The following is a 57,671-nucleotide window of genomic DNA, read 5'->3' on the forward strand; positions in this document are numbered from 1 at the left end:
CGATGTTCTGGTAAAGCTCTGGTCTTCCAAACGAGCTTTCCATCGAAATACATTCGTATGAAATCGGAATCGATCTTCACGCCATAAGTGTGCAAATCACTGGGACTTGCGGCAGCGAATGCATCGATGCGGGCATAATCGGAATCGTGGCGCCCATCCCGGTGCCAGACATGCGCTGTCGAGGAATAGGCACCCGGCTTATCACCATAATATTCGATGACGTCTATCTCGGCGGTGGCCTTTGAGCGATCTTTGCCGATCAGCCAGAAGGCCGGCCAGACACCGGGGCCATCGGGCAGTCGTGCCCGCATTTCGAAATAGCCATATTGCTGAGAGAAGCCATCTCCATTTCGATCGACGGAAGCAATCAGGCCGGAGCGCCATGCACCTTTGCCATCACGCGCCGCGGTAATGCGCAGCATGCCGTCCTGTATTGCAAAGGGGAAGTCGTTACCCGGATCGGAGAAGCGGGCACCTCCGAAATCACCATTCCACGGAGTATGGGAAATCCAGCGGGTGCCAGGCCCCCTGGCAGAGATACTGAGATCATCGAAAGGATCTTCGAATGTCAGCGTCATGCCGCTGACATCGAGCATATCCCCTGTGTCGCCAGCGCGTGCAATGTCGATGTCCACGATCGCAATGAGTGCGGCGGCAATAGACGCGCGAAGGAACCCGCGACGGTTGTGCAGGCATCGAGCAGGACATGTTTGTGAGAAGCGATCCATGTGCATAAGCATGAACGGCACAACCCGCAGGGTATAGAACGTATTTCGGCCAGCATGTCCCCCAAAAGGCTTAGACACGGCGGAGATACAGTTGCACGGCTGCGTGGTAGTTTTTGGCAATAAAGAGGAAGAACACTAGGCGGACACCTATGAATTTCATGGGACTTATAACATTAATTGTCGGTATTGCGACATTGACTGCACCGGTTCGACTGGCATTCATCATCATGATCCTGTCGACGGTCTTTGGCGCTGCCGCCGCTTTCAGCGTACCCGGCCTTGGCGGAGCATCTGTGCTGGTGCCAAGCCTCTTTCTACTATTCTTCGCGGTCCGGTTGTTCGCAGCTTATGGCGAGGCGCATTTCCTCGCTTCCGTGGCACCCTGGCGTCCAGGCTTCTTCCTGCTGATTTTGACGGCATTTGGCATCTTCACCGCGATCTTCTTCCCGCGACTGTTTCAGGGTGTGGTGCAGACAATGACGGTGGAGCGCTCAATCGGCGCGCGTAGCCTTATCGCGCTGGTGCCGCTGCAATTTTCTTCGAACAACATCACCCAATCGGTCTATGCCGCCGGTGGACTCATCTGCTTCATCGCCACTTTCGCCTTCTTTCGTGGCAACGGCGTTCCAAAAATTTTCATCAGCGGCATTTTGATAGTCGCGGGCGTCAACCTCGGTTTCGCGCTTGCCGATATCATCACGCATTTCACGCATACGGATTTCCTGCTCGATTTCGTGCGAACGGCCAACTACGCGCTTTTGACCAACGCTGAGAAAGGCGGACTAAAACGCATTTCCGGGACCTTTCCCGAAGCCTCGGCATTCGCCGATTTCACGCTCGTTCTCTTCGCGATCGTCACAAGCCTATGGCTCAGCGGCATTCGCTCCGGTGTGACCGGTGTCGTCGGGGGTTTGCTTCTTATGGCCCTGATCCTGTCGACATCGGCAACCGCCCTTGTCGGGCTTGCCATCATCCTGCCGGTCCTCTGCCTGCAGTCATTCCTGGCCGCTCGGCGCGACCCGGGCGCCGGCCGGCCAGTCCTGATCGTATCCATTCTTGCCAGCATGCCGCTCGTCATCTTCTTCGTTCTGATCGTCATGCCGGATCTTGCGCATAATCTGCATGATTTTCTTGACGAAATGCTGTTCTCGAAGGCCGACAGCCAGTCCGGGCGCGAGCGCTTCATGTGGAATGCCATGGCTTATGAGGCGTTCGTGGATACCGGTGGATTTGGCGCGGGCCTTGGAAGTGCCCGCGCATCGAGCTTTGGCCTCGTTTTGTTGTCCAATATCGGCGTCTTCGGCACGGTGCTGTTTGCGCTTTTTGTCGGCCGAGTGCTGATGGCCGATACGCGGCCCGGGCATGCGTCATCACGCGAGGCCGTCGCGGTCGTCCGCGCGGCCAAGGCCGGCTTCATTACCGTCCTCATTTCCGCGGTTATCTCAGGCACGGTCTACGATCTCGGGTTGATGTTTTACATCCTCGCGGGCAGCGTTTCAGCGCTCACCGCCGGCATGCGCGTGGCCAAGGCTGGATATGACACCCGCTTGAGCGCCGCTGGAGGTTTGAGATGAAGATCGTCGTCTTCAACGTCAAGTATAGCGAGAATCTCGGCGACGGACTGCTCGCGGAATGCGTCGAAGCCGCCCTGACGAAAAGCGGCGACGAGATCGAGGTGGAAACGATCGATCTCGCCGGGCGTCGAGCCTATGCCGCAAGCAATGGCGGTCGCAGGCGCCTGGCGCTCGGATTGCTCCGCCGGTTGCCCTTCTTCGCCCGGCGGCGGCTCGTCCGCCTGGTGCTCGAGCGCAGGCTGAACAGGCTTCGCGGCCTGTGGGACGACAAGATTGCCCTCGCGGACGCCGTCATTATCGGCGGCGGCAATTTGTTTCAGGACGACGACCTCAATTTTCCGCTGAAGATCGGTGAGGTGCTCGATTGCGTCTCGCGCTACGATCGTCCTCTGGCGGTTTACGCCGTCGGTGTCAGCAAGCAGTGGTCGGAGCCCGCCTACGATCTCTTCGCGCGATTGAGACGGACAAGGCTTGTTCATCTTTCCGTGCGGGACGGCTTTGCGCAGGACAACTGGCAGGAACACTTTCCCGAAGGACCGAGCGCGAAAATCGTGCGGGATCCGGGACTCTTGGTTCATGCGATGCCGATCGCGGAAAAACCCGCGTCATCCTCCAAGCGCCAGCTGACCGTCGGTCTATGCGTGACCGACCCCGTCATCCTGGACAGGCACGGCAAGGATCATGCCTCCCACATCCCATTTTCCAGCATCGGTGCTTACCGGGATCTGATCGGAGTGCTTCTGGAAGATGGCCAGCGCGTCGTTTTATTTTGCAATGGTGCGAGGGAAGATCACTTATTTGCGGAGCGCATCCGGAATTCGGTCAGCAAGCATCGTGCCGTTGAAGCCGGTACGCTCGATATTGCCAGTCGCCCGCGGGTTCCGGCTGATCTCATTCAGACAATCCAGTCGATGGATGTGGTCCTGGCCCATAGGCTGCATGCCTGTATCGCGGCCTATGCCCTCAAAATCCCGCATGTCGGCCTGAGCTGGGACAGTAAGGTCGAAGGTTTCTTCAATTCTGTCGGTCGCGAGGCCTATTTCATAAAAGATTCGCGATCGCCGGCCGTGCATGTCGCCCTGCTGCTGAAGGCGGCCGAAAAGGAAGGGATAGAGGCACTCCGGCACCGTGTCACAATTGCAGAAGCCCGAGCCGGAATCTCGAACATGCGCCGCCACTTGGTCGGAAGCGACGAATGCGCCATATCGGGAATATAACCAGCGCATTGGTAAAATACCGCGTGATTGGAATATATGTAACGCATAGATGAGTTTAGCGTTATTACCAATACATTAAAGTTGTGCTATTGCGCAGGTGGTTGTGACACATGTTAGAAGAATGACAAATATTGATTTGCATTAAAGACATCAAAAAATGTTTATGATATAAAATACTTGGAGCTGACGAAATTTATATTTTAAGATGACCATTTTGGCATTCGGGATATGCTTTTCGACCGAGGGGACGACGGTATGGCAGGGCAGATTTCGATCGGGAATATCCAGAGCATGGGTGGCATGGCACGGACCTTTGCTGCTGGTAGCATGATCTGCGACTATGAGACCAATGCGCCGCGTCTTCTCTTCCTCTTGGATGGGTGGGCCGCGTCCAGCAAGATGCTGCCGAACGGCACGCGCTTCGTGACGGAGTTCGTTCTGCGCGGCGATATGATTTCGACGTCGTTGACGGCGCATTCGCGCGAGACCGTGCAGGCCATCACCAATGTATCCGTGATGGCCTTCCCGGATTTCACCTCCATTCCCAAGATCGACGCGCCGGCATTGTTTTATCGAATTGCCATCGCGGAGTTGGTGAGGCGCCAGGCTCGCATGTCTGAGAGCCTCGCCAACATAGGACGGCGTGACGCGCTGGAGAGGACCGGCTACCTGCTGCTCGAGCTCGGGACGCGGATCGGGACCTCGCAAGACTACCCCAATTCGGAATGCTTCGATTGTCCGTTGACGCAGGCGGATATCGGGGATGCCGTCGGCTTGTCGACGGTCCACATAAACCGCGTGCTCAGGGACATGCGCGAAGCCGGTCTCTTGTCGTTCCGCAACGGTATTGTTGCCTTTCTTGACCGTCCGCGTCTCATGGATCTCGTCGATTTCGACGAATCTTATTTCGACACAACTATGGTTTGAAGAATAGAGCGAATCAAATTCTAAATAGAATTTGAAAAGAATTATTTTAGTCAATATTTAAATTCATTGTTAACCTATGTTAATGCGCATAAAAACAAAATAAGCGATTACTGCAGTAAGAAAAACCTAAAAAAAGGGGGACGTCATGAGAAAGAAAGAAAAGTTTCAATTTAGACAAATATCTTGCTGTCGATATGACAACAATACTGAGTTAGTTACAAGAAATACAAGGGCCATTTTAAAAGTTGGGGATGCCGGCCATGAATGGACAAATGCTAACAACTGAGAAATTCACCTCGGATGCAGGCGCACGCCTTATTTCGGTTCGGACATCCGACACCTTACGGCCGTTCATTGCATCCGGCACACCCGGCGTCGATGAATGGGAAGATTACATTCTTCTTATCGATTCCCGGGCCTTGGATCGCGAATGTCTCTCGAAGAGCCTAAGCGAGTATGACGATGGCATGCATATTGTCACCGTCGGATCGCTCGACGAATGGCAAATGCGCAATATGCAGGTACTGCCGTCCGCAATTCTTATCATGATCGGCGGCCGCAAAGTCTCCGACACCGATATCAGCGCGAAGATCTGCGCCTTGGTGGAGCGATTCCAGACAAGTCCCGTGATCGTCGGCGCAGATGGCGATGAGCTTGCGCAGCTCCTGCATGCGCTGGAGTGCGGGGCTCGCGGCTATATCCCGACCAGTGTCGGGATCCGGGTTGCCGCGGAAGCCGTTGCTCTTGCTCGCGCAGGCGGCGTCTTCGTACCGGCAAGCAGCCTTCTCGCCGCCAAGGAGGCGATTGCGCCCGTGGCCAGCCGAAATGACTGCCTCGACAGCCTCTTCACGCCGCGTGAAGTCGTGGTCGCGGAAGCGCTGAGGCGAGGAAAAGCGAACAAAATCATCGCCTACGAGATGGATCTTTGCGAGAGCACCGTCAAAGTTCACATCCGCAATATCATGAAGAAGCTGAATGCGACGAACCGAACTGAAGTCGCCTATAAGATCCGGGAACTCGTCCGCTAACGCAGGTTGCGCACGGTTTTGCGATAACGACGCGCTTTCGCGTCTCCGCTGTGTCGGTCGCCCATCGCGGCGGCAATATTGGATGAACCCGCCTGATGTATTTCGCAGCTACCGGTCCCGGTTTCGGGGCAGGGCAAGGATCAGGAATAGCGCTCGGCCGGGCGCATGTACTGGCCAATGGCCGCCGATTGCCGAAGAGCGATGGCGCCCGTCCGGGCGCTGAAAGGCTATATCGCCAAGCCCCACATATCCGCCAGGCTTAAACGCCCTGCCAGGATTCGAGCGATCCCGCCAGCCCGCCATGCACTATGGCCGGTTCGTATTTGTCCCGACCGGCCGTTGGCGCGACGGGGCTCGAATATCTCCTGAAGCACTACTGCATAATTCCTTGAATCGGAATCGAGTTATACCAGAGCTTGATGAGGACGACTCACGCGATTGAACTAAGCCGCTGATCGCGGCGATTTGAGGCAGGCTTTGACGAGAGCGCCCTGACTGAGAGGATGGTTGTGTTGCAACCCACCCTTCAGACAGGAGGCCCCGATGGCTGAGATGAGCCCTCTTCGCCGCCGGATGATTGAGGACATGACGGTCCGCAATTTGTCCCCGGCGACCCAACGATCCTACATCAGTGCAGTCCGGAAGTTCAGCCGCTATTTCGCCCGATCGCCTGATCGGCTCGATCTTGACGATATTCGTAGCTTCCAGGTTTACCTCGTCTCAACCGGGATATCCTGGGCATCGTTGAACCAGATTGTATGCGCTCTTCGGTTTTTCTATGGGATCACTCTGGGTCAGGACGATGTCCCCGAGCGGATCCCGTACGCGCGCGAGCCACGGAAACTTCCTGTTATTCTGTCGGCGGACGAAGTGGTGCAATTTCTTGAGGCCGTCTCCAGTCTGAAGGCGCGCGTGGCGCTGACTACGGCTTATGCTGCTGGCCTCAGGGTCGGTGAGGTCTGCGGACTGAAGGTCGAGGATGTCGACAGCTCCCGCATGGTGATGCATGTTCGCCATGGTAAAGGCGCCAAAGCCCGATACGTTATGCTGTCGACAGAACTGCTCGGCATCCTGCGCAGCTATTGGCGTCTATCGCGCCCCACGGCATTCCTTTTTCCAGGGCGTGATGCCGACAAACCGATCGAACCGACAGTCTTGAATGCCGCTTGCCGATCGGCGGTTGCCGCAACGGGTCTTTCAAAACGCGTCACCGTTCATACGTTGCGGCATTCCTTTGCCACTCACCTACTGGAGAATGGCACTGACATCCGGATCATCCAGGTCCTGCTCGGCCATGCCCATCTGTCGAGCACGGCACACTATACGCAGGTTTCCACCGACACGATCCGATCAACAGCCAGCCCACTTGATCTGTTGCAGCTGGAGGTGACGCCGCCGGGATCGTAAATCGGTTGCGCCCGACCTTCGAAGTCGCCGACATCTTCCGGCGACATGGGGACTCTTATAGGTGGGAGAACGTCGGTCATCTTGGCCGCGGCGAACGACGCGTCATGGGCGCGATAGAAGCTTGCCGGACACCCAGGCTCGGGGGTCACGTCGATGCCTGCGACGAGTGCGGCAAGACCCGCATCTCTTACAATTCCTGCCGTAACCGCCACTGCCCGAAGTGTCAGGGCGCGGCTCGCAAGGAGTGGGTCGACGCACGCGTCGCCGATCTCTTGCCAGTCCCATACTTCCATGTGGTCTTCACGCTACCGCGTGGCGTCGCCGAGATCGCCTTCCAGAACAAGGCGGTCGTCTATGCATTGCTGATGCGGATCTCAGCCGAGACGCTGCAGACCATCGCGGCCAACCCCAAATGGCTGGGCGCCGAGATCGGCGTCACCGCCGTCCTTCACACTTGGGGCCAGGCGATGACCCACCATCCCCATGCCCATTGTCTCGTGCCGGGCGGCGGTCTTTCACCAGACAGATCAAGGTGGGTCGCGTGCCGACCGGGCTTCTTTCTACCCGTTCGGGTGTTGTCACGCCTGTTTCGGCGACTCTTTCTGACCGCCCTCGCTGAAGCTTTCGCCCAAGGTGAGCTGCACTTCGTCAACGAACTCGCTCATCTCAACGACGACAACACATTCACCTGCCATCTCTCGCGCGCTCGCAGCATCGAATGGGTCGTCTATGCCAAGCCGCCCTTCGGTGGGCCGGACCAGGTGCTTGCCTATCTCGGCCGCTACACCCATCGTGTCGCTATCGCAAACAGCCGTATCGTTCATGCCGATGGCGACCACGTCGCCTTCCGATGGAAGGATTATCGTGGCAATGGTCGCGACCGTGACAAGATCATGCGCCTTCGTCCCTACGAGTTCATTCGGCGCTTTCTCCTTCATGTAATTCCGGATGGTTTCCACCGCATGCGCCACTTCGGCTTTCTCGCCAATTGTCATCGGCGGGATCGTATCAGTCTCTGCAGAAGCCTCCTCGGCCAGCCATCACCAACAGGCGGGCAACCCCATTCAGCCAAATCGCAGCAAACGCACTCCTACGAATGCCCCGACTGCCGGCGCCCCATGCGTAGGACAGGCGTCAACGTTGCACCAGTTGCGCCCCTCCGACCTTCATCCTTCCGGTGCGATACATCATGACGCCCGACAATCCGCGCCACGTTATACGACCACAGACCCAGCGCATCTCCAGCGTGCGATATCGCTTGACCTTAGCCAGGTCAAAAGACCGCCGGTACCGACCCATTTCGCAAATAGATCCCCGAAACGTACGGCAAACCGCTCCTGAAAGCGTACATTCGACCTATCTTCCCGATGGACCGGCCGTGGCTAAATTGTTCCCGGTACCGCTCCGGCGGGCGTGCTCTAAAATTCCCCATAGCAGCGTCAAACTACCCGCGCCTTAGTTCAATCCGGCTTACATGAGGTCGCCCGAATTCGCCGGACCGCCTGATGCGCCCTCAAATAACCCTCCAGATTCCATTTTCCGGCAAATCATGATTCAAGATGGCGAAAGGAGATTTCGCCATGGGAACAGCGCTGACCATTCGTGGAGATTATACGGCTGATGATCTGCGTCGGCTGGCAAGGCAGAGCCGTGACGCGGATTGGTCGCGCCGATTGTTGGCCTTGTCGATCATTTACGAGGGTGGTTCGCGCAGCCAGGCAGCATCGATGGGTGGGGTCGGTTTGCAAATTGTCCGTGACTGGGTCGAGCGTTTCAATCTGCATGGTCCAGATGGCCTGAAAACGGGAAAGGCGAAGGGACGTGAGCCCTTGTTGAACGATCAGCAGCGGAAGGCGCTGGTCGAGGCGGTTGAGAACGGTCCCGTTCCCTATCTCGATGGCGTCGTGCGCTGGCGGCTGGTCGATCTGGCGCAATGGCTTTGGCAGGAGCATCGTATCTCCATCAGCCGCCAGACGCTTGGGCGCGAATTGAATGCCCTGGGCTATCGCAAACTCACTGCCCGACCGAAGCATCATGCGCAGGACCCGCATGCGATTGAGGAATTTAAAAAAACTTTCCCGCCGCAGTGGGAGAAATCGCCGCCGGGGCCGCTAAAGGCAAGCGAATAGAAATCTGGTTCCAGGACGAGGCCCGCATCGGCCAGAAGAATAAGATCGCCAGGCGATGGGCCAAACGAGGGACACGGCCCTCGGCTCCGCATGATCAGCGAACGAGATCCGCTTATATCTTCGGCGCGATCTGCCCGAAATTTGGCAAGGCCGCCGCCCTCGTCATGCCATGGTGCGATACCCATGCCATGAACCAGCATTTGATCGAGATATCCGGCCATGTTGCCAATGACGCCCACGCCATCCTCGTCATGGATCAGGCGGGTTGGCATTTATCGAACAATCTCATGGTGCCCGAAAACATCACCATTCTACCGCTGCCAGCGAAGTCACCCGAACTCAATCCGGTCGAAAATCTCTGGCAGTTCATGCGCGAAAACTGGCTCTCTAACCGTGTGTACACATCCTACGAAGACATCGTCGATCACTGCTGCGATGCCTGGCGCAAGCTTCAACGTCAGCCTTGGCGCATCATGTCGATCGGGCGCAGAAAATGGGCCAATGAGTTCTAGTCATCAAGCCTTGGTATTAGACAATTCCAGGAAAAGTGCGCTGCGGTTTTCCTGGAATTGCTCCGGGTGTCTTAAAAGACGCGCGGCGCTGTAGTGCCGCAAAGATTTAGGGAAGGACACAGCCCGATGAAACTCGGCGTCAATTGACCAGTGATCTTGAATCTTGAGAGATCGGTCCGCGCTGGGCTACGCGCAGGGAGGCGATTTCCGCCGGTTTGTCGTCGATTATCGCGCTTACCGTCAGCAATCCCGGACGGCGCAGTCTCAATGGTGAAAAGACAAGGCTGGCGCCGACCACGACGTGCATGGGGACGTCGCCCGTTTCGGACTCATTCGTCAGGTCGTTCTGCTCGTTGAGCTGGGCCGACTCCAAGCGTTCCTCAAGAAGCGGCTGTTGATCTCCGGGAGCCATGCAGCGTAGCACGATCGAACGATAGGGTTCCGTTGCCAAGGTGACCAAGTTCACATGCACGCAAAACTTGGCCAGCGAAATGGGAAACTCCGGCAGCATCAGCACGCCGCTATAGACGCCGATGAAGCTCAGCTTCTCGCCGACTTCGGTGCGAATGTCATCGCAAAAGATGCAATATCCGTAGCGCATGCGTTTCAATCGTCCCTATCAGCAATGGCGCGGGCAACAATGGTGCGGATCGCGCGCGAAGAGCTCCAGGAGATGACCTCTCTGAAGCTAGTGGAGTGAACGGCTGCCTGCGCCTCGACCCGTGTCTCGGCCGGTATCTCGGATTGAGCAAGGCAACCGCTTTCCGTTGAACCCGCCGGATCGCGCAGTTCAACGTGAATCTCCTTGTCGAGCGCCCAGGCTAGGTCCGCGATCGAACGAAGCGGAAGCTCTCTTTGTCCGCAAAAATAGCGGTTCAACTCCTGTCGGCTGACGCCCACCAGCTCCGCGAGCTGCTGCTGCGTAAAACCCGTTTGGGATCGCCTTTCGACGGCGGCGGCAATGAGATCGCTGCGAACGTTTGCGATGAAGCGGCTGGCCGCACGCGCACGCGCGCCTATCTCAAACCGAAATGACATCTTCCGGGTTTACTCCCTCGACACACAACGCATCACCCACACCAAGCTCGCGGCGCAGTCGGCGCACCTCCAGCCGATAGCCGCGGTAAAGATCGTGATCCTTCACATGATCGGCCCAGTCTCCGAAAACCGCTACAAAGCAATCGCGCATGGCAAACCAGCCGAATATGCGCAGATCAACGGTCTTCAATTCCCAAACTGCATTTCGTTCGACCCGGATTGCCCGGAATTGTCTGCAATGAATAAGCGGCTTTCCGGAGACGAACGTATAAAAGAGAAAATCCAGCTGTTCGATCGGGGTGAGGACGGCGCCTAGCGACGATGGTTCGTTCTTGCTTACGCGTTCGCTCAACCAGTATGCAAAGCTTGGGGTCGCGAAAAGCAGCCGCTTGGGCAACTGCCTTCCGCCAAGCTGAATCTCAACTTTAACGATTGCTTCGGATGCTACGAGACTGTCAAACGTAGTCATGCCTGTCAACTAATCCATTATAATGTGGCAAGCCTTTCGCGGGGCCTCCTTGAGGGTATCATGAATTGCCGCACATTTGGATTGTATTTATTTGCCTTTCCGATGGCGTAGTCCCTTCTAATCAAAGAAGAGTATAGCTGAGACGCCACGTCGATACATGTTTCATTCGCTACCCATTTCGAGGTATCGCATTTATATTTGATGCTATCCGATGCTATCACCCTAATACGAACGGTTCTCTTGTTCGGCTCTCCGTCAACGGCCTATTAACAAGCTTGAGGGCGGCGAATGATCGCTTGCCCCGTCTTGGACAACAGGGAGGATCATATGAGGACGATTGCAGCTCTCTCCATTTTGCTGGCAAGCACGTCTTTGGCTCTTGCCGGCCCCAGCGGCCCGCACGGCGGAAGCCCGCCGACACCGGCGGAAAATGAATCGTTTATCGGCCAGGTGGGCGCGTTCAACGGTGCTTTCGTCAGCCAGAACAGCGGCAATAATCAAGCCCTGACACTGCAGAACGGCTTTGGCAATTTCGCGGTCACCAACCAGAATACGGCCAAGTCCAATACCTCCGATATCCTGCAGTTTGGTTCCGGCAACTTCGCGGTTGCCGACCAGAAGGGCAAAACCAACGATCAGAGTACCCTACAGGTCGGCGCCCTGAATTTTGCCTCCACCCTGCAGCGTGATGGGGCGGAGAACAACTCGACGATCAGCCAGTTCGGCTTCGGCAATTCCGCCTTCGCGGATCAGTCCAAGGGAGACAACTCCCAGGATACGCTGCAGGTCGGTGGCCTGAATTTCGCCTCGACGACCCAGACCGACGGCAAGCCTGGCTCCAACACGTCCAATATCATGCAGTTCGGCTGGGGTAACGGGGCGATCGTGGGTCAGGACGGCGGCAACAACGATCAGACGACGTTGCAGGTCGGCACCGGGAATTTCGCGGCAACATCCCAGGGGGGCGTTATCGGGAGCCACGGCAATTCCTCTTCGACGACACAGTTTGGTTGGGGCAACATATCCTTTGCCGATCAAGCGGGCGGCAATAACTCACAGGACACGTTCCAGGCCGGCGGGCGTAACTTCGCCGTCACTGGTCAGTCCTCGTTCTTCGGCGTGAACAAGTCGGCTACGGCGCAGTTCGGCGTCGGCAACACCGCCTTGACCTCTCAGATCGCCAACCCGCTGGGCTCCAACGATTCGCTGATCGTGCAGGCCGGCTATCGCAATACGGCGATCGCATCTCAGACGGGCGTACAGACCGTGTTCCCCTACGGAGGTTCCAACCTCCAGGGAACCATTCAGATCGGTACGGGTAACTATGCCGTTACCTCTCAGAACAGCGCGAGCGCACTGACGAATACGTCGGTCACCGCGCAGTTCGGCTATCGAAACATGGCCGTTACGGTCCAGCACTGAGTGAGCCGACGGAGGAGGCGAGAGCAAATGTCCGCCTCCTCCTTCAAAGCGACTGAGCCAGTCCCATGCGCTGGAATCGATTGCGGGCGATCAGCGCTCACCTTGCTGCTGAAGGCTTTCTTCCTTTCGATCTTGCTGTTCTCATGCATCGTTCCGGCCTCATCGCAGGCCGGTGTCGAGTGCTTGATAAAGACAGACAGGAAGGAACAGTTTCTCGTCGTGCAGGCCATCGCAAGATCCGAGGGAGCGGTGTCCGGGAGATACAGGCTGGTTCTCGTCAAGCATAGCGCCGCAGGCACGAGCCAGAGCATTCAGCAGGGCAATTTTGCCTTGCGGCCCGATTCGGACGGTCTTCTCGCCACGACGGTGGTCGATGCGTCGGACCAGGTAGAACTGACTGCAAGACTATTGATCGAAACCGATCGAGGTACATCACAATGCGGATTACCAGAATGAAATGCCCGAACGGTTCGAAACGCGCGCTAGAGCATTTCCGTTTTAAACGGAGTCACGGAAATGCTCTATCACTTTGTTTTTACGCAGTTCCGGACGCAAAACCGCTTCGCACTTTTGCTGGAACTGCTCTAGGCGCTGTTGTCGCGTTGATTGCTTTGACGGCCGCGGAATGCCGGGCCGAAACCGCATATGTGGCCCAGATCCCGGCCAATGTGACGACGAGCGTGCCGTTCAGCGGCGTGATGCCCCAGCAGCCGCCGCAGCAATATCACCATTCGCCGAATTATGCTTCGGCCGGCATCGTTGGCTTGCCTGAGGGCCCCGTCGCGACGCACGGCAACAACCTGGCGCAGACGCTGGAAATAGGCATGCGCAACAGCGTGTATCATCTTCAGTCCGGAGGTGGTAATACTTCGACTGCGGGAATTATCGGGAATTATGGCAATATAAATGTGCTACAAGCAGGAAATAATCTCAGATCAAACGTCGTACTGCTGAATGGAGCGGGTTTGAGCGTAAGCGTCCTTCAGCCTGCCGGTTCCGCGCCGGTCAATGTCCTGATCGCGCGGTTGCCGGGTGGTGGTTTGCTTATCAAGCGTTGAGCGGCGCAGCCGCGTCCGGAAACAAGGGAGAGGAATGGCAATGATGATACGTGTAACGATGGTCGCGGTTGGTTTGTCTGCCGTTATGGCAGTGCCGGCTTTGGCGGGGCAATTGGTCTACCAGCCAACCAACCCGACATTCGGCGGCAACCCGTTGAATGGCTCATTCCTGCTATCGACGGCGCAGACACAAGGCGATGGTGTCAAGTCCGGCCAGCAACAGACGCCGGATCTCTCAGGTCTCAACAATGCGCTGGGTAATCTCGGAAACGTCAATCAGGGTACGGGTTCAACCGGAACGTCTCCGATCATCGTGATTGGAAACGGCCAGGTGCCGACCAATCCTTGAACGAAATTGGTTGCGTAACAATTCAGTTCTGTTGGGAGCGATTTATTCGAGCGGCGATGTCACGTATCGGTTTTCCCGTTGTAGCCATTTTGTGCGGATTAGGTTTAGGCGGCTGCGCTGCTGCAGGCAGCAGTCTTGATCCGATGAGTACTCCAGCGACACTGATGCCCTCGACGAAGACGGGGGTGGCGCTGGAAAGCCTGCCACGGCCCAGGCAAAAGCTCGATGTGGCCGTTTACTCGTTTCCCGATCTTACGGGGCAAAACAAGCCCAATGAGAACTTCGCCGAGTATTCCCGCGCTTTGACGCAGGGCGGCGCGCAACTGTTGACCGACGTCCTGACCAGGGCGGGCAACGGCGATTGGTTCAGCGTCGTCGAGCGTACCGACCTGCAGTCGCTTCTGCAGGAGCGGCAGATCATCCAGAATACGCGGGCCGCCGTCTATGGCGGGAAGGCTGGCGGCATACCGCCGCTTCGCTTCGCCGGCGTCCTGCTCGACGGCGGCGTCATAGGCTATGATTCCAATGAAACGACCGGCGGCCTCGGCGCCAATTACCTTGGGATCGGAGGAAATACTCAATACCGCAAGGATATCGTGACCGTATCGCTGCGTGCGGTGAGTGTCAGCACGGGTCGCGTGCTTGCATCCGTGAGCACGACCAAGACCATCTATTCCGTTCAGGTGCAGGGCTCGGCGTTCCGTTTCGTCGGCGTCGATCAGCTGCTGCAGATCGAAGGCGGCATTACACGAAATGCGCCGACGACGCTGGGGGTCCAGGAAGGCATACAGCTCGCGGTCTATTCGCTGATCTTCGAAGGTGTGAAGAACGGGCTTTGGGAATTCCAGGATGCCGCGGCTGGAGCCGCGTTCATGCGGTATCTGGAGCAACATCAAAGAGCGATGACGTACAAGCTCGACGCGAATGGCCGCCCGATCGCGCCGGCAATCGATCCCGCCGCGGTCAGCGCTGCGCAACCGGCTGCCGAGGCGGTATCAAGGCCTGCCGCGATCACGAGCAAGCCGACGAATTCGTGATTGCTACCGGCGCCGCATCATTTCTTCCGGCAGAATTCGGATTGGGCGTTGTCGGGTCCGCAGGTTGCGGCTCCGCCCTGCGCATTTCCGCTTTGGCCTGGCTTGGCTGCGGTCTTGGCGGTCGTTCCTTTTTCGAGAGTGCCGCTCTTCTTGATGGGAACACGCCCATTGACCTGCGGAATACGGGTTTCTGAAAATCCGGAACGCCGAATGATGGACTGGTCCGTGGCAAAGGCGTTCATCGAACCGAGCGCGCCCGCAACCAGCATGATGGCTGTGGCCGCAATGACTTTATTGGGGTTTACCATTTCGATGCTGCTCCTGGATCATGGCTGTGAGCCGAGATTGAGCCATTGGCCTTGGACATGCCGCCCACGAAATTTCAACGGAATGCCTGCTTTTCGGTTCCGTATTCACCGGGGGTTCCTTCATTGGCATCGTTCTGGCTTGCAGCCTTGGGGCTCCGGTCTGGCGCTGTTAGGCCGACCTGTCATCGCCATGCCGTCAATGTCCCACAGTGCCTGGCCCCACCGTCGGCAGGCGATTGTCCGCAGGCCCAGGCGCGGATCGCTCCGTAACGCCTGTGCCTACGCTCGGAAAGATGCTGTTTGCCAAGAGGGCAGGCGGCCGCGCTCGCGGTTGCTGCCTTGGTCTATGCGAGAGCTTCCGGTTGTCGGCTGGCGGCGGCGTTGCGGGCACGACGGAAGTCTCCGGCAGCTGCTCGACGAACGCGGGATTCGTTTCCAGGGGAGGTGCCTGCTGCAGATAGCTTTCGCCAAATACAGCGCTCTCGCTCAGTGCCAGCAACACGATCAGAGCATGGTTTGCAATGATCATTGGCGCCATCTGAATTACTCCCTTGGAGGTATATTCAAATATAAAACTCAAATTCCCTTGCATTTCCGCAAGGAAATTGAATCAATATAATATTGATCTCTATTAAACTGCAATTTCCCCGCGATTTATTCGACATTATTGTTCATTTATTGTAGGATTGCAAACTAAATTATGGAGGAGTGTATGCGTCCATCCTGGCAGTCAGCTATGTGCTGTATCGCATTTTTGCTTTTACAGGCCATCGCGCCTTCGGCATTCGCCGGCGACAATGCGGCGACGCCGCAATCCGATCCCCCCAAAGCGGCCGAACCTGACAAGAGCAATCCAGGCCCCATTACCTCGGCGCCATCGACAGGCTCATCGGCGGCCCCGTCGGCCGGTCCGCAGGTCACGGAACAGAAGTTTGATGCGTGGACGCTGCAATGCAGCACCGATAAAGCAATGAAACCTCCCTGCCAAATCATGTACCGGTTGACGTCGCCGGATCAAAAGCAGGTGTTTTTGGTGATCAGCATGGCGCGCTCCGCCGAAAACAAGGTCGGCATGCAGATGGCGCTTCCGCTCGGCTTCTCCATCCAGGCCGGCGTCAAGATCGGCTTCGGCGGCAAATATTCGACGATGGCAAAGGTGTCGCGCTGCACCAACCAGGGCTGCCTCGTGGAAGGCCTGTGTCCGCCCGGAATGCTCGATGCTCTGCTGAAGGAAAAGTCGGGAAAGGTTTCAATCCGGATGATGCAGGGAAATATGGCGGAGCTTCCCATATCCCTTGGCGGCTTCAGCGCGGCGTACCGGGCAATGCAAGCCAATAACGGGTGATGATATAGGTCACTTTCCACCAGTCCATCTAACTGGTCTTTTCGGCGGTGATGCGCTGCCCGGCCTCGTCAAACAGATGGACGGCGTCGTGGACCGGCGCAATCCGCAGCACGTCGCCGGGGGCGGCCCTGATCCGCTCGCGGAAAACGCAGGTGATCGTTTGCGTGCCCAGGCGCGCAATGACCATGGTCTCGGATCCCGTCGGTTCGACGACGACGGTCTCTACCTCGATGCCATCGGGATCAAGCCTGATATCTTCCGGGCGAAGGCCGTAGGTGACGGCGCCGGATGGGCGCCGCTCGCTCGGCAGGAGAAGCCCGTCCGCCATGCGGAAGCCTTCGCCCGTCATGCCGCCCCTGATGAAATTCATGGAGGGAGAGCCGATGAAGCCCGCGACGAAGAGGTTGTTCGGCCGGTCATAGAGCTCGAGCGGCGATCCCGACTGCTCGATCAGGCCATCCTTCATGACGACGATCTTGTCGGCCATCGTCATCGCTTCGATCTGGTCGTGGGTGACGTAGATGGTGGTGGTTTGCAGCCGCTGGTGCATCTCCTTGATTTCGGATCGCATCTGGACGCGGAGCTTGGCATCGAGGTTGGACAAAGGTTCGTCGAAGAGGAAGACGGCCGGATCGCGAACGATCGCCCGGCCCATCGCAACGCGCTGCCTCTGGCCGCCGGAAAGCTGTTTCGGATACCGCTCGAGAAGATTTTCAAGCCCGAGGATCTTTGCGGCATTGCCGACCCGCTGGTCGATTTCCGCCTTTGGCATCCGCTTCAGCCGCAGGGAGAAACCCATGTTCTTCGCGACCGTCATATGCGGGTAGAGGGCGTAGTTCTGGAACACCATCGCGATGTCGCGATCCTTCGGCGCGAGATCGTTGACGATATGCTTGCCGATCTGGATATCGCCTGACGTGATGCCTTCCAGGCCGGCGATCATTCTGAGCAGGGTTGATTTCCCGCAGCCGGAGGGACCGACAAGCACGACGAATTCGCCGTCGCGGATATCGACCGACACGCCCTTGATGGCTTTGAACGCGCCGTAGTCCTTGCGTGCATTGTTCACTCTGACATGTGCCATTTTCCGTCCCCCCCAGATAGCTTCAAAGCCCGTCCAAGACCTTTCGGAGATAGGCAAGGCCGAGGCGCTCGCCTTCTTTCCTTTGAGCAAGATCCTTGCCCGGCCATCCGTAGGCAGCGTCCTCGTGCTCGATCGAGAGCGTGCCGTCAAAGCCGTTGGCGCGGGCCTGGCGCAGGAAGCGGGGCCAATCGAGAAGACCATGACCCGGAAGCTTGTACTGCCACCAGCCCTTGCCGTGATAGCCGACGGCCTGCTGCGCGGCGGCGTCGATCGCCGTATCCTTGGCATGAAGGATGGCGATGCGATCCTTGACCGCGTCCATCGCGGTATAAGGATCGACGCCAATGCGGATAAGGTGGGAGGGATCGAATTCGAGACCGAAACGCCGATCCGGGATCCGCTTGAAAAGCTCCTGCCAGCCCTTCGGCGTGGTCCCGATGAAATTATCCTTGGGGCCGGGCCAGTTCTCGATCGCGAAGACGAGCCCGCTCGACGTCGTCTTGGCAATCAGCCGGTTGGCGAAGTCGGTGAAATCATCGTAGTTGGCCTCGTCGTCCGCGCTGTCATCGCGGCCGGGAAAAATCACGAAAACAGGCACGCCGGCTTCGCCGATCGCCTGCGCAAACTCCTCGGTGATAGCCCTGAGTTCGCTGCGCTTGGCGCGATCGGCATCGAGCTGATTGCCGAAATAGGCAATCGAGGAAACGAAGAGATTGTGACTGCGCGCAAGCGCAACGGCCGCCTGCACCTTATCGGGGGTCTTGATGTGGCCGCGGACATCGATCTCGATCGCATCGAAACCGGCGGAAGCGGCGAAATCCACCACCTCTTCGAATGGTCGGTCGTTGAACGTCGACGTATAAAAGCCGATCTTCATCAAAATCCTCCCTATGGCCGTGCCGGCCGTGTCAGTTGTTCAGGCGATCCATGAACTTGAGTGGTGAACGCGTGCGTTGAACCTGGTCGGCCGATGCGAGCATGAGGGCTGCCGCCATGGGCATTGCCGCGGCGCCGATCGCGCAGGCGTCCTCGCCGAGCGAAGCGCGATGGAGGGAGGGGAGGGCAGCATCTTCGGCATCGAGATGCTCGTGGACGTAACGCAGCAGCTCATCGACCATGCGAATGGGCAAGCGGCCGCCGAGGATGATGGCGTCGGGATCGACGATCATGCCGATGTGCTTTACCGCGACGGCGAGATGCGCGCTCATGGTCTTCAGCCATTGGGACACCAGCTTCCTGCCGCGGGCATCCAGAGTGAGGAGGTCCTGCGGCACGCTTGCCTCGATGCCGTGTTCTCCCAGAAACCTGTAAAGGAAGAAGAGCGAGAATATCTCGCCAAGGAGCTCGACCTTCTGCGCTTTCTTATCCCGGGGGTCGGCGATCGGAAGCCAGCCGATTTCGCCGCTGAGGCCCATGGCGCCGCGATGACCGTTGCCGTCGAGCACGAGGCCGCCGCCGGGGCAAGCATTGACCGAAATATAAAAGAAGCTGCGGCTTTCGGCGCCGAGCCCATAATCGAGTTCCGCAAGTGCTGCGGCATTGGTCTCGTTTTCGATGAAGACCGGATGCGGCGTCAGGTTTTCTAGTGCGGCCCGCACGTCGAATTCCATCCACTCGCCATAGTCGTCGGGCTTGCCCATGAAGGCGATTTCGCCGAGCCAGTCCGGCATGGCAAGGCCGATGCCGGCCAGATGCGCATCGTCGATCAGGCGGCTTCGCTGGAAGTGCGATATCGCGTCGGCCGTCAGCTGCATGAATTCGGCCGGCAGAATGTAGCGTTTCTCGTGGTGGACACGGGCGCGGACGTTGCCGACCGCATCGACGGCAAGAATTGTCAGATGATCGCGATCGATGTTGATGCCGATAGCGAAGAATGCATCCGGATTGATCTCAAGCTCGATCGCCGGCTGTCCCCTGAGGCCGTGGCGCCGGCGAGCCTCGATGATCAGGCCTTCATCGAGCAGGCGATCGACGATCCGGGCGATCGCCGGCTTGGTGAAGCCGGTCTGCCGGGCGATCTCGGCCCGCGAGATCGGCGCTTGGCGATGAATGCAGCGCAGAACGATGGCCCTGTTGTACTCGCCTGCATCCTCGACATTGGCGCCGGTCAGGTCGGGAGAGGGTTTGACGCCGGTCGTTTGGTTCATCGTCGGGATCCTCTGTCAGCCATGGCACGCAACCATCTTAGCCCTTCACCGAGCCGCTGGTCATGGAGCCAAGGATCAACCGCTGAAGGGATAGGAATGCCACGATCGCCGGTACGACGGAGATCAGGCAGGCGGCTGCCAGTAGCTGGATGGACGAGTCGGTTTGCATGCCCCGGAAGTTAAAGATTCCGACGCCGATCGGCATCAAATTGTTTTGCGTCAGCAGCAGAAAAGGCACGAGGAACTGCGACCAGCCGGCAATCACGGTGATGATGAAGACCGAGGCTATGCCCGGCGCCGATAATGGCAGGACGATCCGCCAGAACACCGAAAACCGGTTGCATCCGTCGATCATCGCCGCCTCGTCGAGACTGCGCGGAATGCCATCCACCGTGCTTTTCAGGAGCCATGTCGCAAGCGGCACGCCAAGCGCAATATAGACCATCGTCACGGCGAAATGCGTATCGAGCAGCCCGAGGCGGTTCATGTAGCGGTAGAGCGGCACCATGATGACCAGCGGCGAAATCATCTGGAACAGCAGAAGGCCCATCATCGACAGGCCCTTGCCCCTGAACTGGAAGCGCGAGAAGGCATAGGCAGCCGGCAGTGCGACGATCAGAACCCCGAAACCGCTCAGCGTCGCAAGCTTCAGGCCATTCCAGAGGTAGAGCGGGAAGTAGCTATTGTTGAGGACGGTGACGAAATTGTCGATGGTTGGATTGTGCGGGATATAGCGCGCCACGCCGCGATAGATCTCCCGCCGGTCACGCAGTGCCAGCGACAGAAGGTAGGTGAGGGGACCGGCGAAAAAGATGAACATCGCCAGCATGAAGAGGTAGCTCAGGAAATCGCCGAAACCTGTGCCGGTGCGCCTGCTCATCTCTCTTCCTCCTTCGGCAGGAACGACGCGTAAACAAGCGCCAGTCCGAGGCTTATGATCAGCATCAGCACGGAAAGCACGCTTCCGCCTGATAAATCGTAGTTGCGGAAGACGATGTTGAAGACATAGAGCGAGATGACTTCGGTCGCGCGCCCCGGTCCGCCGCCCGTCAGTGTGATGATCGCGTCGAACGTGTTCAGCGTCATGATCGTGATCAGGATCATGTTGACGAGGATAGCCGCGCGCAACTGCGGAAGGGTGATGAAGAAGAACTGCTGCGAACCCGTTGCGCCATCGACCTCGGCCGCCTCGTAGAGCGAGGGGTCGATCGCCTTAAGCGCGGCGTACATGACGACCATCGAGAAGGCAGTCCCACGCCAGATGTTCGAAATCAGGGCCGACCAGGGCGCGATCGCCGGATCTGACAGCCAGGCGACGACGGGCAGATGCATGAGCCGCAAGATGCTGTTCAGCGCGCCATAGGGAGCTTCCGAAAACAGCATCTGCCAGATGATGCCGCCGGCAATCCCCGGAACGACCCAGGCGATGAGCGCCGTGGTTCGCAAAATCGTCGTGCCGAACAGGCCACGCTTTTCGCCGCGAACAACGACGAAGGCAACGGCAAGGCCGAGGATCTGCTGGCCGATGACGCTGCCGCCGACGAAGACCAGGGTCGCCCACAGGATATCGGGAAGCTGCGGCGAGCTCAGCATGTTGGCAATCGAGCCGAGCGTATAGTCCTGATTGTTACCGATGAGTGTGGCATTGGTGAACGACAGGCGGAACACGTCGATCATCGGATAGAGATAGAAGATGCCGATGACGATGATCACGGGCAACATCCAGGGCAGGGGTGCCCCGGCGAAACGGCGCATGAACGATCTGCTGTTCGGCCGGTCGGCAGCCTCGATGGCGATGGGGGTCATGGGCTTCTCTGTCCGGGTTTGACGCTGCCGGTGGCGCCCCTTTCGGAGGCGCCGCCGCGATCACAATCGTTAGAGACGCTTGTAAGCCTCCATCGTCGCCTTGAAGGCGGCGTTCAGAGCTTCTTCCGGTTGCTTGGTTCCCGACAGGACGTCGCCCATCATGATCTGGATCTGGTTGGAGATCTCCGGATAGATCGGGGCGCCCGGACGGGCCTGGCCGTTGGCAAGCGCTTCGGCAAAGGTCTTGTTGGCGTCGGTCGCGAAGACCTGATACTTGTCGAAGAGCGATTTGCGCGTCGGCAATTGCTGCTGGAGCGCGTTGGCCGGTCCCATATAGATATCGCGGGCAAGGTTGGCGCACATCTCGATCTTGTCCTTGTCCTTGCTGAACGAGGCGATCGTCCAGCCGCCGGTGCCGGTGGAACGCTGATCGGCCGTGGGGCCGGGGATCGGCGAGAAGGTCCAGTTGGCGAATTCATCTTCGTCCAGCGTGACTTTCAACTGGGCAAGCTGCCAGTTGCCGCCGATGAAGAGCGCCGTGGTTCCGGCCGCCGCGGCCGCGTTGAGGTCGTCATAGTTGGCAATCGTGGTCACGCGCTTGGGCGCGGCGCCAGTATCGACGAGATCCTTGTAGTACGTCAGGGCCTTGAGGAACTTCTCCTTGTTTTCGCCCTCGCCGAAAACAGGCTTGCCGCTGTCGTCGACGAGCTTGCCGCCGAGCGCCCAATAATTCGCGAGCCAGTCGAAGGTGGAGCCTTCGTAGCGGCCGGCATTGAAGAGGATGCCTTCCATACCCTCCTTGACGGAGGCGATGCCGGCCTTCTTCAGGTCGTCCCAGGTTTGCGGCGCATCGGCGACGATGGACTTGTTGCGGTAGAGCACGCGAAGATCTGTATCCCACCACCAGGCACGGATCGTCTGGTCCTTGTCGGTGATGCCGCTGCGGATGAAGGGGAAGAGGTCGGCGATCTCTTCCTTCGAGAAATAGGGGGTGAAGTCGGCTAGCACGTGGTTGACCATGAACTGCGACAAGACGAAGGAATCGACGGCGGCGCAATCCGGAGCATTGCCGGCCTTTGCCTGCTCGAGCATCTTTGCCTGTTCGGTACCGATATCCGTCGACATGAACTGCATCTGCAGCTTCCAGTCGGGATGCTTCTTGATGAAGTCGATGAAGAGCGTCTGATAGCCCTTGGCGATCGCCGGATCGGCATTGTTGGGACTATCGTTCGTCAGCCGGACGGTGAGGGTTTTCGGCGCATCGGCAAGGCCGATCCGATCCTTTGTCGCGATTTCCTGGGCAAATGCGGTAGGCACTGAAAACAACATTGTGCTCAGCGCTAGCGCGCTGACGAACGCTCTCTTCATGATGGGTCTCCTCCCCATTTTAAACGGATACAGCCTGGCGGCCGGTTGACCTCTCCTCATTTCCATGCTGCATTAAATAGATTAAGTTACTTTGATTTGATGTCAAGCCGCAGCTTCGGAGGATCAAGATGCCGGCGACATTCAACAGCAGCTAGCGCATTTCCGCTTTTCTTCGAATCGCGAAAACGCCCTATCTTCTTGTTTTGCTACGCATTCCGGACGGAAAACCGCTGCGCACTTTTCCTGGAATTGCTCTTGCCGCGCGCGGCCGCATTCCCAATCACGGAATAAACGAGCCATCGCGGGCAGCTGCGGTGGACGGTGAGCTTTGCCTTCGGCTGGCGAGAGCCGGCCGACCCTGACATCCATGGAGGATCAGATGCGCTTACTCATTCTCGGCACGGGCGGAATGGCCAACAAGCATGCTGCAAGTTTCAAGGCGATCGAGGGCGTCAGCGTCGTCGGCGGCGTCGACGTCGTTCCCGAGCGGCTCGCTGCCTTTTGCTCTGAACATGGCATCCCCAACCATTTCGGCTCGCTTGAGGAAGCCCTTGCCTGGGGCGAGTTCGATGCCATCGCCAATGTGACGCCCGACAGCGTTCACCATGCGACGACGCTTCAGGCGATTGCGGCCGGCAAGCACGTCTTTTGTGAAAAGCCGCTCGCGACCGACGCGATCAAGGCGATGGAAATGACCGAAGCCATCGAGAAGGCGGGCAAGGTCGGCATGGTGAACTTCACCTACCGCAACTCGCCCGCCCTGCAGAAGGGCCGGCAGATGGTGCTTGCCGGCGAGGTAGGCGAGGTGAGACATGTCGAAGCCTCCTACCTTCAGAGCTGGCTCGTCGGACGGCATTGGGGGGACTGGAAGACCGAAAGCAAATGGCTTTGGCGTCTGAGCAAGAAACATGGATCGAACGGTGCACTCGGCGACATCGGCATCCATATCGTCGATTTCGCCTCCTATGGTTCAGGCCTCGACGTCGCCCATGTCTTTGCGCGGCTGAAGACCTTCAACAAGGCGCCGGGTCACAAGATCGGCGACTATGACCTCGACGCGAATGACAGTTTTACCATGAATGTCGATTTCACCACTGGAGCGATCGGCACCATCCAGGCGACGCGCACCGCCGCCGGCCAGATGGATCAACTTCGTCTCAGGGTCTATGGCGAGACGGGTTCGATCGAGATGATCTACGACACCGGAAGGTCGACGCTTCGCGCCTGCCTTGGCGAAGACGTCCACACCGCGACATGGCGCGACGTTCCCTTCGACGAGGTGGAAACGAACTACCAGCGGTTCGTCCAGGCCGTCAGGATGGGCAAGACGCAGGAGCCTTCCTTTCGTCGTGCGGCGAATATCCAGAAGGTTCTCGACAAGGCGATCGCCTCGGATATCAGCCATGCGGACGAGGCGCTTGCCTGAGCCGGTATCTTTGGGTCAGGCGGAAACCGGCGGCAGCAGGGTGTTGAGGAAAGGTAGGAGTGCCGCCCCCAGCGCCACGCCGCCGCCACTGAAGCTTGCGGGCTTCATCGGCGAAATCCATGGCGTCAGGAAGGGCCGCTTCGACGTGTCGCGCCGCTCGACGGAAAGCTGATGGATCAGCGCCTCGATGACGCTTCGCGGCAGGTCGCCGCCGATCATGATGACGCTCGGCGCGATGAAGCCGGCAATTGCGATGATCGGGTCGAGCAGATGGCTTGCCGCCTCGCGGATCCATTGCGTCAGCAGCGGAGAAGACGGCTCCTTTCCCTCCAAAAGGCGGGCGAATTCGTCATCGCCGATAAGCGCGCACAGGGCGCCGAAGCCGACGACAGTGTTCAACGGGACATTGTCGGGGCCTGTGCGCATGTCGCCGATATTGCCGGCGCGCCCGTGGACGCCCGAATAGGGAATACCGCGAACGAGGAAACCGGCCTGGACATCCTCGTCGATGATGATCATCGCTAGCCCGCCTTCGGCGGCAGGCGTGCCGATCGCGCGCTCGGCGAGCAGGCTTGCCGTGCATTCGTTCTCGACATGGCTGCGCGGAAGTTTCGATGCCGCATCAAACTCGTCTGCCTCTTCCGCGGTCCAATCATTCGAACCGATCCCCAAGCCGATGATCGGCAGACCGGCATGGCGGCCGGTCATGGCTTCTATGACAGAGAGGACGGATTCCACTCTCGTCGTTTGGGCGAGGGGAAAACAAACGCGGTCGTGAACCCGGCCGCTGAGGTCGACGAGAACGGCTTCGCCCCGGTTTTGACGGATCCTGACGCCGATCGAAAAGGCTGCCTCGGGCCGCAGGGCGAATTCGGTCGCGGTCGTGCCGTTGCCCGCGCCGTTGCGGCGGTGCGACGTCACCAATCCTTCGTCGCCAAGGCGCCGCAGAATGTTGGTAATTCCAGGGCCGGTCAGCCCGGAGTGCCGGCCGAGCTCCATGCGGGTCAATGGACCGTGGCGACGGATTGCCTCCAAGATGACACGGATATTTCTGTCGGCGATTTCTCCTGACCGCAGACCAAGTGTTTTACCCCGCGCAGCGTCCGTTCCTTCCGGCGGACGCCGCCGTGGACTGGATCGAAGATACCGCATACCCGACTTCCCTGAGCACCTTCATGCTTGTGTACCACGGCAAAAACTCTCGCAACTTATTTCTTGGCTGCTTGACGCAAAAACAAAGTTACTTAATCTAAGTTCAGCGATGCGATCCGCCTGGAGGAGACGGGACGTGGTGCTTGCGACCTATTCGCGCTGATATGTTCTCTCCCCGCCGTCAATTGCCGATTTTCCGATAGGACCCGCCATGTCTCTCACCATTGCTCAACGCCTCGATCGCTTGAAGGTCCGTATTGCCGAGCTTGCCCATTGGCGCGACAGACAGAGCCGCGACATCGATGGCTGGACCTTTGACGGCGAGCCGATTGCGCATCGCCAGGACTGGCCGCACCGCAGGGGAACGGTCCATTTCGCCGCATCGGCAACGGCGCCGCACGACTGGCCGCTTGAACAGACCCGCCTGCAGCTCGATCTGGGCGGCGAGAGCCTGCTGACATTGCGTTACCCCGATGGCGAAACAGAGACGTTCGGGCTCGACCCCTACCACCAGGAGTTTCCGATCAAGGGGCGGGACTTCCAGATCGCGACCGAGAGCGTCGCACGCTTTCCTTTCGGTGAGCCGAACAGGGCGCCGCGATTGAACAAGGCGCGGCTGATCTGGCTGGACGAGCCGGTCCACCGGCTGCATCTCCTGTTGCAGCAGATCGGCGAGGCCGCCGATGTGCTCGACGGTCACGACGTCGTGCCGCATCTGATCGATGCGGCGGAACGGGCGCTGCGCAGCCTCGATTGGCCTTCCGACACGGCTGCCTACATCGCGCGCATATCGGGTGCGGAAATGCAGCAGAAGATCTGGGAACTGCCGGAACTTCAGGACAATCCCGCCGGTCTCAGTGAAACGCAGAGCGCTTCGGCCTCCGCCGCCCATGATCGCCTGCTTGAACAATTGAAGGGGCTTCAGAAGCGCTTTCCGCAAAATGGCGAACTGCTGCTGACCGGCCATGCGCATATCGATCTCGCATGGCTTTGGCCCTATGGCGAGACGCGACGGAAGATGCGCCGCACCTTCAATACGGCGCTGTCGTTGATGGAACGCTCCGACGATTTCCGCTTCAATCAATCGACCGCCCATTATTACGCGCAGATGGAAGAGGATGATCCGAAGCTTCTCGAGCGGATCAAGAAGAAGGTCGCCGAGGGCAAATGGGAAACCGTCGGCGGCATGTGGGTCGAGCCCGATACCAATATGCCGACGGGTGAGAGCCTCGCCCGCCAGGTGCTCTATGGGCAGCGCTATTTCGAAAAGCATTTCGGTCTGCGCCACACCGTTTGCTGGCTGCCGGATTGCTTCGGCTTTTCGGGCGCCCTGCCGCAGATCCTGCGGCTCGGAGGCATCGACAGCTTCTTCACGATCAAGGTGAACTGGAGCGAGACCAATCGCATCCCGTCCGACCTCTTCTGGTGGAAGGGGCTCGACGGCAGCAAGGTGCTGACCCATACGTTCGACAATCCCATGCAAGGCTACAACGGCTTCGTGCAGCCGGATTGCTTCGTGCCGACATGGAAGAATTTCCGTGGCAAGACGGAGCACGACACGTCGCTGCTGGCCGTCGGTTATGGTGACGGCGGCGGCGGTGTCACACCGGAAATGGTCGAGCGCGAAGTGCAGCTGCGCGACTTTCCGGCGATCCCGAGGGCGCGCTGGGGCACCGTGAAGGGCTATTATGAAAGGGCGCATCGCACGGCAGCGGAAAAGGATCTGCCGGTCTGGGATGGAGAAATCTACCTCGAACTGCACCGCGCGACGCTGACGACGCAAAGCGGCGTCAAGCGCAAGCATCGCCAGGCCGAACGTGCGCTAATCACGGCCGAGACGCTGGCTTCGCTCGGGCACATGCTGGGTGCCGCCGCGCCTCAAAGCCTCGAAGCGGAATGGCGCACCGTCCTGAAGAACGAGTTTCACGACATCCTGCCGGGATCGAGCATTCGCGAGGTCTATGCCGATGCCGAACGGGAACTCGATGGTGTGATCGATAATGCCAAGGCCGAGCAGGCCAAGGCGCTGAAGGCCCTATCGGCCCATCTGCCGACGGGCGGCGTCACGGATGCTTTGATTGTCGTCAACCCGTCACTTTCACCGCGAACGCTCACCACAGTGCTTTCCGACGGAACGATCCTGTCATCCGCCGATCTTGTCGCGCCGCTTTCCGTCGCGATCTTCGACCGCAAGGCGCTCAAGCCCGCCGGCATGCTGAAAGCTGATGCCCATCACCTTGAGAACGAACATCTCTCTGTCGTCATCGGCAAGGACGGCGCCGTATCGAGCCTTGTTCATAAGGCGACGGGGCGGGAGGCAATCGAAGGGGCTGCCAATCAGCTCTGGGTCTATCCCGCCGACAAGCCGCGCAACTGGGATGCCTGGGACGTCGATGCCGACTATGCGGAGAAAGGCATTCGCCTCGATCAGCCCGAGAGCATCGCTCTGATCGAGGAGGGGCCACATCGCGCCGCGATCCGTGTTATCCATCGATATCGCAACTCGGCCGTCACCCAGCTTTATGTTCTAACCGCCAATGCCCGCAGGCTCGATATCGAGACGACGATCGACTGGCATGACCGGCGCACCCTGCTCCGGACCCTGAACCCGGTCGCCGTGCGCTCGCGCGCAGCGACCTTCGAATGCGCCTTCGGCATCGTCGAGCGGCAGACGCATACGAACACCCCCTGGGAGCAGGCAATGTTCGAGGCAGCGGCCCATCGCTTCGTCGATCTCAGTGAACCCGGCTTTGGCGTCGCCTTGCTCAACAACGCCAAATACGGACACAGCGCCCGCGGCAATGTCATCGGCATGAGCCTGGTGCGGTCGCCGATCTATCCCGATCCGCTTGCCGATGAAGGCGAGCAGAGCTTCACCTATGCGCTGATGCCGCATGAAGGTGCCTGGCATGAAGGCGGCGTTCTGCCAGAGGCGATCGATCTCAATCAGCCGCTCGTCACCATGGAGGCGAGCGGGCTCGCGGAAGGCACGCTCTCACCCCTGGGTGTCGAAGGCATACCGGTGGCCTTCTCAGGCTTGAAATCGGCCGAGGAAGGGGAGGGCCTTATCCTGCGGCTCTATGAGCCAGCCGGCCGACGTGGCCGCCTGTCGCTGAAGCTGGCGTCGGGATGGAAGGCATCGGGGCCGCTGAATATCCTTGAAGAGCCGGTCGAACGTGAGGGAGCCGCCGACATCATGCCGTTCGAGATCCGGACGTGGAGGCTGCAGAGAAGCTGACGGCGAAAATCGGCTTCGATCGACGAGCGGCGTGCCGCGAGAAAAACAGCCTCTATTTTACTTTTACGTAAGTGTCGCTAGAATTCCCGGCAGATAGCTATTCGCTGGGGAGATCGAATGGGCAGTTACGCGGATGTCGTCGTCGTTGGGGGAGGCCTGTCTGGCCTTGTGGCTGCCTCGGAACTGATTGAGCGTGGAAAGCGGGTGATCCTCGTCGATCAGGAACCGCGGGCAAGCCTCGGCGGCCAGGCTTTCTGGTCTCTCGGTGGGCTGTTCATGATCGATACGCCGGAACAACGGCGCATGCGAATTCGCGATAGCATCGAACTTGCCCGTCAGGATTGGCTGGGCTCAGCCGCTTTCGACCGGGCCGAGGATTTCTGGCCGCGCGCCTGGGCGGACGCCTATCTCGATTTTGCCGCTGGCGAGATGCGTTGCTGGCTGCACGGGCTCGGCATGCGCTGGTTCCCTGTCGTCGGCTGGGCCGAGCGCGGCGGAAGCCTTGCTCATGGGCATGGCAATTCCGTGCCGCGCTTTCACGTCACCTGGGGCACGGGTCCGGGCGTGATCGATCCATTCGTGAGGCGAGTGCTGGCGGCGGAGAAGGAGGGAAAGATCGAGCTGATGCTTCGTCGGCGAGTGACGCGGCTGATCGGCGATGGCAACGGCATTACCGGGGTGGAAGGCGAGATCCTGGCCGAGGACGATATCCAGCGTGGTCAGCAATCGAACCGCGATGTCGTCGGGGATTTTCGCATTGAGGGCGCTGTGATCGTGGCGAGCGGCGGCATCGGCGGCAATCCGGAGCTGGTTCGCCGCGCCTGGCCCGCCGAACGTCTCGGCCCACCCCCCGAACGGATGCTGAGCGGGGTGCCCCATCATGTCGACGGCTTGATGATCGGCCATGCGGAAGCGGCGGGCGCGCGGGCAATCAACGGCGACAGGATGTGGCACTATACCGAGGGCATCCGCAACTGGGACCCGATCTGGCCGAACCACGGCATTCGCATCCTGCCCGGACCGTCTTCACTCTGGTTCGACGCCGCCGGCAACCGTATGCCCGCCCCCTGCCTGCCGGGTTTCGACAGCCTTGCGACGCTGGAGCATATCTGTAAGCTCGGGCATAGTTACAGCTGGTTCGTGACCACGCAGAGGATCATCAAGAAAGAGTTCGCGCTCTCGGGATCCGAACAGAACCCCGACCTCACCGGCCGCGACATCGGCCTGCTCCTGCGCAGCAGGCTTGGCCGCTCGGCCCCTCCGCCGGTGGAGGCCTTCAAGGAGAAGGGCGATGATTTCATCGTCGCCCAAACGCTGGAAGAGCTGGTCGCCGGCATGAACCGTGTCGGGGATCATCCGATCGATCTTGTCCATCTGCGCAGCCAGATCGAAGCTCGTGACCGCGAATTGGACAATCCCTTCGCCAAGGACGCCCAGATCGTTGCCCTGAGACAGGCGCGTGGTTATCTCGGCGATCGGTTCATGCGCACCGCACCGCCACACCGGATACTGGATCCCAAGGCGGGTCCGCTGATCGCCGTGCGTCTCAACATCCTGAGCCGCAAATCTCTGGGCGGGCTTGAGACCGATCTGAACAGCCAGGCGCTGGGGCACGACGGCGCGCTCATACCGGGGCTGTACGCCTGCGGCGAAGCGTCGGGCTTCGGCGGTGGCGGATACCACGGCTACAATGCGCTGGAGGGCACGTTCTTGGGAGGCTGCATTTTTTCCGGACGCAACGCCGGGCGGGCCGCATGAAAACCGGCGTATTCGTCGCCGGTGTTTGCGATAAAGACTGATCCTGTGCGAGGCCATCGATATAGATGGCGGGCTGCAGCCCCTGGCATAGCATCCGTTCCCATGGGGTGTCCGACGACACTGCGAGGGCATGCAGTCTCGTCGGACGCTGCAATGCTCGGCTCGGGGGTGGCGTCCGAACCGATAGCGGAAACAATAGCGGCCACGACAATTTAGTGAACCTACCCGAATGGACGGCTGGCACGCGCTTCAGCGAGATAAGTCTGCGCCGGGCGATCTTCCGAATAGTTTCCGGTACTCCCGATTGAACTGCGACTGATTTTCATAGCCAACCGCAAAGGCGATGGATCCGATCTTGTCGATGCCCAACTGCAGCCGTCGTCGTGCTTCATGCAGGCGCAGCCGTGTCCGGAATTGCAGGGGACTCATCGCGGTGGCGGCTTTGAAGGCGCGATAATAGGAGGTCTGGCTCATGCCGGCGATATCCGCCAAGGTCGCGACATCGACCGGCTGATCGAAGTTGGCTTTGATCCAGGCGGTCGTGCGGGCAATGCGCGAGAGGTTAGAACTTCCTAATCCGCTTTCGACGACCATGTCGCCGAGGCCACCCTGGATGAGCCTATAGAAAAGCTCGCGTTGAACAAGCGGCGCAAGCGTCTCGATGTCCTTGGGCCGATCCAGTAGCCGCACCAGTCGCTCAAGGGGTTCCAAAATGTCGGCGGTGAGGCCGGCAATTGCGGCGCCCTTCGTCTTGGTCGCCGATCTTCGTTCGCTTTTGTCTGCCACCAGCTCGGCAATGATTGCCGGATCGAGATCAAGCGTTATCGCATAGTGCGGGCGATGAGGGTTAGCCTCGGCAACACGCGCCGTCACCGGAAGATCGAGGACGACGACGAGATAGTCGCTCGGCCCGATTTCAATGTGTTCCCGCTCCAGAATGAGTTCTTTTCGGCCCTGCAGGACGACGCAAAGACGCGGATCGTAAAGGCTGCGGACCGGTTCGGTCGGTGCATCGCTGCGAAAGAGTGTCAAACCGGGAATCGGCGTTTTTTGTTTGGGCACGGTGCAATGAAAGCGCATCAGCTCGATCAAGCTTTGTCGTGTGGTTTCCATCGCTCTTCCCGTCTTCTGGCATTGTCGAGATCAAGATAGGCCAGGATGGTAGGATTGTGCAAAACTTCGAAAGGATCGGCCTAAGCCGCCGCCATTGCCAAGCGTATCTCTTCCGCAAGCGAGATCACCATGACCGCAGCATTTGGAAGGATAAGAGAATGAGAGATCACCGATCGATATGGCTCATCACCGGAGCCTCATCAGGACTTGGACGCGCGATTGCTCAGGCGGTGCTGGAGGCAGGGGATATCGCCATTGCCACCGCACGCAACCCGGAAACGCTCTGGGAACTCGTTGAAAGATTTCCGGATCAGGTCGTTGCCGCGAGGCTTGATGTGACCGATCGCGCAGCCATCGAGCAGGTGGTCGGCGAGGCCGAGCGGCGTTTCGGCCGGATCGATGTGCTCGTCAATGCGGCGGGCTACGGCTATCTCGCGGCGATCGAGGAGGGAGAAGATATGGGGATACGCGCGCAATTCGAAACCAACATTTTCGGTCTGCTTGATGTCGTCAAGGCGGTGCTTCCGGGCATGCGCGCAAGGCGAAGCGGGTGCATCGTCAATCTTTCCTCGCTTGGGGGATTGGTCGCGTTCGCGGCGACCGGATATTATCATGCGACGAAATTTGCCGTCGAAGCGCTTTCGGAATCGCTATCTTATGAAGTCGGGCCGCTCGGCATCAAGGTTCTGATCGTCGAACCCGGTGCTTTTCGCACCGATTGGGCAGGACGGTCGATGATCGAGTCCCCGATCATCATCGATGACTATGCCGGGACGGCGGGGAAGAGGCGGAGCGCAACGCGCGCGGTCTCCGGTTCGCAGCCAGGAGATCCGAAGAAGGCGGCGCAGGCAATCTTGAACGCGGTCAAAGCCGAGCAAACGCCGCTTCGACTTCTCCTCGGGACATCCGCGCTGAAGGTCGCCAAGGCACGGCTGGAGACGCTGAAGGCCGAATTCGAAGCCCTGGCCGAGGTGACGACAAGCGTTGACTTCGAAAGCTGATATCTCGCGCAACCGGCTATTTAAGGTGGTGTCACGTTAACGCTCTATTCACCTTGTGATTAGTAAGGTCCCCTGACGAATGAGAAGGAAGACCAATGAAAAAGATCTTTATTATCGCCATGGCCACGGTAACGCTTGCAGCGCCTTTCGCCAACGCACAGGAATGGCCCCGTCATCATCGTGATCGCCGCGGTGAAGTTCATCGCGAGATGCCGCCGCGAGGTCATGGACGTCCGGGATGGGGGCCATATCGCGGCAGGGACCGCGCAGGCTATTATCACGGCTATCGGGGCTACCGCGATCGCCGGCCCGGCTATCGTCGTCACAATGACGGCTTCTGGTATCCCGCAGGAGCTTTTGCGCTTGGCGCCATCATCGGTGGTGCTTTGAACAACTAAGACGGCGCTCCCAAGCGGAGCGCTTTGCAGAGCGAGATTCATCGTTCACAAATAAGCGAGCGGGCGGCAGACTTCATGCTTGCAAGTCAGCCGCTCGCCGATCGAGACAGTATCACGCTGACAATGGCGTGGACTATGTGAAGATGCGAACCTGCAGCTTCACCATTGCCGTGATCGCGTCGCATATTGACCTGCACGACGCATCATAGAACCAAAAGCCGTGCAGACATTCGCTGTCGCCGTCGAGCATGTTCATCCCCAACCAGATTGTCAGTTGATATTTCACTCACGCACGGTTCCGCTTTGTCTGCGGGCGGCTGCGAGCCGGATCGTGAATTTCATCATCAGGTGGATGATGTTCCGCAATCGTCATCGTCGGCATGGGCTGCCACAACGTACTGACAGCTTCGAAAAGAACGTCTATAATTGTAATGAAACAATATACGCATTGACATGATCCATTGCCTCTTTCACGCTGATGTCATGAATATCCAGCGCGAGAGAGGAATGAAAATCGTGATGGTATCGCTCACGTCGACAGCAAGGCAACGGTGCGCGCCATGACGATGATGGTGACACTGCAGGATATCGAGGCAGCGCAGCGGCGCATTGCTGGGTATGTGCAGCGTACGCCGCTGCGGCCTTCGCACGCACTGTCTCAGCGCGCAGGCGTTCCCGTCCATCTCAAGCTGGAAAACCATCAGCAAACCGGCAGTTTCAAGCTGCGTGGCGCCACCAACGCACTTCTGTGCCTGGACGAGAAGGCTCGTTCGCGCGGGCTGGTGACGGCGTCGACGGGCAATCACGGCCGGGCTGTTGCCCATGCCGCCAAGGCAATGGGTGCACGCGCGACCATTTGCCTGTCTGCGCTTGTTCCCGCCAACAAGGTCGAGGCTATCAGAAGCCTCGGGGCGGATGTTCGCATCGTCGGGCATTCGCAGGATGATGCTATGCGGGAGGTCGAGCGCCTGGCCCGTGAAGAGGGCACTTGTTTCATTCCTCCCTTCGATGATGCCGCTGTCATTGCCGGCCAGGGTACGCTCGGGCTCGAGGTCGCCGACGATCTGCCTGAGGCCATACTTGTCCTCGTGCCGCTGTCGGGTGGCGGGCTGGCTTCAGGCGTTGCCGCGGCGATCAAGGGCCGTCTGCCGGTCGCCAAAGTCGTCGGCGTGTCGATGGAGCGCGGTGCGGCGATGGCGGCAAGTCTGGCGGCAGGTCGGCCGATCGACGTGCGGGAGGTCGAGACCCTGGCGGATTCGCTCGGCGGCGGCATTGGCCTCGACAACCGCCTGACATTCCCGATGTGCCGCGCGCTTCTCGACGATGTGATCCTGCTCAGCGAGGAGGAGATTGCCGCGGGCATCCGCCATGCGGCCAGGATCGAGGGCGAGACCGCCGAAGGGGCGGGGGCAGTCGGGATAGCGGCCTTGCTTGCCGGCAAGATCAGACCCGATGGCCCGACCGTGATTGTCGTTTCCGGGGGCAATATCGATCCGGCAGTTTATCGGGCGATCGTCGATGATCTCAAAGAGGAGGTGGCGCCATGACGCGTGTGCTGATCCTGACGGAAACCGACCTTCGCAAGATCGTCCAGCTTGACAATGATGCCGTCGACTGCGTCGAACAGGCCTTTGCGGCGCTGGCGACAAAGACGGTGGAAATGCCGCTGATCCTGCGGCTGGACATTCCCGCCCATCGTGGCGAGGTCGATGTGAAGACGGCTTATGTGCCTGACCTCGACAGTTTCGCGATCAAGGTCAGCCCCGGGTTTTTCAATAATCCCTCGCTTGGCCTGCCCAGCACCAACGGATTGATGATGCTTTTGTCGGCACGCACCGGCTTGGTCGAGGCGCTCCTGCTCGATAACGGCTATCTGACGGATGTGCGCACCGCCGCGGCAGGGGCCGTGGCTGCGCGGCATCTTGCCCGCCCGGATGCTCGGATCGCTGCAATTCTCGGAGCCGGCATGCAGGCCCGCCTGCAGTTGCGTGCACTCACGCTTGTCCGGCCGATCGAGGCGGCCCGGATTTGGGCGCGCGATCTGGCAAAGGCCGAAAAGCTCGCGAAGGCGTTGACAGTGGAGTTCGGCTTCGCTGTTTCGGCGGAAGCGGATGCCGAGCGCGCCTGCCGCGGTGCCGATATCATCGTGACGACGACGCCTTCGGACAAGCCGATCCTTGATGCCGGCTGGCTGCAACCCGGCCAGCATATCACCGCCATGGGCTCCGACGCCGAGCACAAGAACGAGATTGATCCGGCCGCTATCCTGAAGGCCGAGCCTTATGTCGCCGACAGCCTGAAGCAGACACGGCGGTTGGGCGAACTCCATCATGCGATCGCGGCGGGACTTGTGAGAGGGGACGCCGACTTTCCCGAACTTGGCGCCATCATCTCAGGCCGGGCCGCCGGTCGCCGGTCGCTCGAGGCAATCACCCTTTGCGATCTGACCGGAACGGGCGTTCAGGATACCGCCATTGCCACGCTTGCCCATCGCCGTGCCGTCTCAGCCGGTGCGGGGCAGGCGATCGAAACGACAAAAGCATCAGGAGACCCAGCGTGAGCGAACCGACCCTCAATTTCACCCGCGCCGAATATGCCGAGCGGCTCGGCAAGACGCGCCGCGCCATGGAAAAAGCCGGCGTCGATCTCGTCATCGTTACCGATCCATCCAACATGCATTGGCTTACCGGCTATGACGGCTGGTCTTTCTACGTGCATCAATGCGTGCTGGTGCCTGATACCGGCGAGCCGATCTGGTACGGACGCGGCCAGGATGCCAACGGCGCCAAGCGCACCGCCTATCTCGCGCACGACAACATCATCGGCTATCCGGATCACTATGTGCAGTCCAACGAGCGCCATCCGATGGATCTGCTCTCGAAGATCATCGAGGAACGCGGCTGGGCCAATGCCTCGATCGCCGTCGAGATGGACAATTACTGGTTCACCGCCGCAGCCTATGCCTCGCTCGTCAAGCACCTGCCGAATGCGCGCTTCAAGGATGCCCAGGGGCTCGTCAACTGGCAGCGCGCCGTCAAAAGCCCGACCGAGCTCGATTACATGCGCAAGGCCGGCCGCATCGTCGAGGCCATGCACCAGCGGATCGTCGAAAAGGTCGAGCCGGGCATCCGCAAGTCCGACCTCGTCGCTGAAATCTATGATGCCGGCATTCGTGGCGTCGACGGCTTCGGTGGCGATTATGCCGCCATCGTTCCCTTGCTGCCATCGGGCGCCGATGCGTCCGCGCCGCATCTGACCTGGGACGACAAGCCGATGAAGAGCGGCGAGGGCACCTTCTTCGAGATCGCCGGCTGCTATCGCCGCTATCACTGCCCGCTGTCGCGAACCGTCTTCCTCGGCAAGCCGACCCAGGCCTTTCTGGATGCGGAGAAGGCGACGCTCGAGGGCATGGAGGCAGGCCTTGCCTCCGCCAGGCCCGGCAATGCCTGCGAGGATATCGCCAACGCCTTCTTCGCGGTCCTGAAGAAATACGGGATCGTCAAGGATAACCGCACGGGCTATCCGATCGGTCTTTCCTATCCGCCGGACTGGGGCGAGCGGACCATGAGCCTGCGCCCTGGCGACCGCACCGAGCTCAAGCCCGGCATGACCTTTCATTTCATGACAGGTCTCTGGCTGGAAGACATGGGCATGGAAATCACGGAGAGCATCGTCATCACCGAGCACGGCGTCGAGTGCCTGTCCAACGTTCCGCGCCAGCTCGTGGTGAAGTGATCGGTTGAGATGAACAGCATGACCATTCTCACACGACCATCACCGATCACCCCGACCGTCGATTTCGATCGCGAGGGCATCCAGCACGGCCACTTGAGGCTGCCCTGGTCGCGCGATGCTTCCGCCTGGGGTTCGATCATGATCCCGATCTGCGTCATCAGGAACGGCGAAGGGCCGACGGCGCTTTTGACCGGCGGCAATCATGGCGACGAATATGAGGGTCCCGTTGCGCTCTTCGATCTCGCCCTTACGCTGAAAGCGGAAGAGATCAAGGGGAGGGTCATCATCGTTCCGGCGATGAATTACCCTGCCTTTCAGGCGGCCACCCGCACCTCTCCGATCGACAAGGGTAACCTCAATCGCAGTTTCCCCGGCCGGCCTGACGGCAGCGTCACCGAGAAGATCGCCGACTATTTTACCCGCTACCTGCTGCCGCTGGCCGACATCGTGCTCGATTTCCATTCGGGCGGCCGCACCCTCGATTTCCTGCCCTACGCCGCAGCGCATGCTTTGCCGGATAAGGGCCAGGAGAAGGCCTGCTTCGATGGCGTCGCCGCGTTTTCCGCGCCCTATTCCATGCGGATGATCGAGATCGATGCCGTCGGTATGTACGACACGACGGCCGAGGACATGGGCAAGGTCTTTGTGACCACCGAGCTTTCGGGTGGTGGAACCATATCGGCGCGCACGGCTTCCATTGCCAAGCGCGGCGTTCTGAACGTCCTGAAGCACGCGGGAATCGTTGCCGGCGCACCGGAGGTCGAAGCGACGCAATGGCTCGACATGCCGTCGTCGGATTGCTTCGTCTTTTCGGAGGCCGATGGGCTTTTTGAGCCGCTCAAGGATCTGGGCGATACAGTTGTTCGGGGCGAGATCATCGCCCGCATCCATCCGATCGGCCGCACCGGATCCGAGCCCTTTGATTATCGGGCGGCGCTGGACGGCGTTCTTGCCGCACGTCATTTCCCCGGGCTGATCAAGACCGGGGATTGCCTCGCCGTCGTCGCGACTTTGACGGAAGGCCCCTGAATTGCCGCGCCGCGGCAGCGCGGCGCGGATCACCACCCCGCTAACGGCAAAGATCCGGAAAACCGGACAGCCGATAACGGACTTCAACCACAGAGGAGTGAACGATGAGATCGAATTTTTACCGCAGCCTCGCCGCTATGGGCCTCACCATCGGCCTGGCCGCATCAGCCCACGCCGCCAGCCTCGAACAGGCCAAGAAGGATGGCTACATCCGCGGTGCCAGCGCCAATGAGGTTCCCTACAGCTATATGGACGAGAGCGGTGCCGCCAAGGGCATCGGTCCCGATGTCGCCGCTGCCGTCCTGAAGTCGATGGGCGTCAAGGAAGTCGATTGGACGGTGACGCCGTTCGGATCGCTGATCCCCGGCCTGAAGGCCAAGCGCTTCGATTTCGTTGCCGCCGAGCAGAACATCTTACCCGAACGCTGCAAGCAGGTTCAATTCACCACGCCGAACTCCAGCTATGGCGAGGGACTGCTGGTGCCGAAGGGCAATCCGAAGAAGCTGCATTCCTATGAGGACATCAAGAAGGATCCGTCACTCAAGGTCGCGATCGTGTCGGGCGCCGATCAGCTCGACTTCTTCCACGGCATCGGCATTCCGGAATCCCAGATCGTCATGATCCAGGCGAATGCGGATGCGCTTTCCACGATCCAGACCGGCCGCGCCGACGCCTATGCGGCAACCGAGCTGACCGTCGCCAAGCTGGTTCAGGGCAGCACGAATGTCGAGCATGCGGAACCGTTTACCGATCCGGTGATCGCAGGCAAATCGGTCAGAAGCTATGGCGGTTTCGATTTCCGGCCTGAGGACAAGGATCTCTACAAGGCGTTCAACACCGCTCTTGAAGCCTTCAAGAAGACCGACGACTACAAGAAGATCCTGATGTCCTATGGCCTCAGCGCCGAAAGCGTCGAGGCTGCACGCACAAAGAGCACCGAAGACCTGTGCGCGGGCAAGTGACCCTATCGATAGTCGAGAACGACTTGGCGGCCGTCTGCGGACGATCGCCAGGTCGTTCGGCCCCTTCCATCCTGGAACGGAGGTGACCCGGATATGAGCTGGACACACTATCTGCCGGCACTGCTGAAGGGCGCGGAGGTGACGGCGCTCATTGCCATCGCCTCGATGTTTCTTGGTGCGATCCTCGCCTTTGCCGCCGGCCTTGCGCGCTTTGCCGGAGGACGCCTGCTGTCCTCAATCGCGATCGTCTATATCGAGATCTTCCGCGGCACATCGCTTCTGGTGCAGCTTTTCTGGCTCTATTATGCATTGCCGCTGATCGGGATCTCCTTCGACCCGATCACCACGGGCATCGCCGGTCTGGCGCTCAACATCGGCGCCTATGGCGCGGAAGTGGTGCGCGGAGCCCTCCAGTCCGTTCCCGATACGCAGCATGAGGCGGCGCGAGCGCTGAATTTCAAGCAGGGCCAGACGCTCTTCCACATCGTCCTGCCGCAGGCCGTGGTCGAAATGATGCCGGCCTTCGGCAACCTTGCCGTCCAGAACCTGAAGGATACGGCATTGGTGTCGCTGATTTCGATCAGCGATCTGACCTTCCAGGCGCAGCAATTGCGCAACATCACGCTCGACAGCGTGACGATCTACTCGCTGACCCTCGTCGGATATTTCATCATGGCGCTCATTCTGGTTGCCTTCATGCGCTGGCTGGAGACTGTTCTTCGCCGTGGCGTCGCTTTTCCCGGGAGGGCGCCGGCATGATGTATGGCTTCACCTGGGACACGTCGACGACGCTGTCCTTTGCACTATCGATCCTGCCGATCCTTGGCATCGGCCTGATCGTCACGCTGGAGGCGGCAGCCGCCGGCTTTGCGATTGCGCTTGTTCTCGGCCTGGTCTTCGCTTTGCTGCGGCGCAGCCGCTTCGTGGCGATCTCCTGGCCGACGGCTTTCGTCATCGAGTTCCTGCGCGATACGCCGCTGCTCGTCCAGCTCTTCTTCCTCTACTACGTCCTGCCGATCTACGGCATCGTGCTGCCTGCCTTCCTGACCGGTGCGCTGGCGCTGGGGTTGCAATATTCCGCCTATACGTCGGAGGTCTATCGCGGCGGTCTGGATGCGGTGCCGCTTGGGCAATGGGAAGCTGCGACGGCGCTCAATCTCGGGCGCGGCCGCACCTACTGGGATGTCATCATCCCGCAGGCCATTCCGCGCATCATTCCGGCCATGGGCAACTATCTCGTCTCCATGCTCAAGGAAACGCCGGTCCTGTCCGTCGTGACGGTGGTCGACATGCTCAACCTTGCCAATCTCATCGGGGATCGGACGTTCGAGTATCTGGTGCCGCTTTCCCTCGTCGGCCTGATCTTTCTCATCCTCACGCTCGTCTGTTCGGTGGCCATCCATTGGCTCGAAAAGGCGTTGCCGAAAAACGGAATTGCTCTGAGATGACGCAACCACTGATCCGCTTTCAAGATGTGACCAAACGCTACGGCCACCTCACCGTGCTCGACAATTTCTGCTTCGATGTCGCGCCCGGCGAGAAGGTGACATTGATCGGCCCTTCCGGCTCCGGAAAATCGACGGTCCTGCGCATCCTGATGACGCTCGAACCGTTCCAGGAGGGAACCCTGCATCTGGCTGGCATGTCCTATCATCAGGAAAACGGCGGGGGCCGGTTCCTGGCGAGTGAGGCGCATCTGCGCCAGATCCGCACCCATGTCGGCATGGTGTTCCAAAGCTTCAATCTGTTTCCGCACATGACTGTGCTGCGCAATGTCGTCGAGGCACCGACGCGCGTGTTAGGACTTGGGCGGGCGGAAGCCGAGTGCCGCGCTGTCGACCTCTTGCGCATGGTCGGGCTTTCGGAGAAGAAGGATCAATATCCGAGCCAGCTTTCCGGCGGCCAGCAGCAGCGCGTGGCGATCGCCCGCGCGCTTGCCATGCGCCCAAGGGTCCTGCTCTTCGACGAGCCGACATCGGCGCTCGATCCGCAGCTCGTCGGCGAGGTGCTCGGCGTCATCCGCGATCTCGCGCATGAGCATGATCTGACCATGCTGCTGGTCACGCACGAAATGCGCTTCGCCCGCGAAGTGTCCGACCGTGTCTGCTTCTTCGACAAGGGCCGCATCTGCGAGCAGGGCAAGCCGGAAGAGATATTCAGTGCGCCCAAGGAAGACCGCACCAAGGAGTTTCTGCGCTCCATCCTTTGACGGGATTGAGCTGCGGCAAGGCTAAACGATCGAGCCTACGTCGAAGACGGGAGGCAACTGCTCGAAGGTGCCGCGAACAGTTTCGAGTGCCGAGCGAAGGGCGGAGTGCGACAGGCGGCCGCCGAGGCAAATGCGAATGCCGCCAACCGGCCGCTCTCCACCGGCGACGAACGGATCGGATGGCGTGACCGCGACACCCTTGCGGGCAAGCGCGCGCACAAGGCCCTCCTCCGTCCAGCGCTCCGGCACCGAAAGCCATGCGCAAAGCGACAGGGGATGAGTGCCTGCAACAAACGAGGCCAGCACTTCGGAGACGATCGCCTGCCGTGCCTGGGCCTCGCTTCGCTGGACGGCAAGCAGGGCCTCCGCCGTCCCATCCAGAACCCAGCGCGACGCCATTTCCGCCACGACATTGGTGGCGCTCCATCCGGTAACGCGCAGGATCGAGGCGGCGCGGATCGAATAATGGGCCGGCACGACGAGATAGCCGATGCGCAATCCGGTCATGACGGACTTCGTGAAGCTGGTCACGAAGAAGCCGAGCTCCGGGATGAGATCCGGCATGGAGGGAAGGGGTTCCCGCAGCATCGGCTTGTAGACCTCGTCCTCGATGACGAAGATGCCATGCCGGCGGGCAATGTCGGCGATTGCGCGCCGGCGTTCGGCTCCCATCACGTGGCTGGTGGGATTGCCGAGCGACGAGACGATGACGAGCGCCGTCACGTCGCCGACTGCGCAGGCGGCCTCGAAGGCTTCGGGCAGGATACCCTCATGATCGGTCGGAAGACCGCGCAGCGTGAAACCCAGAACATTGGCAAGACCGATGATGCCATGATCCGTCAGGTTTTCGGTCAAGACCACTTCGCCGGGCCGAACGACCGAGGCGACGGCAAGGAAGAGACCGTGCGCCGCGCCATTCGTGATCAGGATCCGGTCGGGGTCGGCCTTGACCGACAGACCTGAGAGCCAGACCTGCGCTGCGGCGCGATGGGCATCGAGGCCGGCGATCGGCCGGCAGGGCCGCATGAAGCTGCTATTGTCGCTTTCGGCCAGCGCCTGCATGAGTTCGCGAGCCGATCGCTCATGCGCCTCGGTATAGACGGCCCGGATGATGGAGAGATCGGCGCTGCCGCTTGGATCGCGATCGAGCATGAAGCTGTCGGCGCGTTCGGTGACGCGGCTGCGCACGAAGGTGCCGCGCCCGACTTCGCCGCGCAGATAGCCGCGGCGTTCGGCCTCCTTATAGCTGAGGCTCACGGTCTGCACTGAAATTCCGAGCGCATGGGCGAGATCGCGATGCGTCGGCATCTGCGCGTGAACCGGCAGGATGCCGTCATCGATATCGGCGATGATCTTGTCGGTGAGCAGCTTGTGCTTGGTCACGCCCTTGCGATGCTGAAGGGCGGGTTTCCAGGCGGCATTGTCCTGGTCTTTTGAATCATGACGATACATGGATTGATCCGGTACAATTATCGAGATCCATGTACACCATCCGTTGCCGGATGGCGATGACCGAATGAGATCGGGCGGCGCATTGTCAACAACGGGCCGCCCGATCGTCTCGCAAAATGGAGCTGTCTTTCCCGCCGGTGAGTCTGATCAGCGGTTTGAAAGTACGCTTTCGATGGCGCCCGTAGCCGCCTTGACGACGGTATCGGCTTCTTCGCGGGTCAGGCATAGCGGCGGGGCAAAGCCGAGGATGTCTCCCTGCGGCATGGCACGGCCGATGACGCCGCGCTCAAGCAGCGCTGCCACCACCTGCGGGCCGATCTTCTTCGCCGGGTCGAAGAACTTGCGGTCGTCCTTGTCCTCGACGAATTCGACGGCTGCCATCAGCCCATCGCCACGGACGTCGCCGACATGGCTGTGGCCACCGACAGCCTTGGCAAGCTCCGAGCGGAAATAGGCGCCGGTCGAGCCGGCATTTTCGACGATGCCGAGTTCATCGACCAGCTCGAGATTGGCGATGCCGGCGGCCGCGCAGATCGGATGCGCGGAATAGGTCCAGCCATGGCCGATGGCGCCAAGCTGGTCGGATCCCTGCACGAGCACCTGCCACATCTTATCGGAGACGATGCTGCCCGAAAGCGGCGCATAGGCCGACGTCAAACCCTTGGCGATAGTGATGAGATCCGGCTTCATGCCATAGTGATCGGAACCGAACATCGTGCCCAGACGGCCGAAGCCGGTGACGACTTCGTCAGCCACGAGCAGCACATCGTATTTGTCGAGAACGGCCTGGATCTTCGGCCAATAAGTCTTCGGCGGCGGGACAATGCCGCCGGTGCCGAGGATCGGTTCGCCGATGAAGGCGGCGACCGTTTCCGGACCTTCTGCGAGGATCATTTCTTCGAGCCTGTCGGCGCAATGCTGCGCGAACTGCTCCTCGTTCATTGACCGGTCGGCGCGGCGGAAGAAATAGGGCGCTTCGGTATGAAGAATGGGCGCGCGCGGCAGGTCGAAGGCCTTGTGGAAGAGTTCGAGGCCGGTGAGACTGCCCGTCATGACGCCCGAGCCATGATAGCCGCGCCAACGGGAGATGATCTTCTTCTTTTCCGGACGCCCGAGGATATTGTTGTAGTACCAGATGAGCTTGATATTGGTCTCGTTGGCGTCAGACCCGGAGAGGCCGAAATAGACGCGGCTCATGCCTTCGGGTGCGCGGTCGATGATCATCTTCGACAGCGTGATCGAGGCTTCCGTGCCGTGTCCGACATAGGCGTGATAGTAGGCGAGGTTCTTTGCCTGCTCGGCGATCGCATCGGCGATTTTCTGCCGGCCATAGCCGACATTGACGCAGTAGAGACCGGCAAAGGCGTCGAGGCTCTTCTTGCCGTTGGTATCGGTAATGTAGACGCCTTCGGCGCCGGCGATGACGCGGGTCGGGGTTTCGCCGCGCGCATGCATTCCCATATGGGTCGAGGGATGGAAGAAATGGTCCCTGTCCCAGGCGTTCAGTTCGTTGCGCTTGTCCAGCATGATACTTTTTCCTTGTGCTGAAAGAGGGTGCGTCAGGCTGTCGTGTCGACGCAGAGATATTTGAGCTCGGTGAAGACCTCGATGCCGTGGCGGGAGCCTTCGCGGCCAAGGCCTGATTGTTTCCAGCCGCCAAAGGGGATCGGGCCGCCGGTGATCTTCACGCGGTTGATGGCGACCATGCCGTATTCGAGTGCCCGGCCGAGCCGCATCTGCCGCGCGCCATTCGCCGTCACGACATAGGCGACAAGGCCGTATTGGGTGTCGTTGGCACGGGTGACGACCTCGTCTTCGGTATCGAAAGCGGTCACGGCGGCGACCGGTCCGAATGTCTCCTCATGCATGATCAGGGCACCCGGCGTTGGATCGACAAGCAAGGTCGGCTGGAAGAACAGCTTCCCCGCCGGGTGACGTTTCCCGCCGGTCACAAGCCGTGCGCCGTGCTTCAATGCGTCGGCCACATGCTCCTCGACCTTCGCAATGGCGCGCTCGTGCATGAGCGGGCCGATATCGACGGCACCGTCCAATCCGTTTCCAACCTTGAGGGCTTCGATACGCTTGCTGAAAGCCGTGACAAAGGCTTCCATGATCGGGCGCTGAACGAAAATGCGGTTGGCGGCGAGGCAATCCTGGCCGGAGGTCGCGAATTTGGCATTGATGGCGATGTCGAGGGCGCGGTCGAGATCGGCATCGTCGAAGACGATCAGCGGCGCGTGCCCACCAAGTTCCATGACAAGCCGCTTCATGCTTGCGGCGCATTGGCCGGCGATCAGCTTGCCGATCTCGGTCGAGCCGGTGAAGCTCAATGCCCTGACCCGCGGATCGTCGCAGAAGGCGCCGACGATGGTTGCGGCATCGCCGGTCAGTACGTTGAAGACACCGGCGGGTAGCCCGGCGCGCTCGCCGAGTTCCGCGAGCGCCAGTGCCGATAGTGGAGTCTCGGACGATGGGTGGGCGACGACGGTGCAGCCGGCGGCAAGCGCCGCGGCTGCCTTGCGCGTAATCATGGCCGCCGGAAAGTTCCAGGGCGTGACGATCCCGACAACGCCCAGGGCTTCCCTGCGGACGAACATTTCCGCGTCGGGCAGATGGCTGGTCACGCTTTCGACGTTGATCCGCTTGGCTTCCTCGGCATACCACTCGACAAAGCTTGCGGCATAGTCGATCTCGCCGCGGGATTCATCGAGCGGCTTGCCCTGTTCCAGCGTCATGATCAGCGCCAGATCCTCGCGCGCCTCGATCATCAATTCGTACCACTTGCGCAGGATCGTCGCTCGCTGTTGGGGCAAGAGCGCGCGCCAGGGGGCAAAGGCACCGGTCGCCGCATCGATGGCCTCGAAGGCTTCTCTCTGGTCTAGGCTGGTGACCCAGGCGAGCGTTGCGGCGGATGCGGGGTCGGTGACCTCGAAGCTCCGATTGGCCTTGCCGGCAACCCAACGGCCGGCGACATAGGAGAGGTCTCGCAGCAAATGACGGTCGTTCAGCCGCGAAAGGGCTTCATGATAGGTGGCGCGGGCGTGGAGCGCGGTCATGATCGGGTCTCTCTTTCCAGATGGTCCAATGCTGTCACGGAATGCCGCGAGAGATTGTCCATTGCTGGCGGTCGGAAGAGAGAAAGGACCTAAAGAGAGAGGCGTCGGTAGAGAGTCTCTCTATTCGTCGTCATTCGTCGTTGGGCACATCCGGGGAAAGCAGATCTGTGACGGGCAGCACCGTCTCCTCCTTCACGGTCTTGGTGACGATGTAAGTGAAATAGCGTTCGATGCCGAGATCGCGATCGAGGAGATCGTCGATCAGGCGCTGATAGGCATCGATATTGGCCGCCATGATCTTCAGAATGTAATCGACGCCGCCGCCGACGGCCCAGCAGGCAACGATTTCCGGGATGGCCGCGACAGCTCGCTCGAAGCGCTCGAAATCGGCCTGCCGATGGTTGGCAAGGGTAAGCTCGACCATGACATTGGCGATCGGGGCGAGCCGGCGCAGCGACAGGCGCGCATGATAACCGGTTATGATGCCTGCCTTTTCCAGCTTTCGAAGGCGCAACCAGCATGGCGTCGGCGATAGACCGACCTTTTCGGCGAGCGCAAGCTTGGTGATGCGGCCATCGCGCTGAATGGCGTCCAGTATCCGCAGGTCGATTGCATCCAGTTTCATTTAAAGCTGCTTGTTTGTCGCCGGAGGTTCCAAGAGCAATGGCATTCGAAACCTGCACTGACAAGCGCTAACCGGAATTGAATGATCGGCTCCGCAGCGGCAGGTTCGGCATGGAGCATTTCTGGGAACGCAAGGGTTCTGGGCATGAGCCTGGCTGGGATGCTGCAGCAGAGGATGCGGCAGCCTCATCACAGCATCATTCGGGCGACACGATCAGCGTGTCGTCGATTTCGACAGCTTCTTGCGCAAGGGCGCCGAGATCCATCCAGGCCGCTTCATCTGGATTGCCCGAGGGAGTGCCCTGAAACTATTCCGGTTGCCCGCCAGTCAAGGAAAGATATCGCGGTTCACCGCGATATCTCTTGTGCAAACCGCCGCCTTACCCATGCCTTTTGTTTTCCACACTACTGAGCCGCCGTCCTCGGCGCCCCCGCCTGCAGGACTCCCTCATCGGCGAGGATCGCGGCAGCCTCGTTCAGCAGCACGTCCTTTGCATTCTTGCGGGCTTTCTCGATGGCGATATCGGCACTCAGGCTGCGCTCGTTGGCCTGCAGGCCATCGTCCTCGCCGGTGTCGACCCCATCATTGATCTGGTCACGCGACTTGAGGCGATTTGCCTGAGCGGCCATTTCGTTGCGACGTTCGGTTTCGTTGAGAGAAATGACCTGTTTGTCGCGCTGGGCTTTCAGCACGGCAATGTCTTCGACAAAGCGCTGGAAATCCTTATCGCTCTGCACGCGCGCGTCATGGCGGCTTTGCAGCTGCGGCAGCAATGCCTTTACGTTGCCGGCGGGCGCGTATTTTGCCGGCTTGACCTGCGTCCACGGCAGGGCATTGTCATAGCTCGATTCACCAAAGCTCTTGAGGTCCGAAAAACCCGGCAGGCTGATGTCAGGCGTCACGCCGCGCAACTGCGTCGTCCCGCCATCGACACGGAAAAACTGGGCCACGGTCAATTTCAGTTCGCCGAATTTCGGCTTGGCGTTATGGGCTACCTGGTCGAGATTGACTACGGTTTGCACCGTGCCCTTGCCAAAGCTGGGTTCGCCGACAATCACACCCCGGCCATAATCCTGTATCGCCGCGGCGAAAATCTCGGAAGCCGACGCCGAGCCGCGATTGATCAGCACACCGACGGGGCCGGTCCAGGCGGGGGTGGAAAGATCGTCGTTTTCGACTTCCACCTGGCCCTCTGCATCGCGTTGCTGAACCACCGGACCTTTGCCGACAAACAGACCCGTCAGATCGATCGCTTCGGTGAGCGAGCCGCCGCCATTGTTTCGCAGGTCGATCAGAACGCCTTCGACCTTGTCCTGCTTGAGCTCATCGAGAAGCTTGGCGACATCACGGCTCGCGCTTCGGTAATCCTTGTCGCCCTTTCGCCGCGCTTCGAAGTCTTCATAGAACGCCGGCAGGGTGATGACGCCGATCTTGCGGGTGGCATCGCCATCCTTGACTGACAGGATGGTCTTCTTGGCAGCCTGCTTATCAAGGCTGATCTTATCGCGCACCAGGCTGATGAGATGATGTTTGCCATCGGGGCCGGCATCAGCCGGCAGGATATCCAGGCGCACGACGGAACCCTTCGCGCCGCGGATCATCTGCACGATTTCATCGAGGCGTGTGCCCACGACTTCCTTGATCGGAGCGTTCTCGCCTTGGCCGACACCGATAATGCGGTCGCCGACGGCAAGCTTGCCGGACAATTGCGCCGGGCCGCCAGCCACGAGTTCGCGGATCGTCGTGTAGTCATCTCTTTCCTGCAGCACCGCGCCTATCCCGACCAGCGAGAGCTTCATGGAAATATCGAATTCGGCCGAAGCGGTCGCCCCGAAATAGTCGGTATGCGGGTCGACCGATGTCGTATAGGCATCCATGAACGACTGGAACACGTCGTCGCTCTTGTACTTGTAGGCACGCTCGAGCGAATTCTGATAGCGTTTGTCGAGCGTATCGCGAATGGCGGCATCATCCTTGCCGGCCAATTTCAGGCGCAGCCAGTCGTTCTTGACGCGTTTGCGCCACAGATCATTGCTTTCCGCTTCGGATTGCGGCCAAGGCTGCTTGTCGCGCACCAGCGGGTAGTCTTCCTGCACGCTGAAATCAAGCTTCTGCTTGAGCAGGCCGCGCGCATAGCTCATGCGATCGACCACCCGCTGTTCGTACATGTTGAAAATGGAAAACGGAATATTCAGGTCTTCCTGGTTGATGGCGTCGTCGATCTTGGTGCTGCCGGCCATGAACTTGTCGATATCGGCTTGCGAGAAGATGATCCGGTCCGGGTCCAGGGATTTGATGAACCGATTCATGACCTTGGCTGACAGAGCATCATCCAGGGGAACCGGCCTATAATGGAAACGGGTGAGAAATTGCGCGCTCAAATGAGCGGCCTGCGCCTGTTGCGGCAGCGGCGTCAAAATTGGCGGCGAACCTGCTTCCAGAGCATATGCCGACGGAGCAATTGCCAGGAAAAGGCAGAGTAAACCATATTTCATACGCATCAAATCTTGGCCCGATTCTGGATCGTTGAGTGTTCGATATATGATCTAGGTGGAACAATTATGGTTTTTTGGCAACCAGACGATGCTCTCCTTGAGGAAAGATTTTCTAAAAGCTGCCAGGAGAGCCAACCGATGACATCGTCGTAAAGCCGTTCAAGGGAGGTTCCGAACGGCGCCTGCGCCAGGCTCCGCGGAGCGGGCACTGAACGAACCCGCACGGTGCGTAACCTCTAACAAATCGCCGGGAACCTCGTCAGACCTCCATGACGTCTTCGAAGGCCTCCGGAAAATTTTCACGTGCCAGTTTCTCGCTGATAACAAGCATTGCCTCATAGGACATCGGATCGAAATCCTTGTCCGCCGCCACGACCTCACGTCCAAAGAGAAGGTTCAAGCGGGCAGCGTCGAGGTTGCCGCGCTCGAAAGGTTCGGCTCCGAATTGGTGCCAGAGCGCGTGCAGGAAGGCCGCATCGACACGGTGTTCCTGCGTTCCCGGTCGCGCGCGGCGGGGGAGCTGCTTGATCGGCGTCACGCCCCTGGGGTTCGCGCGGCGAATGGTAAATTGAACGCCTGTTCCCGGCATGCCGGACGGAAAGCCGCGGTGCTTCGTCATATCGGAAAGCTTGGGCATTTCTATCGTTCCTGCTTGCTACGAGGTCCTGTCGAGGCCCTCCCAACGCCAGGGCAATGCGACGGAGAGGGCTATGCGGGCGCACTCTGTCGTGATTTTCGTCGCTCCGTCAATCCCGAGACCGGGCTTTCAAAGGGTTTGGTCCGATGGCCGGCTAGGGCTGATCCACCTTGCTCATGCGCGCTGTCGGGATGTATGATGGTCGAAACACCTTACCGATGGGCAGGGAGCCGCTGTGGCTCGGCAGGTTTCGGAGCCGTATTGGCGAGAACGGACACTGTACCTGTGCCAGATGCCACCGGATGTTCAGGTCCGGTGGCATCCGTCGTCACAAGCCTTTATTGTGGATCGGACGTTTCTTCGGTTTCGATGTAGCCATAGACTTCAGGCAGGATGAACTTGGCCGCGAGAAACCCGATCAGCGATAGGATCGCCACCGAGAAGGTCGCGCCAGCCTTGCCAAACTGCTCGCTGAGGATGGGAAACACGAACGCACCGAAGAACGATGCTCCCTTGACGAAGACGTAGCCAAATCCCGAAGCCGTTGCCTTGAAGCGGCTTGGGGCGACCATGGACGATATCGTCATGCCGTTGGACGCATCCCAATAATGGCCCCACATGAGAATGCAGGCGCCGACGACGATGATGATCTTCCAGTCGTACTGTATGGCGAAGCCGCCCAGAATGAGGCCGAAGAAAGCCAGGCCGAAACCCCACATGGCAACGCCGCGATGGCCTATTCTGGGAAGCATGAGGGGCGCCACATAACCGGAAACCGTCGCAAGGCAGAAGATCAGCGCGGTCACCATGTTCGTGCCGGTAATGTTGCCGTCGCTCGATACGCCGACACCGCTCAGCACCAGGATGACCGGCAGGTAGAAGCCCCAGGCGGTAAATTCCGCGCCTTGGCATGCATTGGAAATCCACGAGAAGATCGTCGCCCGTTTCTTGATCGGATCCGCCCAGATAACCTTGAGGAAATCGCTGAGCTTGGGCTTGGCGAGCTGCACATCCTCGTTCGGAAGCATGTCGAGCGGATCGTCGAACAGTCGCTTGGAAACCTCCTTGGCTTTTCTGAAATGGCCGCGCTGCAACAGGGAAAGTGGCGTCTCCGGCAGATCAAGGCGCCAGAACAGCAGGATCGCCGCCGGAACGGCGCCGAGTGCCAGCGCGACGCGCCACAACAATGAATGATCCATGCCGAAGATATACATCACCGTGATGATGATGATGGCGAATACTTCGCCCAGGCCGAACATGAACTGCCAGCGGCTGCCCATTTGTTCGCGCTTGCCCTTGGACATCGATTCCATGATGTAGGCATAGCCATTGGAGATGTCGCTGCCGAGCGGAATGCCGATCAGGAAGCGTATGAGGATCAGCTCCCATATGTCGCGCACGAAGGCCTGCGCGATCGCCAGGACGATGAACAGGATCATCGTGCCGATGAAGACCTTCTTTCGTCCGAAATAGTCGGCAAAGATCCCCCCGAGCAGCGCACCGATCAAGGCGCCGCCCTGGACGGCGGCGGTGGCAAGACCGAGCTGCGCCGCCGTCGGATTGAAATCCGTCTTGATGAAGATCAGCACGAACGCGATGGCGTAGAGATCCCAGGCCTCGATGAGGATGGTTGCGATCATCATCCAGCCGCCTCGCGTGCTGGATGTCGTATTGGGCTTGTTTAACAGGACTCTCGTCGCTTCGTCCGACAATTTCCGTATGGTTGCCGGATCATGAGTATCAATTACTGCCATTCACTCCTCCTCCACATTGTCGATCATTGCGCCTTGATTGCTTATGTCGCGAAGCTGAGCTGCACTTTCATTTGAGTTGTTCGGTCGCGGACGATGTCGAACGCCTCGCGGATGTGTTCCATCGGCACCGTCGCGGTGATGATCGGGCGCACATCGATGCGTCGTTCCGCTATCATCCGGGCGGCCAGGCCATATTCGCTATGGAAGCGATGCGTGCCGACCAGCCGGATCTCCTTTCCGACCAGGGCATTGAACGGGATATGCGAGCCGTTGCTGACGCCGACCGCAACGATGGTGCCGCGTGGCTTCAAGATGGGAAACAGATTGCCCAGCGCGATGCCGGATCCGGTACATTCGAAACCGACATCGAAGTATCCCTTGTCTTCGGAATAGCTGGCGAGGCGGTCGACATCGTCGCCATTGATGGTCAGGGCGGCTCCCATTTTCTCCGCCGCCTTCAACGGCGCTTCCGCGAGGTCCACGGCAACGACTTCGCGGGCGCCTGCCATGCGTGCAGCACCGATCAGGAGGGCGCCGATCGGGCCTGCTCCCATGACCACCACGCTCTTGCCAAGCAGGCTGCCGGCATTGTTGATGGCATGAAGACCGACCGCGAGCGGTTCAGCGCAGGCGGCCTCGTCCAGGCCTGCCTCGCCGACGGGTTCACATTGGAAATTCTCGACGACGATAAGATCGCGAAAGCCGCCATCGCAGTGCGGCTTGCGCATTGCGCTTCCGAAGAACTGCATGTCCAGGCAATGCTGCTGTTGTCCGACCTGGCAGAAGCGGCAGTGGCCGCAGGGCCGGCTCGGGCAAAGCGCCACCCGATCCCCTGGCTTCACATTTCCAACGCTTGCGCCGACGGCCTCAACGGTGCCGGCGACCTCGTGACCGAGGATGATCGGTTCGGTGACGCGGATCGTGCCGATCCCGCCATCCCAGAAATAATGGATATCCGACCCGCAGATCCCTCCGGCTCCGACGCGCACCAGGACTTGTCTGTCGCCGATCGTGCCGATCTCGCGCTCCTCGATGCGTATGTCGCCTTGAGCGTGAAGCACGCAAGCTCTCGTCTTCATGAGCTTTCTCCTGTGTTTCTAGGATGCTATCTCCGGTCAGACAGGACGGAGCAGCCACCTGCCGCCACAGCCTTTGCTGGGCCGATTGGCAAACGGCTAAGTCGATGGCGTGAAAAAATCGGGATATTGCGCCTCGACCGACGGCAGGTCCTCCAGGATGAGCTGCAGGTGCTGTCTCATCTCGCGCTCGGCCTCGTCCGGGGCGGAGCGTTCGATGCTGTCGACGATGGCGGTATGCTGTCGCACGAGCTTTTGCTGCGGAAAGCTTCTCAATGTGAGGTGACGCACGCGGTCCATCTGCAGCTTCACGTCCTCGATGACCTTCCAACCATAGGACCGGCCCGCCGCGTCGGCCAAGGTCCAATGAAACTGCTCGTCCAATTTCATGAAATCGTCCGGCCTGTCGATCGGGATTGCCGCCTGTTCTTCCAGCTGCAGGCGAAGATGTCTGATCAGGCGAGCATCGCTCTTGGCCGCAAGCTCGCGTACGATATGGGTTTCGATCGCCTCGCGCACGAAACGCGCGTCGACGACCTGAGCGATGCTGATCTTTCGAACGAAGGTACCGCGCTGCGGCCTGACTTCGAGCAGACCGTCCTCGGCAAGCTTGATGAAGGCCTCGCGCACCGGCTGGCGGCTCGTTGCAAATCGACCTGCAATGTCCACTTCCGACATCGCGGTGCCTGGACTGAATTCGCCGCGGACGATCAGCCGGCGGAGCGCTTTATATATTTGCGGTCCCACAGGGGCTGTCGCTTCCAGCGACCATGCGGTCGGTTGGATGTCGTCCGTGCGTTGCGCCGCTGTTCGGATTGGGGGTTCCATCGTCGCCATAACCCGATCATTTATAGTGGACTACCATACTAGTCAATCACAATCCTGCATGCTAATGCAGTCACACATGCAGATCATGCCGTCTCGGAAGGGAGTAATATCGTGAAGCAGACTTGGCGATGGTTCGGGCCGCGGGATCAGGTTTCGATCGACGATATGCTGCAGGCTGGCGTGCAGGGGGTTGTCAGCGCGCTGCATCATGTCCCGACCGGAGCCGTATGGTCCGCAGCCGAGATTGCAAAGCGCAAGGCCGAAATAGGCCGGATGGTCGATGGCAGCCCCTCGGGTCTCGCCTGGGACGTGGTCGAAAGCCTGCCTGTTTCGGAGGATATCAAGAAGCAGAAGGGCGAATGGCGCGAGCACATCGCAAACTACAAGCTCAGCCTTGGTAATCTGTGCGATGCCGGCATCGAAACGATCTGCTACAATTTCATGCCGGTGCTGGATTGGACGAGAACCCATCTGCGATGGCGCCTGCCCAACGGCGCGACCTGCATGCGGTTCGATCTGGTCGATTTTGCCGCCTTCGATCTGTTTATCCTCGCCCGGGCCGCTGCCGCAGAGGAATTGCCCGACTGGCTCGTGGAGCAGGCGCGCGCGAGGCATGCGGGTATGAGCCAGGAGGAACGGCAGGGGCTGGCAAACAATATCGTCTGCGGTCTGCCTGGTGCTGCCGAAAACTTCACGCTGACGGATGTGCGCGCCCATCTGGAGGATTATAACGATGTTTCGGCGGATCGGCTGCGGGCTCATCAGATAGATTTTCTTTCCGAAGTCGTTCCCGTGGCGGAAGAGCTTGGCATGCGGCTATGCTGCCATCCGGATGATCCGCCGTTCGCGCTTCTCGGCCTGCCACGCATCATGTCGACGGAGGCGGACTATGCGGCGCTGATGAAAGCCGTCGACAGCCCGGCAAACGGCATCACGCTGTGTACGGGATCATTGGGCGCCCGGCCGGACAATGACCTGCCCGGCATGATGGAACGGCTCGGCGATCGCGTACATTTCCTGCACCTGCGCAACGTCAAGCGCGAATCCAGCGATGTCTACGGCTCCTTCTACGAAGCCGAGCACCTGGGCGGAGGCACCGACATGGTGGCGATGATTGCCGCCATCCTGCGCGAGGAGCGTCGCCGCGCGGCCAGCGGACGCGCCGACTGGCAAATCCCGATGCGGCCGGATCACGGGCAGGATATTCTCGATGACCTCAAGCGCGAAGGTCAGCCCGGCTATCCCGCCATCGGGCGCCTCAAGGGCCTTGCCGAACTGCGCGGCATCGAGACGGCATTGTCCCATCCCTCGGCAGGGCTGCGGGCATGACCGATCGGAAGCGCCTATCTTCGCTTGCCAATATAGCTGGCTCCGCATCAAGGCCCGACTATGAGCCCGGCCGTCATGGCTCCGGCATCGTGCATTTGGGCGTGGGCGCGTTCCATCGTGCTCATCAGGCTGATTATACGGACGCGGCCCTTGCCGCTCAAGGCGGTGATTGGCGTATCGTCGGCGTGAGCCTTCGCGGCCATGACGTTGCCGACGCCCTTAATCCGCAGAACGGCCTTTACACGCTGATCGAACGCGATGCTACAGGCGCGCGCGCAAGGGTCATCGGCAGTATCGAGCGCGTCATCGCCGTCAGCCGTGAACCAGCCGTGCTGATGCAGGCGCTTGTGGATCCGGCGACGCGCATCGTGTCGATGACCGTGACGGAGAAGGCCTACGGCATCGATCGCACCAGGATGACGGCCGATCTCAACCATTCCGCCGTTGCGGCGGACCTGGCAAAGCCTTCGCAACCGACCGGCGTGCTCGGTATTTTGACGGAGGCGCTGAAGCGTCGGCGTGTGTCGGGCAATGCGCCTTTCACCGTGCTGTGCTGCGACAATCTGCCTGACAATGGAGCGTTCGTCCGGGCAGGGGTTATCGACTTTGCTCGCAGATCCGACCCGGGGCTTGCCGACTGGATTGCAACCGATGTCGCCTTTCCGTCGAGCATGGTCGATCGCATCACGCCTGCGGCAACCCAGCGGACGCTCGACGATGCCCAGCAAATGACAGGTTGCCTGGACCAGGCTGCGATCGAAACCGAGCCTTTTCGGCAATGGGTGATCGAGGACCGCTTTCCAGGCGGACGCCCAGCCTGGGAAACGGGCGGCGCATTGTTCGTCGATGACGTGCGCCCCTACGAGACGATGAAACTGCGCATGCTCAACGGATCGCATTCGATGCTGGCCTATGCGGGTTTCCTGACCGGCCGGCGTTATGTCCGCGATACGGTCGGCCCGGCGGGTTTCCGCCCATTGATCATGCGGCATCTGAACGCTGCAGCCTCCACGCTTCGGCCGTTGCCCGGCATAGAACTCGATGCCTATGCGGCGGATATTCTTGCCCGCTTCGCCAATCCCGCCATCGCCCACGAGACCCGCCAGATTGCGATGGATGGTACCGAGAAGTTGCCGCAGCGCCTGCTGGCACCGGCCGTCGAACTCTTGGCCGAAGGCGCGGATATCAACCCCTTTGCCTTCGCCGTTGCGGCCTGGATGCGCTATTGTCTCGGACGCCTGGATGACGGCACGGAATATCGCCTCAACGACCCGCGCGAAACCGATATTGCCACGGCCATCTCCGGCGTCCGCTCGCCGTCGGATCTAGCCAGGGCATTGCATGCACTTCCGGGGCTATTTCCCGACCGCCTTCGCTCCGACCCCAAATGGCTGGACGCCGTGTCGTCTCGGCTTGGCAAGATGATGACGGATGGGATGCAGGCGGCCGTCGCTTCCGAACTGGCGCCTTAGCATGCGGCTGATGCCGTCCATGATGACGAGCAGAGTCTTCAAAAATATCCCCTGTGGACGAATCACATGCTTCCCTTGTCGAAGGGCCGATCGGCTCTAGATTTTCGAATCTCTAATGATTTGCGAGGGTTAGTGATTGTGAGTTATGACTGGAGCGGCGTCAGGACACGGCGCATCAAGGCGATCAAGATGGCGGTTTCGGTGGCAATTGGCGCGGTAATCCTGGGCGCGCCGGCAATGCTTTGGCTGAACGGTTCGTTTTGAACGATCCAGGACTTAAGAGTTCGAACAGTATTCAATGAGGCGAAGGCCGATTTCCCTGCTTTCGCCCTTGTTTTTTCCGAGGTGCCGCCGCGGCACGCTCTTCGGATAAGGCCGAGCCACTTCACGCACATGTCCTCCCCGAGAGAGGGGTGATAGTTCATACCGGCGACATGGGTTACACTTTTTGCCTTTGCGAGGAGAGCGAAGGTGGCGTCGCAGCATCATCAACCTGGCAATGACGCTTTTAGCGCGTGGTTGGGCGAAAAGCCCATTTCGCCAGTCGCTGATGGATTTTAATTGGATTTCTATATCTAACTTGATTGGTAACCGATTTTCGATGCAAAACTCGCGTTTTCGATGAGGCTATGAGCCGCCGTTAATCGATTTTCGATATGATCGATCTCATCTAAGCGCTTTTCGATAAAGATAATTGATTTCCGATGTAAGCAATTTTCGATATTATGGGTCGAAAATAATCGCTCTTCGATGATACGCCTTGTTTCTCGATGAGAAAGGAAGTCGAATGACTGCCAATCCTGCAAATCCAGCGGTCTTCCAGGAGCGTATCGTGCCAACGGATACGGTTCCCGTTGGATTTGCCGCACTCGTCCAGAAATACGGGATCGCAGTCCCTGTTCGTCTCCCCTCGTGCGTCGCGAAGGGCTTCGTCTATGGCTCGCGGAGAGCACATGAGGATTGGACGATCTTCGATAAGCGCTTCGCTCCAGAGGACGGTCTGCTTGGACATCTGTCTTTCGCACTCAGGCACGAGACGATCGACCTGTTGGTCCTGAAAAAGCTGTTTCACATCGTCCCGGCAAGTGAGATCGCAGCGCTGATCGAAGCCGAGCCGACGAGCGGCGCGACGCGCCGGATCTGGTTCTTCTATGAATGGCTGACCGGTATACGCCTAGACGTTCCAGACGCTGATCGGGGGAACTATGTTGAAGCGCTTGACGCCGCGAGCTACTTTACATCGACCCCTGTGAATTCGCCCCGTCACCGTGTGCGAGACAATCTTCTCGGCACACCCACATTCTGCCCCGTTTTAAGGCGCACCGAATACCTCGTCGAAACCGTCACCCATCGCTGGGACGCCGAAGCCAAAGAGCTCATCGGAAAGATCGGAAAAGGGATCGTCGCCCGTGCGGCAAGCTTCCTCCTTCTGTCGGACAGCCAGGCATCCTATCAGATCGAAGGCGAGCGCCCGCCGCGAAGCCGCCTCGAGCGTTGGATGAGGGCCGTTGCCCAGGCTGGAAAGCGGCCGATCACCGTGGACGAACTCGTGCGCCTCCAGCACCTCGTCATCGAGGAGAACCGCTTCATCAAGCGCGGGCTGCGAGACGCCGGCGGCTTTATTGGCGATCGCGACTGGAACGACGATCCTCTCCCAGAATTCGTTTCAGCCCGGCACGAAGACATTGACGATCTTCTCGGAGGGATCATAGCCGGAGGAAGCAGGATGGCGGAGAGTGGGGTCGATGCCGTACTTCAAGCCTCAGTCATGGCCTTCGCCTTCGTGTTCGTCCATCCCCTCGAAGACGGAAACGGTCGCCTGCACAGATACCTCATACACCATGTTCTGTCCGAGCGCGGATATACACCTGCCGGCATGATCTTTCCTATTTCTTCCGTACTTCTTGAACGCCAGGAGGAGTATGGCGCGCGCCTGCGCGGCTATACTGGACCGTTACTACCCTTTATCGAAT

The 57,671-nt window shown here is 59.7% G+C and carries 51 protein-coding genes and 1 pseudogene (2 of these 52 only partly in view); 29 read left to right on the top strand and 23 right to left on the bottom strand.

What is annotated here, in order from left to right; all coding sequences use genetic code 11:
• On the bottom strand, positions 1 to 806 hold the 5' portion of the coding sequence (locus tag CCGE531_RS27900) for a glycoside hydrolase family 16 protein (RefSeq protein WP_245459496.1). Its footprint begins 115 nt before the window's first position; 806 of the gene's 921 nt are visible here — the first part of the coding sequence; it begins with the start codon at positions 804 to 806; its stop codon lies beyond the left edge, outside the window.
• Between the two features lie 71 nt (positions 807 to 877).
• On the opposite strand from CCGE531_RS27900, the gene CCGE531_RS27905 reads away from it, so the two are divergent.
• The 7 genes from CCGE531_RS27905 (at position 878) to CCGE531_RS27935 (ending at position 9,522) form a co-directional block, all read left to right on the top strand.
• Positions 878 to 2,302 (top strand): hypothetical protein, encoded by a 1,425-nt coding sequence (locus CCGE531_RS27905; protein ID WP_205586527.1) that lies wholly within the window; start codon positions 878 to 880, stop codon positions 2,300 to 2,302.
• Positions 2,299 to 3,519 (top strand): polysaccharide pyruvyl transferase family protein, encoded by a 1,221-nt coding sequence (locus CCGE531_RS27910; protein ID WP_120669919.1) that lies wholly within the window; start codon positions 2,299 to 2,301, stop codon positions 3,517 to 3,519. The genes CCGE531_RS27905 and CCGE531_RS27910 overlap by 4 nt, the downstream gene beginning before the upstream one ends.
• Before the next feature lie 255 nt (positions 3,520 to 3,774).
• Entirely contained in the window at positions 3,775 to 4,446 is a 672-nt protein-coding gene (locus CCGE531_RS27915) for a Crp/Fnr family transcriptional regulator (protein WP_162944051.1), read from the top strand.
• Positions 4,447 to 4,913: 467 nt separating this feature from the next.
• A complete protein-coding gene (locus CCGE531_RS27920; RefSeq protein ID WP_348633855.1) occupies positions 4,914 to 5,474 on the top strand; it encodes a response regulator transcription factor in 561 nt (186 codons plus the stop codon).
• A 543-nt stretch (positions 5,475 to 6,017) separates the two neighbouring features.
• Positions 6,018 to 6,881, top strand: coding sequence for a tyrosine-type recombinase/integrase (locus CCGE531_RS27925; RefSeq protein WP_120662595.1), 864 nt, complete (start codon positions 6,018 to 6,020; stop codon positions 6,879 to 6,881).
• A 5-nt stretch (positions 6,882 to 6,886) separates the two neighbouring features.
• Entirely contained in the window at positions 6,887 to 8,074 is a 1,188-nt protein-coding gene (locus tag CCGE531_RS27930; protein WP_120662594.1) for an IS91 family transposase, read from the top strand.
• Between the two features lie 366 nt (positions 8,075 to 8,440).
• Positions 8,441 to 9,522, top strand: a protein-coding gene (locus CCGE531_RS27935) for an IS630 family transposase (RefSeq protein ID WP_120669925.1) whose coding sequence is annotated in 2 segments (ribosomal slippage) — positions 8,441 to 8,977 and positions 8,980 to 9,522 — 1,080 coding nt in all. Because the reading frame shifts where the segments join, the coding sequence is not laid out codon by codon here.
• A 139-nt stretch (positions 9,523 to 9,661) separates the two neighbouring features.
• Here CCGE531_RS27935 and CCGE531_RS27940 read toward each other — a convergent pair.
• Genes CCGE531_RS27940 through CCGE531_RS27950 form a run of 3 tightly spaced genes read right to left on the bottom strand, consistent with a single transcriptional unit; the run spans position 9,662 to position 11,029 of the window.
• Positions 9,662 to 10,123, bottom strand: coding sequence for a hypothetical protein (locus CCGE531_RS27940; RefSeq protein ID WP_120669927.1), 462 nt, complete (start codon positions 10,121 to 10,123; stop codon positions 9,662 to 9,664).
• 5 nt (positions 10,124 to 10,128) lie between these two features.
• Positions 10,129 to 10,560, bottom strand: coding sequence for a helix-turn-helix transcriptional regulator (locus CCGE531_RS27945; protein ID WP_120669929.1), 432 nt, complete (start codon positions 10,558 to 10,560; stop codon positions 10,129 to 10,131).
• Positions 10,544 to 11,029 carry a hypothetical protein gene (locus CCGE531_RS27950; protein ID WP_120669930.1) on the bottom strand — a complete coding sequence of 162 codons (486 nt, stop codon included), beginning with the start codon at positions 11,027 to 11,029 and terminating at the stop codon, positions 10,544 to 10,546. Before CCGE531_RS27950 ends, CCGE531_RS27945 begins: the two co-directional genes overlap by 17 nt.
• A gap of 327 nt (positions 11,030 to 11,356) precedes the next feature.
• On the opposite strand from CCGE531_RS27950, the gene CCGE531_RS27955 reads away from it, so the two are divergent.
• From CCGE531_RS27955 to CCGE531_RS27975, 5 genes are all read left to right on the top strand, one after another.
• Entirely contained in the window at positions 11,357 to 12,451 is a 1,095-nt protein-coding gene (locus CCGE531_RS27955) for a hypothetical protein (RefSeq protein WP_120669932.1), read from the top strand.
• 102 nt (positions 12,452 to 12,553) lie between these two features.
• Positions 12,554 to 12,907, top strand: coding sequence for a curli-like amyloid fiber formation chaperone CsgH (gene csgH / locus CCGE531_RS27960; RefSeq protein WP_162944052.1), 354 nt, complete (start codon positions 12,554 to 12,556; stop codon positions 12,905 to 12,907).
• A complete protein-coding gene (locus CCGE531_RS27965) occupies positions 12,889 to 13,509 on the top strand; it encodes a hypothetical protein (protein ID WP_162944053.1) in 621 nt (206 codons plus the stop codon). The genes csgH and CCGE531_RS27965 overlap by 19 nt, the downstream gene beginning before the upstream one ends.
• A gap of 40 nt (positions 13,510 to 13,549) precedes the next feature.
• Positions 13,550 to 13,858, top strand: a complete 309-nt coding sequence (locus tag CCGE531_RS27970; protein ID WP_245459497.1) for a curli assembly protein CsgF — start codon at positions 13,550 to 13,552, stop codon at positions 13,856 to 13,858.
• Between the two features lie 143 nt (positions 13,859 to 14,001).
• Complete coding sequence (locus tag CCGE531_RS27975) at positions 14,002 to 14,895, top strand: CsgG/HfaB family protein (protein ID WP_245459499.1); 894 nt, start codon at positions 14,002 to 14,004, stop codon at positions 14,893 to 14,895.
• Between the two features lie 17 nt (positions 14,896 to 14,912).
• Here the strand turns inward: CCGE531_RS27975 and CCGE531_RS27980 are convergent, their stop codons facing one another.
• Positions 14,913 to 15,203: a hypothetical protein gene (locus CCGE531_RS27980; protein ID WP_120669939.1), complete on the bottom strand. Its 291-nt coding sequence runs from the start codon at positions 15,201 to 15,203 to the stop codon at positions 14,913 to 14,915.
• A gap of 712 nt (positions 15,204 to 15,915) precedes the next feature.
• Here CCGE531_RS27980 and CCGE531_RS27990 point away from each other — a divergent pair.
• The gene (locus CCGE531_RS27990) at positions 15,916 to 16,548 is read left to right on the top strand and encodes an invasion associated locus B family protein (RefSeq protein WP_162944054.1); all 633 of its coding nucleotides are present in this window, start codon (positions 15,916 to 15,918) and stop codon (positions 16,546 to 16,548) included.
• A 28-nt stretch (positions 16,549 to 16,576) separates the two neighbouring features.
• On the opposite strand, the gene ugpC is transcribed toward CCGE531_RS27990, so the two are convergent.
• The 6 genes from ugpC to CCGE531_RS28020 all read right to left on the bottom strand — a co-directional run bounded on the left by ugpC (position 16,577) and on the right by CCGE531_RS28020 (position 22,953).
• Positions 16,577 to 17,632, bottom strand: coding sequence for a sn-glycerol-3-phosphate ABC transporter ATP-binding protein UgpC (gene ugpC, locus CCGE531_RS27995; RefSeq protein ID WP_120669945.1), 1,056 nt, complete (start codon positions 17,630 to 17,632; stop codon positions 16,577 to 16,579).
• Positions 17,633 to 17,654: 22 nt separating this feature from the next.
• A complete protein-coding gene (locus tag CCGE531_RS28000; RefSeq protein ID WP_120669947.1) occupies positions 17,655 to 18,509 on the bottom strand; it encodes a sugar phosphate isomerase/epimerase in 855 nt (284 codons plus the stop codon).
• Between the two features lie 31 nt (positions 18,510 to 18,540).
• Positions 18,541 to 19,779, bottom strand: a complete 1,239-nt coding sequence (locus tag CCGE531_RS28005; protein ID WP_120669949.1) for an ROK family transcriptional regulator — start codon at positions 19,777 to 19,779, stop codon at positions 18,541 to 18,543.
• A gap of 37 nt (positions 19,780 to 19,816) precedes the next feature.
• On the bottom strand, positions 19,817 to 20,659 hold the full coding sequence (locus CCGE531_RS28010; RefSeq protein WP_120669951.1) for a carbohydrate ABC transporter permease: 843 nt from the start codon (positions 20,657 to 20,659) through the stop codon (positions 19,817 to 19,819).
• Entirely contained in the window at positions 20,656 to 21,585 is a 930-nt protein-coding gene (locus CCGE531_RS28015) for a sugar ABC transporter permease (RefSeq protein WP_120669952.1), read from the bottom strand. Before CCGE531_RS28015 ends, CCGE531_RS28010 begins: the two co-directional genes overlap by 4 nt.
• Positions 21,586 to 21,654: 69 nt before the next feature.
• Positions 21,655 to 22,953, bottom strand: a complete 1,299-nt coding sequence (locus tag CCGE531_RS28020; protein ID WP_120669954.1) for an extracellular solute-binding protein — start codon at positions 22,951 to 22,953, stop codon at positions 21,655 to 21,657.
• A 379-nt stretch (positions 22,954 to 23,332) separates the two neighbouring features.
• On the opposite strand from CCGE531_RS28020, the gene CCGE531_RS28025 reads away from it, so the two are divergent.
• Complete coding sequence (locus CCGE531_RS28025) at positions 23,333 to 24,379, top strand: Gfo/Idh/MocA family oxidoreductase (protein WP_120669956.1); 1,047 nt, start codon at positions 23,333 to 23,335, stop codon at positions 24,377 to 24,379.
• Positions 24,380 to 24,394: 15 nt separating this feature from the next.
• On the opposite strand, the gene CCGE531_RS28030 is transcribed toward CCGE531_RS28025, so the two are convergent.
• Positions 24,395 to 25,531, bottom strand: coding sequence for an ROK family transcriptional regulator (locus tag CCGE531_RS28030; protein ID WP_120669958.1), 1,137 nt, complete (start codon positions 25,529 to 25,531; stop codon positions 24,395 to 24,397).
• A gap of 211 nt (positions 25,532 to 25,742) precedes the next feature.
• Between CCGE531_RS28030 and CCGE531_RS28035 the strand changes: the two genes are divergently transcribed.
• Together CCGE531_RS28035 and CCGE531_RS28040 are read left to right on the top strand one after the other, a co-directional pair.
• A complete protein-coding gene (locus tag CCGE531_RS28035) occupies positions 25,743 to 28,769 on the top strand; it encodes a glycoside hydrolase family 38 C-terminal domain-containing protein (RefSeq protein ID WP_120669960.1) in 3,027 nt (1,008 codons plus the stop codon).
• A 117-nt stretch (positions 28,770 to 28,886) separates the two neighbouring features.
• Positions 28,887 to 30,527 carry an FAD-binding dehydrogenase gene (locus tag CCGE531_RS28040; protein WP_120669962.1) on the top strand — a complete coding sequence of 547 codons (1,641 nt, stop codon included), beginning with the start codon at positions 28,887 to 28,889 and terminating at the stop codon, positions 30,525 to 30,527.
• Between the two features lie 249 nt (positions 30,528 to 30,776).
• Here the strand turns inward: CCGE531_RS28040 and CCGE531_RS28045 are convergent, their stop codons facing one another.
• On the bottom strand, positions 30,777 to 31,640 hold the full coding sequence (locus tag CCGE531_RS28045; RefSeq protein WP_120669964.1) for an AraC family transcriptional regulator: 864 nt from the start codon (positions 31,638 to 31,640) through the stop codon (positions 30,777 to 30,779).
• A 158-nt stretch (positions 31,641 to 31,798) separates the two neighbouring features.
• Between CCGE531_RS28045 and CCGE531_RS28050 the strand changes: the two genes are divergently transcribed.
• The 10 genes and pseudogenes from CCGE531_RS28050 (at position 31,799) to ehuA (ending at position 40,974) form a co-directional block, all read left to right on the top strand.
• Complete coding sequence (locus tag CCGE531_RS28050; protein WP_120669966.1) at positions 31,799 to 32,641, top strand: oxidoreductase; 843 nt, start codon at positions 31,799 to 31,801, stop codon at positions 32,639 to 32,641.
• Positions 32,642 to 32,760: 119 nt separating this feature from the next.
• Positions 32,761 to 33,030, top strand: a pseudogene (locus tag CCGE531_RS34950) (BA14K family protein); the annotation flags it as partial.
• Positions 33,031 to 33,599: 569 nt separating this feature from the next.
• Entirely contained in the window at positions 33,600 to 34,586 is a 987-nt protein-coding gene (gene eutB, locus CCGE531_RS28060; RefSeq protein ID WP_245459424.1) for a hydroxyectoine utilization dehydratase EutB, read from the top strand.
• The gene (gene eutC / locus CCGE531_RS28065) at positions 34,583 to 35,599 is read left to right on the top strand and encodes an ectoine utilization protein EutC (protein WP_120669968.1); all 1,017 of its coding nucleotides are present in this window, start codon (positions 34,583 to 34,585) and stop codon (positions 35,597 to 35,599) included. The genes eutB and eutC overlap by 4 nt, the downstream gene beginning before the upstream one ends.
• On the top strand, positions 35,596 to 36,774 hold the full coding sequence (gene doeA / locus CCGE531_RS28070; RefSeq protein ID WP_120669970.1) for an ectoine hydrolase DoeA: 1,179 nt from the start codon (positions 35,596 to 35,598) through the stop codon (positions 36,772 to 36,774). The genes eutC and doeA overlap by 4 nt, the downstream gene beginning before the upstream one ends.
• 9 nt (positions 36,775 to 36,783) lie before the next feature.
• A complete protein-coding gene (gene doeB / locus CCGE531_RS28075; RefSeq protein WP_120669972.1) occupies positions 36,784 to 37,803 on the top strand; it encodes a N(2)-acetyl-L-2,4-diaminobutanoate deacetylase DoeB in 1,020 nt (339 codons plus the stop codon).
• Positions 37,804 to 37,907: 104 nt separating this feature from the next.
• Positions 37,908 to 38,765, top strand: a complete 858-nt coding sequence (gene ehuB / locus CCGE531_RS28080; RefSeq protein WP_120669974.1) for an ectoine/hydroxyectoine ABC transporter substrate-binding protein EhuB — start codon at positions 37,908 to 37,910, stop codon at positions 38,763 to 38,765.
• A gap of 93 nt (positions 38,766 to 38,858) precedes the next feature.
• Positions 38,859 to 39,524, top strand: coding sequence for an ectoine/hydroxyectoine ABC transporter permease subunit EhuC (gene ehuC, locus CCGE531_RS28085; RefSeq protein ID WP_120669976.1), 666 nt, complete (start codon positions 38,859 to 38,861; stop codon positions 39,522 to 39,524).
• Positions 39,521 to 40,213: an ectoine/hydroxyectoine ABC transporter permease subunit EhuD gene (ehuD, locus tag CCGE531_RS28090; protein ID WP_120669978.1), complete on the top strand. Its 693-nt coding sequence runs from the start codon at positions 39,521 to 39,523 to the stop codon at positions 40,211 to 40,213. Before ehuC ends, ehuD begins: the two co-directional genes overlap by 4 nt.
• Entirely contained in the window at positions 40,210 to 40,974 is a 765-nt protein-coding gene (gene ehuA / locus CCGE531_RS28095) for an ectoine/hydroxyectoine ABC transporter ATP-binding protein EhuA (RefSeq protein ID WP_120669980.1), read from the top strand. Before ehuD ends, ehuA begins: the two co-directional genes overlap by 4 nt.
• A 21-nt stretch (positions 40,975 to 40,995) precedes the next feature.
• Here ehuA and CCGE531_RS28100 read toward each other — a convergent pair whose 3' ends face one another.
• The 9 genes from CCGE531_RS28100 to CCGE531_RS28140 all read right to left on the bottom strand — a co-directional run bounded on the left by CCGE531_RS28100 (position 40,996) and on the right by CCGE531_RS28140 (position 52,897).
• Complete coding sequence (locus CCGE531_RS28100; RefSeq protein ID WP_120669982.1) at positions 40,996 to 42,426, bottom strand: PLP-dependent aminotransferase family protein; 1,431 nt, start codon at positions 42,424 to 42,426, stop codon at positions 40,996 to 40,998.
• 147 nt (positions 42,427 to 42,573) lie between these two features.
• Positions 42,574 to 43,953, bottom strand: a complete 1,380-nt coding sequence (locus tag CCGE531_RS28105; protein WP_120669984.1) for an aspartate aminotransferase family protein — start codon at positions 43,951 to 43,953, stop codon at positions 42,574 to 42,576.
• A 32-nt stretch (positions 43,954 to 43,985) separates the two neighbouring features.
• Entirely contained in the window at positions 43,986 to 45,482 is a 1,497-nt protein-coding gene (locus CCGE531_RS28110; protein ID WP_120669985.1) for an NAD-dependent succinate-semialdehyde dehydrogenase, read from the bottom strand.
• Positions 45,483 to 45,612: 130 nt separating this feature from the next.
• On the bottom strand, positions 45,613 to 46,107 hold the full coding sequence (locus CCGE531_RS28115; RefSeq protein WP_120669987.1) for an Lrp/AsnC family transcriptional regulator: 495 nt from the start codon (positions 46,105 to 46,107) through the stop codon (positions 45,613 to 45,615).
• A gap of 404 nt (positions 46,108 to 46,511) precedes the next feature.
• Positions 46,512 to 48,608, bottom strand: coding sequence for a carboxy terminal-processing peptidase (locus tag CCGE531_RS28120; RefSeq protein WP_120669989.1), 2,097 nt, complete (start codon positions 48,606 to 48,608; stop codon positions 46,512 to 46,514).
• A 253-nt stretch (positions 48,609 to 48,861) separates the two neighbouring features.
• Positions 48,862 to 49,239, bottom strand: a complete 378-nt coding sequence (locus tag CCGE531_RS28125) for a hypothetical protein (protein ID WP_120669991.1) — start codon at positions 49,237 to 49,239, stop codon at positions 48,862 to 48,864.
• Positions 49,240 to 49,577: 338 nt separating this feature from the next.
• A complete protein-coding gene (locus CCGE531_RS28130) occupies positions 49,578 to 50,993 on the bottom strand; it encodes an MFS transporter (protein WP_120669993.1) in 1,416 nt (471 codons plus the stop codon).
• A gap of 41 nt (positions 50,994 to 51,034) precedes the next feature.
• Positions 51,035 to 52,072, bottom strand: coding sequence for an L-idonate 5-dehydrogenase (locus CCGE531_RS28135; RefSeq protein WP_120669995.1), 1,038 nt, complete (start codon positions 52,070 to 52,072; stop codon positions 51,035 to 51,037).
• Between the two features lie 96 nt (positions 52,073 to 52,168).
• Positions 52,169 to 52,897 carry a GntR family transcriptional regulator gene (locus tag CCGE531_RS28140; protein ID WP_120670598.1) on the bottom strand — a complete coding sequence of 243 codons (729 nt, stop codon included), beginning with the start codon at positions 52,895 to 52,897 and terminating at the stop codon, positions 52,169 to 52,171.
• Between the two features lie 111 nt (positions 52,898 to 53,008).
• On the opposite strand from CCGE531_RS28140, the gene uxuA reads away from it, so the two are divergent.
• Both uxuA and CCGE531_RS28150 read left to right on the top strand, forming a co-directional pair.
• Complete coding sequence (uxuA, locus tag CCGE531_RS28145; RefSeq protein ID WP_120669997.1) at positions 53,009 to 54,226, top strand: mannonate dehydratase; 1,218 nt, start codon at positions 53,009 to 53,011, stop codon at positions 54,224 to 54,226.
• A complete protein-coding gene (locus CCGE531_RS28150; RefSeq protein ID WP_120669999.1) occupies positions 54,223 to 55,698 on the top strand; it encodes a mannitol dehydrogenase family protein in 1,476 nt (491 codons plus the stop codon). The genes uxuA and CCGE531_RS28150 overlap by 4 nt, the downstream gene beginning before the upstream one ends.
• A 143-nt stretch (positions 55,699 to 55,841) precedes the next feature.
• Here CCGE531_RS28150 and CCGE531_RS28155 read toward each other — a convergent pair whose 3' ends face one another.
• Positions 55,842 to 56,087 carry a hypothetical protein gene (locus CCGE531_RS28155; protein ID WP_162944056.1) on the bottom strand — a complete coding sequence of 82 codons (246 nt, stop codon included), beginning with the start codon at positions 56,085 to 56,087 and terminating at the stop codon, positions 55,842 to 55,844.
• Positions 56,088 to 56,485: 398 nt separating this feature from the next.
• Between CCGE531_RS28155 and CCGE531_RS28160 the strand changes: the two genes are divergently transcribed.
• On the top strand, positions 56,486 to 57,671 hold the 5' portion of the coding sequence (locus tag CCGE531_RS28160) for a Fic family protein (RefSeq protein WP_120670003.1). 407 nt of this gene lie beyond the right edge of the window; the window shows 1,186 of its 1,593 coding nt (coding positions 1-1,186); the start codon lies at positions 56,486 to 56,488; the stop codon falls past the right edge of the window.

Origin of the sequence: Rhizobium sp. CCGE531 (assembly GCF_003627795.1) — a bacterium.
In the GTDB taxonomy this organism is placed as follows: Bacteria; Pseudomonadota; Alphaproteobacteria; order Rhizobiales; family Rhizobiaceae; genus Rhizobium.

Bases quoted from the DNA above. Each gene is read 5' to 3' on its own strand.
- CCGE531_RS27905 (WP_205586527.1), top strand. From the start codon at position 878: ATGAATTTCATGGGACTTATAACATTAATTGTCGGTATTGCGACATTG.
- CCGE531_RS27910 (WP_120669919.1), top strand. From the start codon at position 2,299: ATGAAGATCGTCGTCTTCAACGTCAAGTATAGCGAGAATCTCGGCGAC.
- CCGE531_RS27915 (WP_162944051.1), top strand. From the start codon at position 3,775: ATGGCAGGGCAGATTTCGATCGGGAATATCCAGAGCATGGGTGGCATG.
- CCGE531_RS27920 (WP_348633855.1), top strand. From the start codon at position 4,914: ATGCATATTGTCACCGTCGGATCGCTCGACGAATGGCAAATGCGCAAT.
- CCGE531_RS27925 (WP_120662595.1), top strand. From the start codon at position 6,018: ATGGCTGAGATGAGCCCTCTTCGCCGCCGGATGATTGAGGACATGACG.
- CCGE531_RS27940 (WP_120669927.1), bottom strand. From the start codon at position 10,123: ATGCGCTACGGATATTGCATCTTTTGCGATGACATTCGCACCGAAGTC.
- CCGE531_RS27945 (WP_120669929.1), bottom strand. From the start codon at position 10,560: ATGTCATTTCGGTTTGAGATAGGCGCGCGTGCGCGTGCGGCCAGCCGC.
- CCGE531_RS27950 (WP_120669930.1), bottom strand. From the start codon at position 11,029: ATGACTACGTTTGACAGTCTCGTAGCATCCGAAGCAATCGTTAAAGTT.
- CCGE531_RS27955 (WP_120669932.1), top strand. From the start codon at position 11,357: ATGAGGACGATTGCAGCTCTCTCCATTTTGCTGGCAAGCACGTCTTTG.
- CCGE531_RS27965 (WP_162944053.1), top strand. From the start codon at position 12,889: ATGCGGATTACCAGAATGAAATGCCCGAACGGTTCGAAACGCGCGCTA.
- CCGE531_RS27970 (WP_245459497.1), top strand. From the start codon at position 13,550: ATGATGATACGTGTAACGATGGTCGCGGTTGGTTTGTCTGCCGTTATG.
- CCGE531_RS27975 (WP_245459499.1), top strand. From the start codon at position 14,002: ATGAGTACTCCAGCGACACTGATGCCCTCGACGAAGACGGGGGTGGCG.
- CCGE531_RS27980 (WP_120669939.1), bottom strand. From the start codon at position 15,203: ATGGTAAACCCCAATAAAGTCATTGCGGCCACAGCCATCATGCTGGTT.
- CCGE531_RS27990 (WP_162944054.1), top strand. From the start codon at position 15,916: ATGCGTCCATCCTGGCAGTCAGCTATGTGCTGTATCGCATTTTTGCTT.
- ugpC (WP_120669945.1), bottom strand. From the start codon at position 17,632: ATGGCACATGTCAGAGTGAACAATGCACGCAAGGACTACGGCGCGTTC.
- CCGE531_RS28000 (WP_120669947.1), bottom strand. From the start codon at position 18,509: ATGAAGATCGGCTTTTATACGTCGACGTTCAACGACCGACCATTCGAA.
- CCGE531_RS28005 (WP_120669949.1), bottom strand. From the start codon at position 19,779: ATGAACCAAACGACCGGCGTCAAACCCTCTCCCGACCTGACCGGCGCC.
- CCGE531_RS28010 (WP_120669951.1), bottom strand. From the start codon at position 20,659: ATGAGCAGGCGCACCGGCACAGGTTTCGGCGATTTCCTGAGCTACCTC.
- CCGE531_RS28015 (WP_120669952.1), bottom strand. From the start codon at position 21,585: ATGACCCCCATCGCCATCGAGGCTGCCGACCGGCCGAACAGCAGATCG.
- CCGE531_RS28020 (WP_120669954.1), bottom strand. From the start codon at position 22,953: ATGAAGAGAGCGTTCGTCAGCGCGCTAGCGCTGAGCACAATGTTGTTT.
- CCGE531_RS28025 (WP_120669956.1), top strand. From the start codon at position 23,333: ATGCGCTTACTCATTCTCGGCACGGGCGGAATGGCCAACAAGCATGCT.
- CCGE531_RS28030 (WP_120669958.1), bottom strand. From the start codon at position 25,531: ATGCGGTATCTTCGATCCAGTCCACGGCGGCGTCCGCCGGAAGGAACG.
- CCGE531_RS28035 (WP_120669960.1), top strand. From the start codon at position 25,743: ATGTCTCTCACCATTGCTCAACGCCTCGATCGCTTGAAGGTCCGTATT.
- CCGE531_RS28040 (WP_120669962.1), top strand. From the start codon at position 28,887: ATGGGCAGTTACGCGGATGTCGTCGTCGTTGGGGGAGGCCTGTCTGGC.
- CCGE531_RS28045 (WP_120669964.1), bottom strand. From the start codon at position 31,640: ATGGAAACCACACGACAAAGCTTGATCGAGCTGATGCGCTTTCATTGC.
- CCGE531_RS28050 (WP_120669966.1), top strand. From the start codon at position 31,799: ATGAGAGATCACCGATCGATATGGCTCATCACCGGAGCCTCATCAGGA.
- eutB (WP_245459424.1), top strand. From the start codon at position 33,600: ATGACGATGATGGTGACACTGCAGGATATCGAGGCAGCGCAGCGGCGC.
- eutC (WP_120669968.1), top strand. From the start codon at position 34,583: ATGACGCGTGTGCTGATCCTGACGGAAACCGACCTTCGCAAGATCGTC.
- doeB (WP_120669972.1), top strand. From the start codon at position 36,784: ATGAACAGCATGACCATTCTCACACGACCATCACCGATCACCCCGACC.
- ehuB (WP_120669974.1), top strand. From the start codon at position 37,908: ATGAGATCGAATTTTTACCGCAGCCTCGCCGCTATGGGCCTCACCATC.
- ehuC (WP_120669976.1), top strand. From the start codon at position 38,859: ATGAGCTGGACACACTATCTGCCGGCACTGCTGAAGGGCGCGGAGGTG.
- ehuD (WP_120669978.1), top strand. From the start codon at position 39,521: ATGATGTATGGCTTCACCTGGGACACGTCGACGACGCTGTCCTTTGCA.
- ehuA (WP_120669980.1), top strand. From the start codon at position 40,210: ATGACGCAACCACTGATCCGCTTTCAAGATGTGACCAAACGCTACGGC.
- CCGE531_RS28100 (WP_120669982.1), bottom strand. From the start codon at position 42,426: ATGTATCGTCATGATTCAAAAGACCAGGACAATGCCGCCTGGAAACCC.
- CCGE531_RS28105 (WP_120669984.1), bottom strand. From the start codon at position 43,953: ATGCTGGACAAGCGCAACGAACTGAACGCCTGGGACAGGGACCATTTC.
- CCGE531_RS28110 (WP_120669985.1), bottom strand. From the start codon at position 45,482: ATGACCGCGCTCCACGCCCGCGCCACCTATCATGAAGCCCTTTCGCGG.
- CCGE531_RS28115 (WP_120669987.1), bottom strand. From the start codon at position 46,107: ATGAAACTGGATGCAATCGACCTGCGGATACTGGACGCCATTCAGCGC.
- CCGE531_RS28120 (WP_120669989.1), bottom strand. From the start codon at position 48,608: ATGCGTATGAAATATGGTTTACTCTGCCTTTTCCTGGCAATTGCTCCG.
- CCGE531_RS28125 (WP_120669991.1), bottom strand. From the start codon at position 49,239: ATGCCCAAGCTTTCCGATATGACGAAGCACCGCGGCTTTCCGTCCGGC.
- CCGE531_RS28130 (WP_120669993.1), bottom strand. From the start codon at position 50,993: ATGGCAGTAATTGATACTCATGATCCGGCAACCATACGGAAATTGTCG.
- CCGE531_RS28135 (WP_120669995.1), bottom strand. From the start codon at position 52,072: ATGAAGACGAGAGCTTGCGTGCTTCACGCTCAAGGCGACATACGCATC.
- CCGE531_RS28140 (WP_120670598.1), bottom strand. From the start codon at position 52,897: ATGGAACCCCCAATCCGAACAGCGGCGCAACGCACGGACGACATCCAA.
- CCGE531_RS28150 (WP_120669999.1), top strand. From the start codon at position 54,223: ATGACCGATCGGAAGCGCCTATCTTCGCTTGCCAATATAGCTGGCTCC.